The sequence below is a fragment of the Aequorivita xiaoshiensis genome (assembly GCF_022008395.1).
Classification (GTDB): Bacteria; Bacteroidota; Bacteroidia; order Flavobacteriales; family Flavobacteriaceae; genus Aequorivita; species Aequorivita xiaoshiensis.
In genome coordinates this window covers 1-47,957 of record NZ_JAIRBB010000015.1, presented here as the reverse complement: position 1 = coordinate 47,957, position 47,957 = coordinate 1, and the positions used below count along the sequence as shown (strand labels likewise).

Annotated in this window: 41 protein-coding genes and 1 pseudogene; 32 read left to right on the top strand and 10 right to left on the bottom strand. The window is 35.6% G+C overall.

Going from position 1 to position 47,957, the window contains the following annotated elements; all coding sequences use genetic code 11:
- The 3 genes and pseudogenes from K8344_RS12860 to K8344_RS12850 form a co-directional block, all read left to right on the top strand.
- A pseudogene (locus K8344_RS12860) lies at window positions 1–216 on the top strand (GIY-YIG nuclease family protein); the annotation flags it as partial.
- Window positions 217–321: 105 nt separating this feature from the next.
- Complete coding sequence (purE, locus tag K8344_RS12855; protein ID WP_237609088.1) at window positions 322–813, top strand: 5-(carboxyamino)imidazole ribonucleotide mutase; 492 nt, start codon at window positions 322–324, stop codon at window positions 811–813.
- Between the two features lie 82 nt (window positions 814–895).
- Window positions 896–2,914 carry a M3 family metallopeptidase gene (locus K8344_RS12850; RefSeq protein WP_237609087.1) on the top strand — a complete coding sequence of 673 codons (2,019 nt, stop codon included), beginning with the start codon at window positions 896–898 and terminating at the stop codon, window positions 2,912–2,914.
- Window positions 2,915–2,932: 18 nt separating this feature from the next.
- Here K8344_RS12850 and K8344_RS12845 read toward each other — a convergent pair whose 3' ends face one another.
- Both K8344_RS12845 and K8344_RS12840 read right to left on the bottom strand, forming a co-directional pair.
- Window positions 2,933–3,418 (bottom strand): dihydrofolate reductase, encoded by a 486-nt coding sequence (locus K8344_RS12845; RefSeq protein ID WP_237609086.1) that lies wholly within the window; start codon window positions 3,416–3,418, stop codon window positions 2,933–2,935.
- Window positions 3,415–3,849, bottom strand: coding sequence for a 2TM domain-containing protein (locus K8344_RS12840; protein WP_237609085.1), 435 nt, complete (start codon window positions 3,847–3,849; stop codon window positions 3,415–3,417). Before K8344_RS12840 ends, K8344_RS12845 begins: the two co-directional genes overlap by 4 nt.
- A 77-nt stretch (window positions 3,850–3,926) precedes the next feature.
- On the opposite strand from K8344_RS12840, the gene K8344_RS12835 reads away from it, so the two are divergent.
- From K8344_RS12835 to K8344_RS12815, 5 genes are all read left to right on the top strand, one after another.
- Window positions 3,927–5,009 carry an aminotransferase class V-fold PLP-dependent enzyme gene (locus K8344_RS12835; protein WP_237609084.1) on the top strand — a complete coding sequence of 361 codons (1,083 nt, stop codon included), beginning with the start codon at window positions 3,927–3,929 and terminating at the stop codon, window positions 5,007–5,009.
- Between the two features lie 126 nt (window positions 5,010–5,135).
- A complete protein-coding gene (locus tag K8344_RS12830) occupies window positions 5,136–5,648 on the top strand; it encodes an inorganic diphosphatase (protein ID WP_237609083.1) in 513 nt (170 codons plus the stop codon).
- 299 nt (window positions 5,649–5,947) lie between these two features.
- Entirely contained in the window at window positions 5,948–8,452 is a 2,505-nt protein-coding gene (locus K8344_RS12825; protein ID WP_237609082.1) for a sodium-translocating pyrophosphatase, read from the top strand.
- A gap of 153 nt (window positions 8,453–8,605) precedes the next feature.
- A complete protein-coding gene (locus K8344_RS12820; RefSeq protein WP_237609081.1) occupies window positions 8,606–9,871 on the top strand; it encodes an MgtC/SapB family protein in 1,266 nt (421 codons plus the stop codon).
- Between the two features lie 8 nt (window positions 9,872–9,879).
- Window positions 9,880–10,875: an App1 family protein gene (locus K8344_RS12815; protein ID WP_237609080.1), complete on the top strand. Its 996-nt coding sequence runs from the start codon at window positions 9,880–9,882 to the stop codon at window positions 10,873–10,875.
- Window positions 10,876–10,884: 9 nt separating this feature from the next.
- Here the strand turns inward: K8344_RS12815 and K8344_RS12810 are convergent, their stop codons facing one another.
- Together K8344_RS12810 and K8344_RS12805 are read right to left on the bottom strand one after the other, a co-directional pair.
- Window positions 10,885–11,499: a deoxynucleoside kinase gene (locus K8344_RS12810; RefSeq protein ID WP_139855478.1), complete on the bottom strand. Its 615-nt coding sequence runs from the start codon at window positions 11,497–11,499 to the stop codon at window positions 10,885–10,887.
- 5 nt (window positions 11,500–11,504) lie between these two features.
- A complete protein-coding gene (locus K8344_RS12805) occupies window positions 11,505–12,302 on the bottom strand; it encodes a hypothetical protein (protein ID WP_237609079.1) in 798 nt (265 codons plus the stop codon).
- A gap of 174 nt (window positions 12,303–12,476) precedes the next feature.
- On the opposite strand from K8344_RS12805, the gene K8344_RS12800 reads away from it, so the two are divergent.
- The 3 genes from K8344_RS12800 (at window position 12,477) to K8344_RS12790 (ending at window position 16,933) form a co-directional block, all read left to right on the top strand.
- A complete protein-coding gene (locus K8344_RS12800) occupies window positions 12,477–13,358 on the top strand; it encodes a GLPGLI family protein (protein ID WP_237609078.1) in 882 nt (293 codons plus the stop codon).
- Between the two features lie 119 nt (window positions 13,359–13,477).
- Complete coding sequence (locus K8344_RS12795) at window positions 13,478–16,237, top strand: TonB-dependent receptor (protein ID WP_237609077.1); 2,760 nt, start codon at window positions 13,478–13,480, stop codon at window positions 16,235–16,237.
- An 81-nt stretch (window positions 16,238–16,318) separates the two neighbouring features.
- Window positions 16,319–16,933 carry a DUF4230 domain-containing protein gene (locus K8344_RS12790; RefSeq protein WP_237609076.1) on the top strand — a complete coding sequence of 205 codons (615 nt, stop codon included), beginning with the start codon at window positions 16,319–16,321 and terminating at the stop codon, window positions 16,931–16,933.
- A 146-nt stretch (window positions 16,934–17,079) separates the two neighbouring features.
- Here K8344_RS12790 and K8344_RS12785 read toward each other — a convergent pair whose 3' ends face one another.
- Entirely contained in the window at window positions 17,080–17,385 is a 306-nt protein-coding gene (locus K8344_RS12785) for a rhodanese-like domain-containing protein (protein WP_237609075.1), read from the bottom strand.
- Window positions 17,386–17,544: 159 nt separating this feature from the next.
- On the opposite strand from K8344_RS12785, the gene K8344_RS12780 reads away from it, so the two are divergent.
- The 10 genes from K8344_RS12780 to K8344_RS12735 all read left to right on the top strand — a co-directional run bounded on the left by K8344_RS12780 (window position 17,545) and on the right by K8344_RS12735 (window position 26,655).
- Window positions 17,545–18,114 (top strand): TetR/AcrR family transcriptional regulator, encoded by a 570-nt coding sequence (locus K8344_RS12780; RefSeq protein WP_237609074.1) that lies wholly within the window; start codon window positions 17,545–17,547, stop codon window positions 18,112–18,114.
- 196 nt (window positions 18,115–18,310) lie between these two features.
- Window positions 18,311–19,384: a 2Fe-2S iron-sulfur cluster-binding protein gene (locus tag K8344_RS12775; RefSeq protein WP_237609073.1), complete on the top strand. Its 1,074-nt coding sequence runs from the start codon at window positions 18,311–18,313 to the stop codon at window positions 19,382–19,384.
- 70 nt (window positions 19,385–19,454) lie between these two features.
- Entirely contained in the window at window positions 19,455–20,411 is a 957-nt protein-coding gene (paaA, locus tag K8344_RS12770; RefSeq protein ID WP_237609072.1) for a 1,2-phenylacetyl-CoA epoxidase subunit PaaA, read from the top strand.
- Window positions 20,412–20,504: 93 nt separating this feature from the next.
- Window positions 20,505–20,789: a 1,2-phenylacetyl-CoA epoxidase subunit PaaB gene (paaB, locus tag K8344_RS12765; RefSeq protein WP_237609071.1), complete on the top strand. Its 285-nt coding sequence runs from the start codon at window positions 20,505–20,507 to the stop codon at window positions 20,787–20,789.
- Between the two features lie 31 nt (window positions 20,790–20,820).
- Entirely contained in the window at window positions 20,821–21,570 is a 750-nt protein-coding gene (paaC, locus tag K8344_RS12760; RefSeq protein WP_237609070.1) for a 1,2-phenylacetyl-CoA epoxidase subunit PaaC, read from the top strand.
- 97 nt (window positions 21,571–21,667) lie between these two features.
- Entirely contained in the window at window positions 21,668–22,168 is a 501-nt protein-coding gene (paaD, locus tag K8344_RS12755) for a 1,2-phenylacetyl-CoA epoxidase subunit PaaD (protein WP_237609069.1), read from the top strand.
- Between the two features lie 213 nt (window positions 22,169–22,381).
- On the top strand, window positions 22,382–23,131 hold the full coding sequence (locus tag K8344_RS12750) for a thioesterase family protein (protein WP_237609068.1): 750 nt from the start codon (window positions 22,382–22,384) through the stop codon (window positions 23,129–23,131).
- Between the two features lie 149 nt (window positions 23,132–23,280).
- The gene (locus K8344_RS12745) at window positions 23,281–24,060 is read left to right on the top strand and encodes an enoyl-CoA hydratase-related protein (RefSeq protein ID WP_237609067.1); all 780 of its coding nucleotides are present in this window, start codon (window positions 23,281–23,283) and stop codon (window positions 24,058–24,060) included.
- Window positions 24,061–24,116: 56 nt separating this feature from the next.
- Window positions 24,117–25,286 carry a 3-hydroxyacyl-CoA dehydrogenase NAD-binding domain-containing protein gene (locus K8344_RS12740; RefSeq protein ID WP_237609066.1) on the top strand — a complete coding sequence of 390 codons (1,170 nt, stop codon included), beginning with the start codon at window positions 24,117–24,119 and terminating at the stop codon, window positions 25,284–25,286.
- Between the two features lie 34 nt (window positions 25,287–25,320).
- Window positions 25,321–26,655: a dipeptidase gene (locus K8344_RS12735; RefSeq protein WP_237609065.1), complete on the top strand. Its 1,335-nt coding sequence runs from the start codon at window positions 25,321–25,323 to the stop codon at window positions 26,653–26,655.
- A gap of 67 nt (window positions 26,656–26,722) precedes the next feature.
- Here K8344_RS12735 and K8344_RS12730 read toward each other — a convergent pair whose 3' ends face one another.
- Entirely contained in the window at window positions 26,723–28,279 is a 1,557-nt protein-coding gene (locus tag K8344_RS12730) for an AbgT family transporter (RefSeq protein WP_237609064.1), read from the bottom strand.
- A gap of 147 nt (window positions 28,280–28,426) precedes the next feature.
- A complete protein-coding gene (locus tag K8344_RS12725) occupies window positions 28,427–29,620 on the bottom strand; it encodes a class I SAM-dependent rRNA methyltransferase (RefSeq protein WP_237609063.1) in 1,194 nt (397 codons plus the stop codon).
- A gap of 202 nt (window positions 29,621–29,822) precedes the next feature.
- Here K8344_RS12725 and K8344_RS12720 point away from each other — a divergent pair, with 202 nt between their 5' ends.
- From K8344_RS12720 to paaZ, 5 genes are all read left to right on the top strand, one after another.
- On the top strand, window positions 29,823–30,233 hold the full coding sequence (locus K8344_RS12720) for a PaaI family thioesterase (protein ID WP_237609089.1): 411 nt from the start codon (window positions 29,823–29,825) through the stop codon (window positions 30,231–30,233).
- A 311-nt stretch (window positions 30,234–30,544) separates the two neighbouring features.
- Entirely contained in the window at window positions 30,545–31,879 is a 1,335-nt protein-coding gene (gene nhaA / locus K8344_RS12715; protein WP_420908355.1) for a Na+/H+ antiporter NhaA, read from the top strand.
- 11 nt (window positions 31,880–31,890) lie between these two features.
- Entirely contained in the window at window positions 31,891–32,751 is an 861-nt protein-coding gene (gene ypfJ / locus K8344_RS12710; protein ID WP_237609061.1) for a KPN_02809 family neutral zinc metallopeptidase, read from the top strand.
- 15 nt (window positions 32,752–32,766) lie between these two features.
- Window positions 32,767–33,972, top strand: a complete 1,206-nt coding sequence (gene pcaF / locus K8344_RS12705; RefSeq protein WP_139856624.1) for a 3-oxoadipyl-CoA thiolase — start codon at window positions 32,767–32,769, stop codon at window positions 33,970–33,972.
- 45 nt (window positions 33,973–34,017) lie between these two features.
- Window positions 34,018–36,516 (top strand): phenylacetic acid degradation bifunctional protein PaaZ, encoded by a 2,499-nt coding sequence (paaZ, locus tag K8344_RS12700; protein ID WP_237609060.1) that lies wholly within the window; start codon window positions 34,018–34,020, stop codon window positions 36,514–36,516.
- A gap of 72 nt (window positions 36,517–36,588) precedes the next feature.
- On the opposite strand, the gene K8344_RS12695 is transcribed toward paaZ, so the two are convergent.
- Window positions 36,589–38,250: an ABC1 kinase family protein gene (locus tag K8344_RS12695; protein ID WP_237609059.1), complete on the bottom strand. Its 1,662-nt coding sequence runs from the start codon at window positions 38,248–38,250 to the stop codon at window positions 36,589–36,591.
- Between the two features lie 92 nt (window positions 38,251–38,342).
- Entirely contained in the window at window positions 38,343–39,323 is a 981-nt protein-coding gene (locus K8344_RS12690) for a bile acid:sodium symporter family protein (RefSeq protein WP_237609058.1), read from the bottom strand.
- A gap of 289 nt (window positions 39,324–39,612) precedes the next feature.
- Between K8344_RS12690 and K8344_RS12685 the strand changes: the two genes are divergently transcribed.
- The 6 genes from K8344_RS12685 (at window position 39,613) to K8344_RS12660 (ending at window position 46,384) form a co-directional block, all read left to right on the top strand.
- Entirely contained in the window at window positions 39,613–40,365 is a 753-nt protein-coding gene (locus tag K8344_RS12685; protein WP_237609057.1) for an enoyl-CoA hydratase/isomerase family protein, read from the top strand.
- 82 nt (window positions 40,366–40,447) lie between these two features.
- The gene (locus K8344_RS12680; protein ID WP_237609056.1) at window positions 40,448–40,711 is read left to right on the top strand and encodes a four helix bundle protein; all 264 of its coding nucleotides are present in this window, start codon (window positions 40,448–40,450) and stop codon (window positions 40,709–40,711) included.
- Window positions 40,712–40,873: 162 nt separating this feature from the next.
- Window positions 40,874–41,470 (top strand): acyltransferase, encoded by a 597-nt coding sequence (locus K8344_RS12675; protein WP_237609055.1) that lies wholly within the window; start codon window positions 40,874–40,876, stop codon window positions 41,468–41,470.
- A 2-nt stretch (window positions 41,471–41,472) separates the two neighbouring features.
- Window positions 41,473–42,813, top strand: a complete 1,341-nt coding sequence (locus tag K8344_RS12670) for a phenylacetate--CoA ligase family protein (protein ID WP_237609054.1) — start codon at window positions 41,473–41,475, stop codon at window positions 42,811–42,813.
- A 10-nt stretch (window positions 42,814–42,823) separates the two neighbouring features.
- Complete coding sequence (locus tag K8344_RS12665; protein ID WP_237609053.1) at window positions 42,824–44,137, top strand: dihydrolipoamide acetyltransferase family protein; 1,314 nt, start codon at window positions 42,824–42,826, stop codon at window positions 44,135–44,137.
- Between the two features lie 174 nt (window positions 44,138–44,311).
- Window positions 44,312–46,384, top strand: coding sequence for an alpha-ketoacid dehydrogenase subunit alpha/beta (locus K8344_RS12660; RefSeq protein ID WP_237609052.1), 2,073 nt, complete (start codon window positions 44,312–44,314; stop codon window positions 46,382–46,384).
- Window positions 46,385–46,571: 187 nt separating this feature from the next.
- Here K8344_RS12660 and K8344_RS12655 read toward each other — a convergent pair whose 3' ends face one another.
- Complete coding sequence (locus K8344_RS12655) at window positions 46,572–47,534, bottom strand: alpha/beta hydrolase (RefSeq protein WP_237609051.1); 963 nt, start codon at window positions 47,532–47,534, stop codon at window positions 46,572–46,574.
- Between the last annotated feature and the right edge of the window lie 423 nt (window positions 47,535–47,957).

Sequence of the window (47,957 nt, the reverse complement as noted above, 5' to 3'; positions counted from 1 at the left end):
TTAATATTTCATCAAGAGTTCAATGATATAGAACAGGCTATATATTTCGAGAAAAAAATAAAAAAATGGAGTGCACAGAAAAAAAGAGCCTTGGCATATGAAGATTTCGATATGCTTCAGATATTGTCAGAATGTAGAAATATGACACATTCAAAATATAAACCAACTGCCGAGGAAGTTTCTAGCACACTTAACCAAATAAATAATTTAAATTAGAAATCAATTTGTCCCCTCGAGCGCAGTCGAGAGGTCGATTTTAAGCAAGATTCGTCTTAACAAGTAGGTCTCGACTGCGCTCGACCTGACACAGCACTAAAAAATATGAGCAAAGTAGCGATAATAATGGGAAGTACTAGCGATCTGCCAGTGATGCAGGACGCGGTAGATATTTTAAAAGAATTCAACATTGAAGTAGAAGTAGATATAGTATCTGCTCACCGCACTCCAGAAAAGCTGTTTGATTATGGTAAAAACGCGCATACACGCGGAATTTCGGTAATTATTGCTGGTGCTGGAGGCGCTGCCCACCTACCTGGAATGATTGCTTCACTTTCACCCCTACCAGTTATAGGTGTTCCAGTTAAATCTAGTAACTCAATCGATGGTTGGGACAGCGTATTGTCTATTTTACAAATGCCAGGTGGTGTTCCTGTAGCTACAGTTGCACTTAATGGCGCTAAAAATGCTGGTATTTTAGCCGCACAAATCATTGGGTCGTCAGACAAATCTGTTTTGGATAAAATTCTAGCCTACAAAGAAAATCTTAAAGTAAAAGTAGAAGAAGGGGCGAAAGAAGTTCGCAGTGGTAAGTAGTGAGTCGCTAAAAATAATTAATCGTTTTTGACTCACATTTTTTGAGTCAAAAATCCTTACGTCTAAAATCTAAAAACTTTCAATGAATCCTTTATTACAACCCTATAACACAGCCCCATTTTCAAAGATTGAAAACAAGCATTTTCTTCCTGCAATTACTAAATTAATCGAAGAGACTAAGGCTGAAATTGATGCTATAACTTCAAATTCTGATGCTCCTAGTTTTGAGAATACAATTGAAGCATTAGAATTTAGTGGTGAAAAGTTAGACCGAGCTACAAGTATTTTCTTCAATCTAAACAGTGCGGAAACAAACGATGAAATTCAGAAATTAGCACAGGAAATTTCCCCTATGCTAACCGAATTCGGCAATGATATGTTGTTAAATGAAGCCCTTTTTAAAAGAGTTAAAGCTGTATATAATCAAAAGGACACATTAGACCTTAATGAAGAACAACAAATGTTGCTCGATAAAAAGTACAAAGGTTTTTCAAGAAATGGAGCCAATCTTTCTGAAGAAAAGAAGAAAGAACTTAGAAAAATAGATACTGAGCTTTCTAAATTGAAACTCACTTTTGGAGAAAATGTATTAGCAGAAACTAACAAGTTTGAACTTCATATTACCGATGAAAAGAACTTAAGCGGATTACCTGAGGGAGTAATTGAAGCTGCTTCTCAAACTGCGGAAGAAAAAGGAAAAGAAGGTTGGGTTTTCACTTTGGACTACCCTAGCTATGTTCCATTTTTAACCTATGCCGACAATCGTGAATTGCGTAAGAAAATGGCAATTGCATTTGGTGCAAAAGGGTTTAATAATGACGAATTTGACAATCAGCAAAATGTACTTCAAATTGCACAATTACGTCATAAAAGAGCAAATTTACTGGGGTATAAAAGTCACGCACATTTTGTTCTTGAAGAGCGAATGGCAGAAACTCCTGAAAAAGTAAAATCATTTTTAAACGAATTATTAGAAAAATCAAAACCCGCTGCCAAAAAAGAATTTGAAGAGTTAACTGCTTTCGCGAAAGAACTAGATGGAATAGACCACTTAGAAAAATGGGATGGCGCTTATTATTCAGAAAAGTTGAAACAAAAACTTTTTAATCTTGATGATGAAAAGCTAAAGCCATACTTCGAATTAAAAAATGTAATTAACGGGGTTTTTACTGTTGCGCAAAAGCTTTATGGACTACACTTTAAGGAAGTTCAAAACATAGACAAATATCATCCAGAGGTAAAAACTTACGAGGTAAAAGATGACGATGGAGAATTAGTCGCCCTGTTTTATGCCGACTTTCATCCACGTGCAGGCAAGCGAAATGGAGCTTGGATGACGTCGTATAAACCTCAACAAATAAAAAACGGTAAAAACGATAGACCACATATTTCTAACGTTTGTAATTTTACCAAGCCTACTAACAGTAAACCTTCACTTCTTACATTTAACGAAGTAACGACGCTCTTCCACGAGTTTGGTCACGCCTTACACGGTATGCTTGCAAACACCCAATATCCTAGCTTATCAGGAACAAGCGTTTATTGGGATTTTGTGGAATTACCAAGTCAGATTTTAGAGAATTGGTGTTACGAAAAAGAGACCTTAGAACTCTTTGCTACACATTACAAAACCGGAGAGTTAATCCCAATGGAGTATGTGAATAAAATAAAAGAATCGGCTACTTTCCTTGAAGGGATGGCAACACTCCGTCAATTGAGTTTCGGAATGTTAGATATGGCTTGGCACAGTCAAGATCCAAGTGGAATTAACGACGTAAAAGCATTTGAGGTTGCTGCATTTGAAGACACTCAGTTATATCCGGATGTAAAAGAAAACTGTATGAGCACTTCGTTCTCACATATTTTCCAAGGCGGTTATTCGGCAGGATATTACAGTTACAAATGGGCAGAAGTGTTGGATGCAGATGCATTTGCATATTTCCAACAAGAAGGAATTTTTAGTAAAAAAGTGGCAGATAAGTTTAAAAACTTTGTGCTTTCACAAGGAGGAACTATGGACCCAATGGAATTATATATTAAATTCCGCGGCCAGAAACCAGACCCAGAAGCGTTATTAAAGCGTGCTGGATTGTGGAAGTAAAAGCTAAAGCGAAATTAATTAACGACGAACCCAAGTTTGATAGGTGAAAGCATATTTATGCTTTTCATCTATCTCATGACGGGTTTCCGATTCCAATTTCCATTCGTCGGTAGAAAATTCAGGGAAAAATGTATCGGCATTGGCAAAAGTTCCGTGAACACGAGTTAACTCAATTTTATCAGCAAAGGGCAATCCCATTTTATAAATTTCTCCTCCTCCAATAATAAAGGGTTGAACGTCATTTTGGGCAATTTCTAATGCCGCTTCCAAACTTTGCACACTCACTGCACCCAATTTCTCATAATCTTTATCCCTTGTAATTACAACATTTGTTCTATTGGGAAGCGGCTTGTCTAAAGATTCAAATGTTTTACGCCCCATAATTACGTGATGACCACTAGTAAGTTTCTTAAAACGCTTAAAATCGTCAGGCAGGTGCCAAATCATTCCATTTTGTGCTCCTAATTCGTTGTTTTCGGCCGCGGCGGCAATCATTGTTATCATTGTACGTCTGGAGGTAAAAGGTTGTCTGCATCGTTTTTTTTTGTGAAATCGTCAGTCTTTGGCAATTGCAATTCGCTATCAACTTGCTTTTGAAGTTCTGCAATTTTCTCTGCTTGTCTTGCCTTCAACTTTTCGAGCTGTCGATCTTCCCATTCCTTATCCATAAATTTATTCATTACAAAAACATTGAAAAGATGAATCAGAAAGATAAAAGTCCAAATTAGAATAGCCCATATAAACCAATCTTTTATCAATGTTTCATTCCCATAACCCAATACCGGATTTATAATAATAAGGATAATGGAACCCACTAAAAACAAAATAAAGTGACGCATTAAATTCTTTTTCTGCTTAATTCGCCTACGTGCATATTCATATTGCTCACGCTGCTCAGCGTCTATTCTGTTGTTTTTTTTAGTTTTTGAGAACATAGTTAGTTACTTTCGTTACACAATCACGATTACTTTCTGTAAAAATACCTAAATTTCGCAGTAATGGTATAATTCATATGAAAGAAATAAGAAAACACTTTCCCAGCCTTAACACAACGGTGTATCTCGATACCGCTGCAAATGGTTTAATTCCGAAACCTGTGATAGATTGGAGACGAACTCAGGATGAAGAACTGCTAAACAATCCTGTAGCTTATCGCGCGAAACATCAAAAAATTATTGAAGACACAAAATTTGAGATTTCCCGATTCTTTAATGCTCCGCTTAATACAATTGCTTTAATCCCAAATTTCTCATTTGGGATAAATAGTATTTTGGAAGGTCTTCCTAAAAATCAGAAAATACTATTATTAAATAATGATTACCCTTCAGTAAATTGGCCTGTTGAAAGTAGAGAGCTCAATGTGTGTTATGCTGAAATAGATGAAAATCTTGAATTAAATATTGAAACAGCCATTAAAAAACACAAACCTGAAGTGTTTATTTTTAGTATCGTACAATGGCTAAGTGGAATTAAAATAGACTTCAACTTCTTAAAACAATTAAAAGATAAATACCCGAACTTACTGTTAATAGCTGATGGCACGCAGTATCTAGGTACAGAAGTTTTCAATTTTGAAGCTAGTCCTCTTGATGTATTAGTCACAAGTTGTTATAAGTGGCTTACATCTGGATTCGGAAATGGAATATTATTTATTAAAGAAACTGCTCAACACAGAATATCGCCTAAAACTATTGGATTTAACTCGGCAGCCACGTTTGAAAGTACACCGTCAGACACTGCTTTTATGAAACATTTTGAACCTGGGCATCAAGACACTTTAAATTATGGAAGTATAGCACAAGCCATTAAGTTTCAAGAAAATTATGGACGTAAAGTCTTGTATCAACAAATAAAATCAATTTCAGAATTAGCCAAAGAAAGCTTTGCCGAAATTGGATTACTCTCAAACCATACGCTACTACGTCAAAACCATTCTTCTATTTTCAATTTACAATGTGATAAGAATATATTTAAAAAACTTAAAGAAAACAATATTGCGTGTTCTTTACGAGGATACGGTATAAGAGTAGGATTTCATTATTACAACACTAAAGAGGATTTAGCACATTTACTTCAAGTTCTTAAGCAAGGCTAAATCGACTTTTCATGATAAAAAGCATAAGTTTCTGTTAAGTAGTGGAAAACACTATACAACTACTTTCCCATTAAGAAGGAAAGCAGTACTTTTGCACCCTCAAAATAAATTACTTAAAAAATTATCATGAACAAGACATTCGACGTACTAATAGAAATTCCAAAAGGAAGCCGTAACAAATATGAATACGACTTTGAGTTAAAAAAAATTCGTTTCGACCGTATGCTTTTTAGCAGTATGATGTATCCTGCCGATTATGGTTTTATTCCAGAGACATACGCAAAAGATGGTGATCCTTTGGACGTACTAGTGTTAGGTCATGAGCCTACATTCCCAATGTGTGTGATGGAAGTTAAGGCTATTGGAGTTTTCCATATGGCTGATGAAAAAGGACAGGATGAAAAAATTATCTGTGTACCTGTATCAGACCCAATCTGGAGCCAGTTAAACGATTTAGAAGACCTTAATCCTCATTTGAAAAAAGAAATTGAGCATTTCTTTAAAGTATATAAGGATCTTGAAAAGAAACGTGTAGATGTAGGTGGATGGGGTGATGCTGCTGAAGCAAAAGAAATTTACGAACAATGCATTAAGCGTTACGCAGAGACTCCTGAAGTACACGGAAAATTCAGTATCTAAGAGACTCTCTTAAGCAGACCATACATTTCAAATTAAGGACGTAAAACTCAAGACTATAAGGTCTTTTGTTTTTACGTCCTTTTCCTTTTTATGCACATTTTCAAGAATCATCAATTTTTACTTTCCGTCACTTCAAGTAATTACATAAATACATAACTTTAACAGTATCAGTGAAAAAACCTTAAATTTTCTATTTCATTTTTGATTTTTACACCTTAAAAATAGCTGTTTTATATCCCAATCCATTTTCCTATTTTTGAGAGAAACATATTAACAACCAACCTTAAACTAAATTTTTTATGGAATTAATGATGATTTATGCGCCCATTGTTATGGCGCTATTAGGCCTTTTATTTATGGCCGTAAAACGTTCTTGGGTAATGAAACAGAACCCTGGAGATGGCAAGATGAAAGAAATAAGTGACCACATTTATGAGGGTGCCTTAGCTTTCTTAAATGCCGAATATAGATTACTCGCTGTCTTTGTTATAATAGTAAGTATCGCTTTGGCAGTTGTTTCATTCGTTGTTCCTACTACAGATATACTAATTGTTGTAGCCTTTATTTTTGGAGCTGTGTTTTCTGCTTTAGCCGGAAATATGGGGATGAAAATAGCTACAAAAACAAACGTCCGTACTACCCAAGCGGCTAAAACAAGTTTACCTAATGCGCTTAAAATATCTTTCGGCGGAGGTACCGTAATGGGACTTGGAGTTGCTGGTCTAGCAGTATTAGGACTAACTGCATTTTTTATATTCTTCTTCCATTACTTTATGGAAGGTGTTTGGACCAATACAATGGATATGACTATTGTTCTTGAAACATTAGCTGGATTCTCTCTTGGAGCTGAGTCTATTGCTTTGTTTGCAAGAGTAGGTGGTGGTATCTACACAAAAGCTGCCGATGTTGGTGCCGACCTTGTTGGTAAAGTGGAAGCTGGAATTCCAGAAGATGATCCTCGTAACCCCGCAACAATTGCTGATAACGTGGGTGATAACGTAGGTGACGTTGCAGGTATGGGCGCCGATTTATTTGGCAGCTATGTAGCAACAGTTCTTGCTGCTATGGTTCTAGGAAACTACGTGATAAAAGATATGGGAGGAGCTATCACCGATGCATTTGGTGGTATTGGACCAATTTTACTACCTATGGCAATTGCAGGAGTTGGAATTATCATTTCGGTAATTGGTACAATGCTAGTAAAGATTAAAAGTAATGATGCTAAGGAAGCTCAAGTTATGGGGGCCTTAAATATCGGAAACTGGGTCTCCATTGTTCTTGTTGCTATTTCATGCTATGTTCTGGTATTATGGATGCTCCCTGAAACTATGAATATGAGTTTCTTCGGAGAAGGGCTTCAAGAAATTTCTTCAATGAGAGTGTTTTATGCCACACTAGTCGGTTTAGTTGTTGGCGCAGTTATTTCATCCATAACCGAATATTACACAGGATTGGGAAAGAAACCTATTTTAAAAATAGTGCAACAATCATCAACTGGTGCAGGTACTAATATTATTGCAGGTTTAGCAACGGGAATGATTTCAACATTTTCTTCTGTTATACTCTTCGCAGGAGCGATTTGGGCTTCTTATGCATTTGCTGGTTTTTACGGAGTTGCCTTAGCAGCTTCTGCAATGATGGCTACTACGGCAATGCAGCTAGCAATTGATGCCTTTGGCCCTATTAGTGACAACGCAGGAGGTATTGCCGAAATGAGTGAGCAAGACCCTATTGTAAGAGAACGTACCGATATTTTAGACTCAGTTGGTAATACCACCGCTGCAACCGGAAAAGGATTTGCAATTGCTTCAGCAGCACTTACTTCATTAGCACTTTTTGCCGCCTATGTTACATTTACCGGGATTGATGGTATTAATATCTTTAAAGCCCCTGTACTAGCAATGCTTTTTGTGGGAGGTATGATTCCAGTTGTCTTTTCGGCTTTAGCCATGAATGCAGTTGGGAAAGCAGCAATGCAAATGGTAAATGAAGTAAGACGTCAGTTTAGAGAAATTCCAGGAATTATGGAGGGTACTGGAAAACCTGAATACGACAAATGTGTGGCAATTTCAACCAAGGCTTCTTTAAGAGAAATGCTATTACCTGGTATTATGACTATTGGTTTCCCAATTGCAATTGCTTTTATTCCGATGATCTTTGGAATGAACAATATGGCGATTGCAGAAATGCTTGGTGGATACATGGCGGGAGTAACCGTAAGTGGTGTACTTTGGGCAATCTTCCAAAACAACGCTGGTGGAGCTTGGGACAATGCTAAAAAATCTTTTGAAGCAGGCGTTATGATTGACGGCAAAATGACATATAAAGGTAGTGACGCCCATAAAGCTGCTGTAACTGGTGATACAGTGGGTGATCCTTTCAAAGATACTTCAGGGCCTTCTATGAATATTTTAATAAAACTAACATGTTTAATCGGACTGGTAATCGCACCAATTCTAGGAAACCACGACAACAATATTATTACTGCTGAAACATCGACAGAAGAGGTTTACATAATAGATGCTGAAGGGAACAAAACTGTATTAACCGATAAGCAAATTAAATATATTGAAACAGGAAAAACCATCACTGAAGGTGACAACTTAAGAAACAAAACTGAAACGATGGTTGAGTGGCTGAAAAACAACAACAACGACCAGGTTACAGCAAATGTTACAATTACCAGAACTGTTGACGGTGTAGAAAGCATGGAAACTAAAACATTTACAGGTACGGAAGAAGAAGTTCGTTCACAATTAAAAGATGTAGATGGAATAAAAATAAAAGTGAAAGACAAAGAGTAAACCGTAACATTTCACAATTAAAACGAATAATAATTTTAAAGCCTGCTAAGTTTATTCATTTTGCAGGCTTTTTTTACTCAAGTAATATTAATTTTATATTTCAGAAATCTATTTTCGGCAACCCTGATTAACTTTTATTACTTTAGTACTTATATGAATTACGAGGACATAATAACTTTAGCCATTGGGTTTGGATTAGGAATGCTTGTTGGTCTTCAACGCCAAAAAAGCGATCATGAAATGGCGGGGGTTAGAACCTTTACACTTATTTCATTAATGGGCGTTGTTTCGGCCTTTTTAGCTCGAGATTTTAACAACCCTTTTATTCTACCTGTATTAGGAATCTGTCTCACAGCCTTATTAGTAACAGCCAATGTCATTAAGCTAAAAAAGTCTAATGAAACAGATATTGGGCAAACTACAGAGGTAGCAGCGCTACTTATGTTTGCTGTTGGAGCTTATTTAGTAATGGGTGATCGAGTAATTGCCGTTATCGTGGGCGGTTCTGTAGCTATTCTACTTTACTTAAAAGAACACCTACATGATTTTATAGAAAAACTAGAAGAAAAAGATCTTGCTGCTATAATGACTTTTGCAGGAATTTCCCTCGTAATACTCCCTCTCCTGCCCGATAAAACCTTTGGTCCACTAGATGTTTTAAACCCAAGAAATATCTGGTTAATGGTAACCTTAATTGTGGGAATAAGTGTAATTGGCTATTTCATCTACAAATTTGTTGGTAAGAAAGTCGGCATCATCTCTAATGGAATCCTAGGAGGGCTTATTAGCAGCACAGCCACCACCGTTAGTTATGCTCGTAAAGCGAAAGAGACAAAATCCATTAACAAACTAGCAGCCTTTGTTATTTCAGCAGCCTCTGCAGTTGCAATGGTAAGAGTATTAGTAGAAGTAGGTGTAGTTGTCCCAGAAAAATTTTCAGAGCTTTTCCTACCGCTTATTGCTGTATTTATTGTTATGGCTATTATTTGTGTAGGTCTGTTTTATATCATCAGTAAAAATGGTGGAGATGATAAAATGCCTGAACCTGAAAATCCAGCACAATTTAAAAGTGCCTTGATTTTTGGATTGTTATATGGTGCTATTCTTTTGGCTGTAGCATTTACTAAACAAGAATTTGGAAATGATGCGCTATATGTGGTGGCAATAATTAGTGGTCTTACCGATGTTGACGCGATAACATTATCCTTATCTCAAATGATGAAATCTGGAGGATTAAACACCGCTACAGGTTGGCGTTTAATATTGCTAGCTTCACTTTCTAATTTAGCTTTTAAAGGAGTTATGGCTGCAGTTTTAGGCACACGTCAATTGGCAAAATGGATAGGAATTTCCTTTGGAATCACAATTGCTTTTGGTATAACCATTATGTGGTTATGGCCTGATACTTGGCATTTTTAAAAAATACTATGTTTAAAAAAGACCCAATTCAAATTGTTACCTTTCGCAGTTATGGCACTGCTAACCACCTTTATGCCAAGGGTCGATCTATTCAGGATGAGGATATAGACCTAAACCAAACAGGTTTATTCAACTTATTAAGAAATAGTTGGAAGCGATTTATTACCGACAAAGTAACGAATGCCAAACTCACACTCACACTCCCTGACAATAGAACAATTTCAACTATAACGGACAGTCAAGGTTATTTTTTAATTGATGAAACCATAGAAAACCTACTTCCCTTAACAGATGAAGAAGGTTGGATAACATTTTCAATTTCTTTTACCGAAAATAAAAGCGGAAGAAAAATACAACAAAACAATAAGTTTAAGGGTGAAATCCTCATTCCAAAAAACACAGCGAAATATGGAGTAATTAGTGATATTGATGACACCATTCTTCATACAGGACTTACCTCTCGATTAAAATGGGCTGTAATAAAAAACACATTTTTTAAAAGTGCCGATAAGCGAATTCCGTTAAAAGGTGCTGCAGATTTTTACCAAAAATTACACGACGGAAAATCTGGAAGCGATTGTAACCCTATTTTCTACGTAAGTCATAGTCCGTGGAACTTATACAATTATTTAGAAGTTTTCCTAGAAGTCAATAACTTTCATAAAGGACCTATTCTACTGCGAGATTTTGTAAATCCTTTTGCTAAAAAATACAAAGCTGAGAAACCTCAAAAGCAAACCGAAATTATAAATATATTAGATACTTACCCCAAACTGCCTTTTATACTTATAGGTGATAGTGGCCAGCACGACCCAGATATCTATAAGGAAATTACCGAATCGAATCCTGGGCGAATTTTAGCTATCTATTTAAGAGATGTAAATCGCAGGAAAAAAATGGAGCGTGTAAAAAAACTTTATAAAGATTACACAAGGGTGCCAGTACTATTAGTGGAAGATACCGAAGCAGCAATAAATCACGCAAAAGATCAAGGATTTATATAAATCTTAAATTTAAAATAAACCGTGTAGTTCAGCATCGATTTTATTAATCACCTCTCCAAGATGTTCCTGATTATCTACAAAGTCTAAATCATCAACATCTAGTATAATAAGATTTCCTTTATCATAACCGTGAATCCAAGCTTCATAGCGCTCGTTTAGCCGGCTTAAATAATCTATGCTTATTGAATTTTCATAATCACGACCGCGTTTGTGAATTTGTTTCACAAGGTTTGGAATACTACTACGCAGATATATCAATAAATCTGGCCCTTCAGTAACACTCTCCATAAGTTCAAAAAGCGATCTGTAATTTTCGTAATCACGATTAGTCATTAAGCCCATCGCGTGTAGGTTGGGTGCAAAAATATATGCATCTTCATAAATAGTTCTATCTTGAATTACACTCTTTCCCTTTTCACGAATATCTAATATTTGGCGAAAACGACTATTCAAAAAATAGATTTGAAGATTAAAAGACCAACGCTCCATCTGATTGTAAAAATCATCTAAATACGGATTGTCTTCCACATCTTCATAATGGGGTTGCCACTTGTAATGTTTTGACAATAACCTTGTAAGCGTAGTTTTACCTGAACCTATATTTCCTGCAATTGCAACGTGCATATTATTTAATTCTTTGGGATAGTTAGTGAAAAGATGTGCAAATATTTGCCGTCATAAATATAAAGCAAATCATTAGTAAGCTGCAAGTCTTTAATATTCATTTCTGCCACATCTAACTTTACGGTTTCTCTTGGTTTATCATCATTCCGTTTTGCAAAATCGGGAACGTAATAAAGTGTATTCTCCTTTAGTGCAATCAAGTTTTCATTTTGTTGAACGATTTTTTCATAATCTTCTGAAGCAGCTTCATTGAGAATACTTCCGTATATATTAAAAGCGCGTAATTTCTTTTCAGTTAAAGTGAAACAGTAATTAAAGTTACTCGCCTGAGACATTAGTTTTCCAGGAAAAGGTTGTGATACCACGGTTTGCATTCTAGAACCGTAATTGTACAGTTCGAGTTGCTGCGTATCTACATTAAAAACCCACAAACTATTGCTACCTGCATTCGTAGCAGTACTTACATTCAAAAATTGTGGCAAATTATTAAAACTAATTCTTTGAATTTCACTTAACTTATTATCGAGTAAAACCACTGTATTGGTGTCTTGAAAAAAAACAATCACTTTTAAAGGGTTTATTATATCGACAGAAGTAATTCTCCCCAACTGAAGGTCGTTGAACTTAAAATTACCATCTGTCCCTTGCTTGATTAAAACACGGTCTTTAATAAAATAGATGTATTTATAATTGTCTACCCCTATAAACCTATCAGCATCTAACGGCGTTTTACTCTCCAAGTTTAGACTTTGAGCAATACTAAGTTGACCAATTAGTAAAAAGAATATTAAAAGTAGTTTCATAAAGTTGGCAAGTTACAAAATGTGGTGATACCCTAAAACGTAAAATTATGTAACACATTATACATTCACTCGTCTTAGTATTAGCGAACTATAGTTTGTTGTATTTAAATATATTATTTTTAAGCAATTTACTTCATGTTCATTAACTTTAAACTTACTCTTAATTACAATTTTATGGTACGATATGTTTTAATTTTCCTCCTTTTATTTTCGGTTTCTTTAAACGCACAAAGTATAAGTGGGCAAGCTTTTTACGAATCTAAAACAACTGTCGACTTAGATGAAATGGGCGCTGGCAGACGTGAAATGACTGAGGAAATGAAAAAAATGGTTTCTCAGATGATGAAAAGCGCATTAGAGAAAACCTACATCCTCACATTTACAAAAGACGAATCTATTTATAAAGAAGAAGAAAAACTTGATGCAACACCAATTAACCCAGGGTTCAGAATGATGATGAACAGCTTTACTCCTGGAAGTCAATACAAAAACCTAAAAACAGGACAAATTGTAGAGGAAAATGAATTCTTTGGAAAGCAATTTTTAGTAACAGACTCTATAAAATCGTTGGATTGGCAGATGACGAAAGACACTAAGCAAATAGGACAATACACCGTTTTTAAAGCTATTGCTATGAAAAAGGTTGATCCTACCGATTTTAGTATGGCACGTCCAAAACGCGATAGAAAAGGAAAAGATGAAAAGGAAAATGCCGAAGTAAAAAAAGATTCTACAAATTTTGACGACCCAATGGATATGATTGAAATTCCTGAAGAAATCGAGGTTATTGCTTGGTTTACACCACAAATCCCTGTAAGTAATGGCCCTGGAGAGTTTGGAGGGTTACCTGGCTTAATTATGGAGTTGAACGTTTATAGAACAACATTACTTTGTTCAAAAGTCGTGATTAATCCAAAATCTGCTGAAAAAATTGAAGCTCCTAAGAAAGGAAAGAAAGTAACTCGTGAAGAATACATTAAAATTGTACAAGAAAAAACCGAAGAGTTGCGTGAAAACTTCCAAAACAGAGGTGGAAGACGTGGCGGTGGATTCTAGGAGATAATGTAATTGAAATCGAAATTGAAAATCACGTAGCCACAAGGAACACAGGGAAAAATGGAATATAGTTTTCTATCTATACCCGCTGTGTCCTCGGTGGTAAAAAAACATCTTCAATGAATAAAATCCATCTCTTTCTCTTATTAATTTTCTCCATATCTCTTTCTGCCCAAAGCATCAAAGTAAAAGGAACCATTAAAGATAGTCTTGGCAACCCCTTGGAATTTGCCAATGTAATAGCTAGTGTTAAAACTACCGGTGAAACAGAGTCCTATGGGATTACAAATCATCAAGGCCGTTACCAACTCGATCTTCCAAAAGGAAACACTTACACTTTAACCGCAAGTTTCTTAGGATATGAAACCAAAAAACAAACAGTCTCCGTTCCCACTGAATCTGATAATATCGATTTAAATTTCATTTTAAATCCGCAGGAAAATCAATTAGACGATGTAGAAATTGTTTACGAAATGCCTGTGACTGTAAAAGGTGATACCATTGTTTACAACGCAGATAGTTTCACAAATGGCAATGAACGCAAGCTCGGAGATGTAATGAAAAAACTTCCCGGAGTGGAGGTTAATGACGATGGTGAAATTCAGGTAGAAGGGAAAACGGTTAGCAAAGTAATGGTGGAAGGAAAAGATTTCTTTGACGGCGATAGTAAACTAGCTACTAAAAACATTCCAGCCGATGCTGTAGACAAAGTAGAAGTACTTCGAAATTACAATGAAGTTGACCAAATGCGAGGCCTTGGGAACGATCGCGATAATGTAGCGATAAATGTAAAACTAAAAGAAGGAAAGAAAAACTTCTGGTTTGGAGAGGTTACTGCTGGTGCAGGAATTGCTGATGAATACGGTGAAGATAGTGGTCGTTATTTGGTACATCCAAAATTATTTTACTACAGTCCTAAATACAGTATTAACCTAATTACCGATTTCAATAATATTGGAGAAGTTCCTTTTACCTTTCGCGACTACTTCAGTTTTACGGGTGGTTTTAAAAGTTTTAACCGAGGAGGTGGAACTAGTTTTAGAATTAGCGATAGCGACTTAGGTTTTGCTGTTTCTCAAAACGACAGAGCTAAGGCTATAGACGCAAAGTTTGTAGCTGGAAACTTCAGTTATGCTGTAAATGATAAGTTAGACATAAGTGGGTTTGGAATTCTAAGTGATAATAAAACGAATATTGTAAATAAAAGCATCAGTCAATACATCCTTACTGGAATTACCGAAAATACAAATACAAACAATGACCAACGCAACCAACTGGCTATGCTAAAACTGAGTAGTGTTTATAAACCTAACATAAATTTTCAGTTGGATTACGACGCCTTAATAAAAACTTCAAAGCAAACGCAAGACGACGCTACGCTTTCAATAGTTGGGGGTAATCAAAATGATATTTCTGAAGCCAAAGAAAACAAGCCTTTCTCAATAAATCAAAACGCGAATGCTTATTTCACTTTAAATGACAAAAACATATTTGCTGCAGAAGTTCAGCATTTGTATCAAAATGAAGATCCTTTTTATCAAGCAGTTCAGGATTCAATTCCATTTCGAGGGGTTTTTACTACTATTAATCCACTAGACCCTTTTAATAGTGATGCCGATACATTCGATCCTTTAGAACAATCGGAACGCTTCAACATAAACCAAAACAAAACTGTAAAAAGTCATAAGCTCGATGCAAAAATTGATTATTACTATGTTTTGAACAATGTCAGCAACCTCAACTTTACCTTTGGAACCACTTATAGCAATCAGAAATTTAACTCAAATATTTTTCAAATTTTAGATAATGGAAATCAAAATAATTTTACTGAAAACGATTTCAATAACGATGTAAACTATACTTTCTCAGATGTATTTTTAGGACTTCATTATAAATTAAAATCGGGGAAGTTTATTTTCACACCTGGGCTTACACTTCATAATTACAACTTGAAAAACGAGCAATTAGGGACAACCTCAACGCAAAACGACTGGATAGTTTTACCAGATGTAAATATTGTTTTAGAGCTTAAAAAAAGTGAGAATTTACGTTTTAACTATGCAATCACTTCAGAATATAGCGACGTGAATAATTACGCACAAGCCTACGTTTTTAACAATTACAATAGACTTTTCCGCGGAAATAGAGAGCTAGAAAACTCATTATCGCATAGTTATAATTTAACTTATTTTAGCTTCAATCTTTTTAATTACACCAATATTGGCGGGAATTTAAGCTATACTCGACGGATCGATGCTATAAAAACCACCACCCAACTAGCAGGAATTAATCAAGTAAGTAGCCCAGTTAATTTTGATAGTAATTTTCCAGATGAAACTTTTTCGGCTGTTGGTAGGTTTAGCAAACGAGTAAAGAAAATTCAATTTAAATTGGATGCTGCATTATTCTTAACCAAAACAAATAACACCATTAATAACGAAATTCAAGAAAGTCAGAGTTTTACTCAGAATTATAATGTAAGTGCGTTGAGTAATTTTAAGAGTTTTCCAAATTTTGAAGTTGGTTATCGTTTCATTAAAAACGATTATGACAATGGAGGAATTGAACAAACATTCTTCACCAACAAACCATATGCAAATGTAAACCTCCGATTTTTAAAAGACTTCAACTTTTTTGCGGAATGGGATTACTACAACTATACCAACGATGCCAAAACTATTGAAAATAGTTATTCGTTTTTTAATGCTAATTTATATTACAAACACGGTGAAAGCCCTTGGGAGTTCTCTGTACAAGCAACAAATATTTTAGACACGAAATCTATTAATAACGACAGCTTTAACGATCAATTCAATACAACTTCACAGTATTTTGTAATGCCAAGAATTGTTATGCTTGTAATTAAATACGATTTGTAATGATTAATTTTCAGTTAAACTAGAGGTTACAATTATTAACTGACACCCAATTTTTATATCTTTCCTGTAAAAATCATTTCTATGCGAAACATTCTCCTCGGTATTATCATTGCTTTTGTTATAATTTTTAGTGTGCGATATTGTGATGATCGAAAGGACAATCGCGAAACTCTGCAGGCTAATACTGCACTTATTGAGAAGGAATTAAAAAATGTGGGAAAACTAATTGTAACCGAAGGAAGTTACGCTCAAGTTTTTAGTTATAATGCTAGTAGAGATTTGATGTACGGCCTATTCGATGCCCGTAAAAAAGCATTGATTGTAGTAAATGCTAAAGCTAGCATCGCCTACGATTTAAGCAAAATAACATCTGAAGTTAACGAAGCGACAAAAACGGTTGTCATCACGAGTATTCCCGAGCCTGAGCTATCAATAAATCCAAATATTGAATACTATGATGTAACTCAAGATTATTTAAATCAATTTACAGCTTCGGATTACAACAAAATAAAACAACGTGTTGAGAAATCGCTACGCAAGAAAATTGAAGCCTCAGAATTGCGAACAAATGCTGAAAATAGATTAATTTCTGAACTTTCGAAAATCTACATTCTTACCAATTCAATGGGATGGACTTTGAAATACAATCAAACAATAGTTGAAGAAGAAGAGGATTTACAGCGAATCAAACTCTGAAAAAAATTCAATGGAAATCGAAATAGAAACCTGGTCGTAAGAGCACTGAAAATAGCCACAGGAGATTGAGATCAAAATTGAATAACGATTATTAAACTCCCTTACGCGCCAACTCTTCTCTCTATTCTCTACTCTCTATTTAAGGTTTAAAGCTTCTTACTCAAACTAAACCATCCTCCACCATTCATCACTTCTATCCCATTATTTTTTAGAATTCCCGCAGCACTTGCACTTCGCATTCCACTAGCACAACATACAATTACAGGTTTGTCCCATTTCTTGATCTGAGAAATATTAGAACTGATACTTTGTAACGGAATGTTTTTAGAACCCGGAATGGCTCCCCCATCATATTCGCCTTTACTACGAACATCGACAATGATAGCATCACGGCTTTTAAAGTCTTGTATTTTTTTTGATTTATTTCCGAATAAAAAATCTAATATTCCCATATAATTATTGTTCTAAAGTTGTAAGAATTGATCTTGGTCGTAACTATGTTTACAGAATTACGAATAGTTCAAACTTAAATTACATAATTCAAAAGTAGATTAGCTGTATCACCTAACCAAAACCTGACCAGTCTATTTTTTTGTAAATTGCAATCGATTATGAAGCAAAAAAACCGAAGGGATGAAATAATTGAAGTTGCATCAAGTCTATTTTATGACAAAGGCTTTAATGCTATTTCTATGCGTGATATTGCTGCGGCAATGGATATTAAGGCAGCGAGTCTTTACAATCATATAAAAAGCAAGCAAGAAATATTGGCAGAAATTATTCTAGAAGTTGCTAAAGAATTTACCGCTGGAATGGAAAGTGTAGTTGTCGCAAATAGTTCAGCAATTGAAAAAATTGAAAAAGTAATTGAGCTTCATATTGATATTACGGTCAACTATTCCGAGGCTTTAGCCGCTTTAAATAACGACTGGATGCATCTAGAAGGTGAAGATTTAAAGAGTTTTATAAAAATGCGGGACGATTACGAAGAAAATTTTCGCGATATAATTAAGCAGGGTATTGCAGCTAATGAGATAAAACCTAATCACCCTGAAGTAATATTATTTTCTATCCTTTCGAGTTTAAGAACTCTTTACATTTGGAATCAAAAAAGAGGAAAGATAGATGTAAATATCTTAAAAAAAGATATGGTATCTGTGTTAATTAATGGTATTGCTTAAATCTGAGAAAAATAGTCATCAAATTATTAAAATTGCGGTCTTTAAGTATATAACGAATGAATCATTTAGAGTCATTTTACTGCTCCTAGCTCATTCTAGTATGCCGCAATTCATTAAAAAACGAAAGTAAATAAAGATCAAAGTTGCAATTATAACTAACAACTGTTAGTTTTGCTATTCATAAATCAAAAAATAAGTGGCAAGATTTCATAAATTAAAAGTACAAGACGTTTATAGAGAAACCGATGAATGTACGGTTATAACTTTCGACGTTCCAGATAATTTGGCTCAGGAATTTAACTTTCGCCAAGGACAGCATTTAACTTTAAAAGCCGATATTAAGGGGGAAGATACACGACGCTCGTATAGTTTGTGCTCAAGTCCTATTGATAACCAATGGCAAGTAGCTGTAAAAACAATTCCAGGTGGTGTTTTTTCTACTTATGTAAGAGATACTTTAAAGTCTGGAGATACTCTTGAGGTTATGGAGCCAAGTGGAATGTTTGGCGTGGATGTAAATCCTGATAAAGCGAAAAACTATTTATTTTTTGCTGCAGGAAGTGGAATCACCCCGGTTATTTCCATGATTAGAACACATCTAGCATTAGAATCCAATGCTACTTGCAAGTTGTTTTATGTGAATAGAACTGCAAAATCTATTATCTTTAAGGAAGCTTTAGAGCAATTGCGAAATCAATATTTCGGGAGACTAGAAATCTATTATTTCCTTACTAAAGAACGCAGAGATATCGAACTTTTCAACGGTCGGTTTGACGAAGAAAAAATGGAAATTCTAACAAAGAATTTCATCGATATACCCGACACTAGTGAAGTGTTTTTGTGCGGTCCTGAAAAAATGGTAGATTTTGTAAGTGAATACTTAATAAAAGCTGGACTTCCAAAAGAATTAGTTCATTATGAACTTTTTGTTACAGGACTTTCAGAAGAAGATATTAAAAGAGCTGAGCGTTTAGCAAAACAAAACGTTGAAGGTGTTGAAGTAACAATTGTAGATGGTGGAAAGGAATTCCAATTTACGATGACTAAGGATTTCGACAACATTCTTGACGCCGCATTGGCCGCAGGGGCAGATTTACCTTTCGCATGTAAAGGTGGTGTTTGCAGTACTTGTAAGTGTCAAATAATAGAAGGAAATGTGGAGATGAAAATAAACTATGCGTTAAGCGATAAAGAAGTAGGACAAGATTTAGTTTTGAGTTGTCAGGCTGTACCAACGTCAGATAAGGTAAAAGTAGATTTTGATGTATGATGAATTATCCTACAAACTGTCCACTTTTTATATAGCGGAGCTAATTGTAGGTATTAAAAAAAAAGATATTATGAGCGAAAAAGAAGTAAAAAACCTAGAAGAAATCTTTGAAGCACGGATTGCGCGCGATGAAAAGATAGAGCCAAAAGATTGGATGCCGGAGAAATATCGAAAAACTCACATCAGGCAAATAAGTCAACACGCACATTCAGAAATTATTGGAATGCTACCTGAAGGAAATTGGATTACCCGTGCTCCTTCCCTGCGTAGAAAAGCCGCATTATTGGCAAAAGTTCAAGATGAAGCTGGACATGGCTTGTATTTGTATTCAGCTTGTGAAACCCTTGGAGTTTCTCGCGACGAATTATACGATCAACTTCATAGCGGAAAAGCGAAGTATTCTTCAATTTTTAATTACCCAACAATCACTTGGGCCGATATTGGTGCTATTGGCTGGTTAGTAGATGGAGCCGCTATTATTAATCAAGTGCCACTTTGTAATACTTCATTCGGACCTTATGCTCGTGCAATGGTACGTGTATGTAAGGAAGAAAGTTTTCACCAACGTCAAGGTTACGAAATTATGTTAACGCTTTGCCGTGGCACTGAAGAGCAAAAAGCAATGGCTCAAGACGCATTAAACCGCTGGTGGTGGCCAAGCTTAATGATGTTAGGCCCTACAGATGCAGAATCTGTTCATACCGAACAATCGATGAAATGGAAACTGAAGCGTAAAAGTAATGACGAATTACGCCAACAATTTATCGATCAAACTGTACCTCAAGCAGATATTTTAGGACTTACAATTCCAGATCCCGATTTGAAATGGAATGAAGAAACAGGCCATTATGATTTTGGGGAAATTGATTGGGAAGAATTCTGGCAAGTAGTAAAAGGTCACGGTCCTTGCAACAAAGAAAGAATGAGTGCTAGAGTGAACGCTTGGAATAATGGAGAGTGGGTTCGCGATGCCGCAATGGCCTATGCTGAAAAGAAAGAAGCAAACAAATTAAAAGAAGCAATATAAAACTAGAATCAAGGCTTTAGGAATTCAGCTGTAAAGACATTATATTCTTGAATTCTGAAATTCATAAAAACTTTGAATCAAACACATAAAATTATGTCAAAAAATTGGCCCCTTTGGGAAATATTTGTCCGCAGTAAAAACGGATTAGAGCACCGTCACTTCGGAAGCCTTCACGCAGCAGATGCTGAAATGGCTTTAGAAAATGCGCGTGATGTTTACACTCGTCGAAACGAAGGTGTGAGCATTTGGGTTGTAGAAAGTAAAAACATTACAGCTTCAAATCCTGCTGAAAATGGCGAAATGTTTGAGCCTGCTCAAAATAAAGTTTACCGCCACCCTACTTTTTACGATTTACCAGATGAGGTGAAGCATATGTAACGGGAAAACAATACTGAAATCAAAATTGAAAATGAACAATCTATATAAATATCTCCTTACAATTGCTGACAATTCACTAATTCTAGCCCAAAGATTGGGAGAGCTCTGTGGTCACGGCCCAAGTTTGGAAACAGATATTGCAATTACCAATATTTCATTGGATTTGCTCGGACAAACAAGAAGTTATTATCAATACGCTGCCAAATTGGTAGGTGAAAATAAAACTGAAGACGATATCGCTTTCTTACGTATTGAAAGAGATTACAAAAACTGTCTTTTAGTAGAGCAACCCAACACTCATTTCGGATTTGTTATAGGCAGACAATATCTCTTTGATGTTTATCACTATATGTTGATAGAGAAACTTCAAAATAGTCCTGATGAAAACTTGGCTGCTATTGCTAAAAAGGGAATTAAAGAAGTAAGCTACCACAAGCGTTTTTCTGGAGACTGGGTAAAACGATTGGGTGATGGAACTGAAGAGAGTAATAAAAAAATGCAAGAAGCTATCGACGATCTTTGGAGATACACCAATGAACTTTTCTATTTAACCGAGGCTGAAAAAGAAGTGGTTAAAGAAGGAATTGGAGTTGATGTTTCATCATTTAAAGAAGAATATTACAAAGAAGTTTCTGAACTTCTAACGGAAGCTACTCTTACTGTACCTGAAAATAAATACTTTACAAAAGGAGGAAAAGAAGGAGTTCACACAGAGCATATGGGCTATATTTTAGCCGAATTGCAATATATGCAACGCACCTACCCTAATATGAATTGGTAGTTATATCATTCACTTTAATTGCTACATTCCTACTTAAAGTAGCACTTTAGAGGTTGGTAGTAATTAGAATCCTGAAATTTTAAAAACATAAAATAAATTGTTGACAGAAAGTCCAAATATTGATAAAGATTTAATCCCAGTTTTGAAAACCGTTTCAGATCCGGAGATTCCTGTGTTATCGGTATTGGCACTAGGAGTTATTCGTGAAGCAATAGAAGTAAACGGAGTTGTAAAAATAAAACTTACTCCTACCTATTCTGGATGTCCAGCTATGGACGTTATTTCAGACGATTTAAAAAAAGCATTCGAGGATGTTGGGAAAAAAGTTGATGTAGAACTTGTTCTTTCCCCTGCCTGGTCCACCGATTGGATATCTGAAGAAGGGCTACAAAAAATGGAAGAATACGGGATTGCGCGTCCTCTTTCAGAAACTCACGACAAAGACGTTTTACTTGGAAATAAAAAAATGGTTAAATGTCCGCAATGCGGAAGTACAAATACACATCTAGTGAGTCAGTTTGGATCTACAGCTTGCAAAGCACTTTTTAAATGTGACGACTGCCACGAGCCATTCGATTACTTTAAATGCTTGAAGTAAGTTCCCTCGTAGGCTGGAATTTCATCCTTAGTGCTTAAATACTTTAATCTTGATTCTTGTTTCTTATAGCCAGCGGACGTTTTTCTGTAATGAAAATCCTCTCAATCGATAATCTCAATAGCTTCGCATACAAGACTGTTTAAATTTGACAAAAAAACTATGGGATATTATTACGAACTACTCAACCGTGAAATAAAAACAGACGGCACACAAGTGGCGCACTATCGACCTACTAAAAACACCCAAGGAGCCTGGAATGAAAACGAACAGCACATGGCCCCAGCTACGGGTGCTATTTGTGTAGAATTAGAGAAGTTCCAGCCCAGGGACGACATGCGGATTGGTCGTATCAGCTTGGATATATTGGGAATGATTCATTTGGACGACTTTCAAATTACCACCCGCTGCATCCGTCCTGGAAGAACTATTGAACTTCTTGAATCGATTTTTGAAGCTAAGGGAAGAATCTGCATTATAGCACGCACTTGGAGAATGATAATCGAAGATACTTCAGAAGTTGCTGGATTGGAAGATAATTCAATGCCTTCTTACAAAACTTTACCTAATTGGGAAGGTATGTCTGTTTGGAGTGGTGGATATATTCAATCTGTTTCAAAAAACGTTAAGGCAGTTGACCGCCGTCCTGGGAAAGGTAAGGTTTGGATTACAAATAAATTGGAAATGGTAAAAGGAGAAACCACAAGTCCCTTTGTAAAACTAATGGGAATGGTTGATACCATGAATGGAGTGGCAGTTAGACAAGAAAATCCCTTTACTCATATGTTCCCTAATGTCGATTTACAAATCCATCTATATCGCTTGCCACTAGGCCCATGGCTCGGACTCGAAGTCGATCAACAATATGGGCAAGATGGTATTGGATTAACAACTGCAGTACTTCATGACGAGAAAGGACCTTTTGGTCATGCCGAGCAAATTTTGACAGTTAGAAAGGTATCTTAATTTGATTGAATAAACTTAAGAAGTATAGCAGGGTTATCTTTGGAGTTATTCTCAGATTTCAACAACTCTTTATATTTTTGTTAAAAAGGACTTCGACAAAGTAGTATCTTTAGGCGTTCAATCAGAAATTCACTATATAAACACATAATATGGCTTCTATAATTAAAGAAATAAAAGATAAAACAGCATACCTTACATTAAACCGTCCAGAAGTTTTTAATAGTTTTAATAGAGAAATGGCGCTCCTACTTCAAAGTGAGTTGGATGCCTGCGAAAACAATCCAGATATCAGAGCAATAGTTATTACGGGCATGGGGAAAGCATTTTGTGCTGGTCAAGATTTAAAAGAAGTAACTTCTCCAGAGTTAAATCCCGGATTCAAAAAAATTCTTGAAGAACACTACAACCCGATTATTTCTCGAATTAGAAGTATTGAAAAACCAATTATTGGAGCTATTAATGGTGTGGCGGCTGGCGCCGGTGCGAATATTGCTTTGGCATGTGATGTAGTAATTGCTTCAGAAAACGCAAGTTTTATTCAGGCTTTTAGTAAGATTGGGCTGATTCCAGATAGCGCAGGAACCTTTTTCCTTCCTCGTTTAATCGGATTTCAAAAAGCTTCAGCCTTAATGATGCTTGGCGATAAAATATCCGCTCTAGACGCTGAAAAAATGGGAATGGTTTACAAAGTAATTTCTTCAGAAAACTTTTCAGAAGAAGTAAATACTATTGCTAATACCTTAGCCAATATGCCTACCAAAGCATTAGGTCTTACAAAGCGATTATTAAACCAATCAATGACAAATTCATTGGAAGAACAATTAGATTTAGAAAGCAAACTTCAAATTGAAGCAGCTCAAAGTGATGATTACGCTGAAGGAGTAGATGCTTTTGTAAACAAAAGAAAACCTCAATTTAAAGGAAAGTAATATTAGCAAAACTCGAATCAAGATTTGTTAAGTATTAAAAGTCTAAAAAATACGAAATGATTAAAAATATTGGAATAATTGGCGCAGGAACCATGGGCGCTGGAATTGCACAAGTAGCAGCAACAGCTGGATGCACAGTTAAAATTTACGATACAAAAACCGATGCTTTGGAAAAGTCTAAAGCCGATTTAGAAAAAATCATGAATCGTTTGGTTGAAAAGGGACGAATCGATGCTAATGAAAAGGAGCGCATTCAAAATAATATAAAGTACGTAAATACACTTAAGGAATTGAAAGATTCCCATATGACCATTGAGGCAATTATTGAAAACCTCGACATCAAAAAAAATGTGTTTTCTACGATTGAAAAGTTTGTAAGTGACGATTGTATATTGGCTTCAAACACATCTTCTCTATCTATTGCTTCCATTGCATCTTCACTAGAAAAACCTGAGCGTTGTATAGGAATTCACTTCTTCAACCCTGCTCCATTAATGAAATTAGTTGAGGTTATACCTGCGGTACAAACATCTGAAGAAACTTTAAACATTTCTATACAAACCATTAAAGATTGGGGAAAAACAGTTGCGGTAGCCAAAGACACACCTGGATTTATTGTTAATCGTGTTGCAAGACCTTTCTACGGAGAAGCTCTCCGAATTTACGAAGAAGGTATTGCCGATTTTGCTACTATCGATTGGACTATGACAAATTATGGAGGGTTTAAAATGGGGCCATTTGAACTTATGGATTTTATAGGAAACGATGTTAACTACACCGTTACAGAAACAGTCTTTGAAGCCTTTTATTACGACCCACGATACAAACCTTCATTCACACAAAAACGCTTTGCAGAAGCTGGATATTTAGGCAGAAAAACCGGTAGAGGTTTCTACAACTACGGAGAAAATGCCGTAAAACCTGAACCTGTGTTTAAAGATGATTTGAATATTGAAGAGCTCGTTTTCGAAAGAATATTGGTTATGCTAATTAATGAAGCTGCCGATGCTCTTTTCTGGAATATTGCATCTGCAAAAGACATAGATAATGCAATGACCAAAGGAGTAAATTACCCCAACGGGCTATTGGCTTGGGCAAATGAAAAAGGAATCGAATGGTGTGTAGCGAAAATGGATGAGCTTTACGACAGATATCACGAAGATCGCTACCGTTGTTCTCCAATTTTAAGAGAAATGAAAGAAAATGGAAATAAATTCGATGTTTAAACTAAATTACAACCAAGCCTTAAATCTAGAAAATATGAAGAAGTTTACTTATTTACTCTTAACCTTATCTCTTATTCTTGGATCTTGTGGAAACAAGAAAGAAGAGAAAAAAGAAGAAGATAATAAAGCTGCTGAAACAGTACTTGAAAAAGCAAAAAGAATTCACGACAATGTAATTACCATTGACACTCATGTTGATTTTGATGTTCGCAACTTTACCGCAGAAAAAAACTACACTCAAGAACTTCCAGTTCAAGTGGATTTGCCTAAAATGGCTAAAGGTGGTTTAGATGCAGTGTTTTTAATTGTATATACAGGACAAGGTGATTTGACAAAAGAGGGTTATAAAAAAGCATATGAAAATGCAGACGCTAAATTTAATGCCATTCATCGCTTAACTACAGATTACGCTTCAGACAAAATAAAACTTGCAACTTCGGCTGAAGATGTACGCCGTATTGCTACCTCTGGTAAAAAAGTTGCTCTTATAGGTATAGAAAACGGCTACCCTATGGGGGAGGATATTTCTAGACTTCAAGAATTTTACGACCGCGGAGCACGTTACTTATCCTTAGCTCACAATGGACATAATCAATTAGCAGATTCAAATACGGGGGAGGAAGACAATGTATGGCTTTACAAAAACAATCTAAGCGAATTAGGAAAAGAAGCTGTTGCCGAACTTAACCGTTTAGGAATAATGATTGATGTATCGCATCCATCAACGGGTTCAAACAAAGAGACTTTAGCGCTTTCAAAGGCCCCTGTAATAGCTTCACATTCTTCTGCTCGTGCATTAAATGATGTAAGTAGAAATCTTTGGGATGATGAACTTTTAGCGATAAAAGAAAATGGTGGTGTAGTTCAAGCTGTAGCTTTTGCTAGTTACATCAACTCTAAAAAAGATTCAATTCACAAAGCCGCATCTCGAACAATTTTGGATGAGATTGCAAAAGAAATGGATTTGAAAATTCTAAGTTGGCCTGAATTTAGAGAATTAGATGAAGCGGAAGCGGAAGTATATCTAGATAAATACAGAAAACTTCAAGCAACTGCAAAACCACGTATTGAAAAAGAAATTAATCCAATCGCACCTCCAGTTGATGTGAAAGATTTTGTAGATCACATAGACTATATGGTAAAACTTTTAGGAATTGATTACGTAGGAATCAGCTCGGATTTTGATGGTGGCGGTGGAGTTTATGGTTGGAGAGATGCTTCAGAAACTTTTAATGTTACTTTAGAATTAGTAAAACGGGGTTATAGCGAAGAAGACATCGCAAAACTTTGGGGAGAAAACCTACTTCGTGTAATGGAAGAAGTAGAAAAAGTAGCTTCTAAGATTCAAAGTGAAGAAAAAGTGAATTAAGTTTATTTCGTTCTTAAACATATTAAAAAAGCCTTCCATAAATTTGGAAGGCTTTTTTATTTAAATTTTACGATGCTATATACTCATAGCTAGCTTGTAATCCAAGAGGAATTCCTAGTGCCCAATACACTAATAGGAAAATGGTCCAGAAAATGAAGAATGCAATTGAGTACGGCACCATAGTTGAAACTAACGTGCCAATACCTGTACCTTTTACATATTTCTGGCAATAAACAACTACTAATGGGAAGTAAGGCATTAACGGAGTGATAATATTAGATATTGAATCCCCTACTCTATATGAAGCTTGAGTTAGATCTGGCGATATTCCTAACTGCATTAGCATAGGCACCATTACGGGTGCGATAAGAGCCCATTTAGCTGAGGCCGACCCGATAAATATATTTACAAATCCTGTGAGAATAATAATTCCCACAATGGTAATTTGAGCTGGTAAATTTAAAGATTGAAGCCCTGAAGCTCCTTTTAATGCTAATAAAGCCCCCAGATTAGATTTAGCGAAAGCATCAATAAACAATGCACAGAAAAAAGCCATTACTATATAATAACTCATTCCACTCATAGATTTGGTCATACTCTCAATAATATCTTTGCTTGTTTTAAAAGTTTTAGACATCATTCCATATACTACACCTGGAATTAAAAATATGATAAAAATTAACGGCACTATCGATTGCATTAATGGCGCTGAAAAGGAAGTGATTTCACCATTCGGATCACGTAGGGCTGAATCTACAGGATAAGCCCATAAAAACAATCCTATTAAACCCAATATCATTGCTAGACAAGCTGCGTAAAACGCCTTTTTCTCTCTTTTATCAAGAGAACCCATATTAACCTCTTCTCCTTCTTCAACAACTACAGGAACTTTTTTTAGCCGTGGTTCAACTATTTTATCTGTAATATACCAGCCTATTAAAACTATAAGTATTGTTGAAGCTGAGGTAAAATACCAGTTATTTAATGGATTTAACTGAATGGCAGGATCTATAATCCTGGCGGCAGATTGTGTGAACCCTTGTAATAATGGATCAATACCCGAAGGGACAAAATTTGCACTAAATCCACCCGATACGCCTGCGAAAGCAGCAGCGATTCCTGCAATAGGATGACGACCAGCGGCATAGAAAATAATTCCCCCTAAAGGAATAACTAATACATATCCCGCATCGGTTGCTGTGTGAGAAACTATAGCAACTAAAATCAACATCGGGGTTAAAAGTGCTTTCGGCGTTATTCGTAGCATCGATTTTAATCCTGCATTTATAAACCCCGAATGCTCCGCAACTCCTACTCCTAACATTGCTACAAGAACAATCCCCAAAGGTGCAAAACTGGCAAATACAGTCACCATACTTGAAAGAAATTTAGCCAAGGCGGCACTTGTAAGTAAGTTATGAATTTGAATTGCAGATCCTGTAGAAGGATCGATTTCTGAAAATTCTAAAGTGGAAAAGATAGCCGACAGCACCCATATTAAGAGCATTAAGACAAAAAATAAAATGGCAGGATCGGGAAGTTTATTTCCTATTCGCTCAACTGAATCTAGTAGTTTGGTTACAAATCCTTTTTTTTCTGTAGTAGTTTCGTTAGTTGTATTCATATTTTGGTATACAAGCAACTAAACAAAATTTATGTTTCATCTAATTGCAATTAAAAAAAAGACTAACATACAATTATTTCTTAAAATTATAAACGTTTTTTAGTGCGTGAAATATAAAATTATAGTATTTATAGACGGGCTTACGTTTTAAGAAATTCTATAATATCCAGACTTTAGGTAAGCCCCTTCTTCAAAACCTATGGGGTGATCGATATCGTGTTGCGTAAATTCTTCTAACTTCCAGGTAACTTTTAACCGATTAAATTCTTCACGATGAATATCTAAAAATTCATTTGCAGAAATTCGAGAAGAACAAGAAGCTAACAACAATAAACCATTCTTACTGGTCAATTTAACCCCTAATGCGGTTAACTCAGCATATTTCTTTTTAGCAACGTCAATTTCCTTTTTACTTTTTGCAAAAGATGGCGGATCGATTATCACAATATCAAACTTTTCATTATGGTTTACCATTTCTTTTAAAAGCTCAAACGCATCCCCCGCCAAAATAAAATGTTTACCAGTATGATTATTCAAACTAGCGTTCTGTTGTGCTAAGGCTAATGCCTGTTTACTAAAATCTAAACTTGTCACTTCTTTCGCTCCCCCAGCTAAAGCATGAACTGAAAAACCACCAGCATATGAAAACACGTCGAGTACGGTCTTGCCTTTAGCAAGCTGGCCCACTCTATATCGATTTGCTCGGTGATCCAGAAAAAAACCTGTTTTATGTCCTAGTAAAAGATCCGCTTGAAAGTTTACTCCATACTCCTTGAAGGTTACCGTGTGATTATCAAAATTGCCGTAAAGTACATCACCTTCTTTAAAAGAAGTTTTCATTTTTTGAAGGTTTCTACTTAGGCGAAGCACCAAACTTTCTACTTGACTTACCTCAGCAATAGCAGGCACTAGCATTTTAAGATATGGCAACCAAATAGGCGAATACAGTTTTACAACTCCTACATTATTATAAATATCCACTATAAGACCTGGAAGCCCATCGTTTTCTCCAAAAATTAGACGATATGCATTAGTATCAGTTTCTAATAATGGTTTACGAACCCTGTACGCTTCACAAATTTTCTTCTGAAAAAACGCTTCATTTATCTTTGTACCACCTCCTAGATAAATCATTTTTATTCGAATTGGAGAATCTGGGTCGTAAAGTCCAATTCCAAACACTTTATTATTTCTTTGATCGAAAAGTATAGCAACATCTCCAGCTTTTCCTGGTTTATTAATTTTTTCTATACTTTCTGAAAATATCCAAGGATGCCCCTGTTTAACTAACTTTTCAGCAGTAGGTTTAAGTTTTATTGCCAAAGAAATTGGAGATGCCATATATCGCTGTTTTGTAAAGTGAAAGTATAATTGTTTAATAGAAAAAAGGATATGAAATAAGGAGTTAAAATTACTTAATCTTCATAAATAATAAGATTTTACAAATGTCTATATTTAATGTCCTATTTTTGTATTAAATCTAGCTAGTTTCATTTTAATCTAATATATGATTGAAAAAGATAATAATTCCTTTGGTTCAAAAATGAATCCTGAAGATATTCCTAGTAAAATGCTTTCTCTGGATCCTTTTAGCGCTTGGCTTGGAATTGAAATTTTAGAACTTAAAAAAGGATTTGCCAAACTTGGTATGCGTATTAGAAAAGATATGCTAAATAGTATGGGAAAAGCTCACGGAGGGATTTCATATTCTTTAGCAGATACGGCTTTTGGCTTTGCGGCAAACTCTCAAGGAAGATACGCTGTATCTATCGAGACTTCTATTAATCATATTGAAGCCTTAGAAGAGGGAGATTACATAATTGCGGAATCGGTAATTGAGAGAACGAAAAACAAACTAGCTTTTTATATTGTTGAAATTAAACGAGAAGAAGAGTTAGTTGCACTTTTTAAAGGAGTTGGCTATAGAACTTCAAAAGAATGGACTGAAGAATAGAATAATTTTATATTTTCTTTGCAGTTCCTTAATTTCTTGATATTTTAGAAAATACTGCTTTTGACAGTTTGATATGAAGAGTGATATATATTTTACGATTGCTTATTTAGGTTAAAAAAAGTTAATTATTTTCGAATATTCACATTAATTTTGACTATATAATAATGACATTTGAATTATTTAGATAGTCAAGAATAAAGCGAGATAAGCGCTTCATTTATAGACCTAAAAGTTTGTTATTTTTTAATATAAACTTAACCATTTAATAAAACGCATTAAATAGTTTTGATAAAATTTTCGAAATCCTAAATCTGATGAAAGTAAAAAAATATCCTATTGATAAAATAAAAAGACCTTTTGCAAAATTAATGCAAGAAGAGAAATCTGGAGCCCTCGTTTTGGGGATAAGCATTATAATCGCCTTTATTCTTGCTAATTCTCCAATTCACCAACAATATCATCATTTTTTTGAACATGAATTTGGTTTTTATTTTGATGGAAATCCTTATTTGGAATACAGTATATCCGAATGGATTAACGACGGATTAATGGCTATTTTCTTTTTTGTGGTAGGTCTTGAATTAAAGCGTGAAATTGTCGCTGGAGAATTGTCTAATATTCGAAAGGCTATGCTTCCCATTGCTGCTGCAATTGGTGGAATGTTAGTTCCAGCTGCTATTTACCTGGCCTTAAACCCTACAGGAGAAGTTCATAGTGGATGGGGTATTCCAATGGCCACAGATATAGCCTTAGCTTTAGGAGTCTTATATCTACTAGGAAACAGAGTCCCCCTTTCCATAAAAGTTTTTTTAACAGCTCTCGCCATTGTAGATGATTTAGGAGCTGTGTTGGTTATTGCATTTTTCTATACTTCTAATATCTCCTTTTTAAATCTAGCTATCGGTTTCGCATTTTTATTATTGATGTTTATTGGAAATAGAATGGGAGTGCGTAGTATAATATATTATGCATTAATAGGTATTGTAGGTGTTTGGACGGCATTTATTTTATCGGGAATTCACGCCACCATCGCTGCAGTTCTAGCTGCTTTTATGATTCCTGCCAATGTGAGGATTAAAGAGAGTATATATATGGCGAGGATTAAAAAGCATTTGTTTAGATTTAAAAATACTGATCCTGACGATTTAATTCCAACTCTCACAAATAAACAATTACATATTCTTGAGCGTGTTAGTTTGGACACCAAAAAAGCCATACCACCACTTCAAAGGTTAGAACATGCGATGACGCCATTCGTAAACTTTATAATACTCCCAATTTTTGCACTAGCAAATGCAGGGGTTACAGTATTCAATATTGAAATAGATAAGTTGTTTAGCACCAATGTTGCAATTGGAGTAGGATTAGGATTGTTAGTAGGAAAAGTATTAGGAATAGTTGGCTTCAGTTGGCTTGCCGTAAAATTAAATATCGCATCTTTTCCTAAATTAATGAATCTCAAAAGCCTTACGGGTTTAGCACTATTAGCAGCCATCGGATTTACAATGTCTCTATTTATAACTCAATTGGCATTTACACATGAAGAATATAAAACACAAGCCAAAATAGGTATCTTTATAGCATCCATTATTGGCGGATTATTAGGGTATCTGATCCTGAATAAACAATTCAAAAAAACACTTTAAATGTTGGTATTATGAAATGGAAAGGTAGAAGAAAGAGCGGTAACCTAGAGGACCGACGAGGGATGAGTAAAGGAAAAATGGCTGCTGGCGGAGGTATCGTAGTTACTATTATAGTGTTGGCATTAAACTTTTTTGGAGGCGACACAGGTAAACAACTTGCTCCAATTGTTGAACAGATTGGAAACAATCGAACTTCACAGCAAGTTGAGCAAAGAGAACTTACTGCTCAAGAAAAGGAAATGGGCGACTTTATGGCTACTGTTTTAGCCGACACTGAAGATGCTTGGCGACAAATTTTTAACGAGAATAACTTAGGCAATTATCAAGAGCCCAAAATGGTGCTTTTCACCGATGCGGTAAGAACAGGATGTGGGAACGCTAGTTCGGCTTCAGGTCCATTTTACTGTCCAGCAGATCAAAAAGTTTATATGGATTTAGTATTCTTTAATGAATTAAAATCTCGTTTTGGAGCAAAAGGTGGTGACTTTGCCATCGCTTATGTTACTGCACACGAAATTGGACATCACGTTCAAACTTTACTTGGAACTTCTGGTAAAGTAACACAATTACAACGTCAGGCAGGTCAAGCACAAGCCAACAAACTTTCGGTTGCTTTAGAGTTACAAGCTGATTTCTATGCCGGGGTTTGGGCTCACTACAACCAAAAATACTTGGAAGAAGGTGACATAGAGGAAGCCTTAAGCGCAGCAAATGCTGTAGGTGATGACGCCATTCAAAAAAGAACACGTGGCGGTGTTATTCCAGATAGTTTTACACACGGAACCTCTGAGCAGCGCATGACTTGGTTTATGAAAGGTTTTAAAACTGGAGATGTAAGACAAGGAGACACCTTTGCAGAATTATTAAATTAACATTCAAAAACTTTAATGGAAGCATATATAATTGACGGAATTAGAACGCCAATAGGAAATTACAAAGGAACCTTATCTGCTGTTCGCACAGACGATTTAGGTGCTATCGTGATTAAAGAAGTAGTAAAAAGAAACCCAAATATACCTAGCGATGCTTATGACGATGTTATCATGGGATGCGCCAATCAAGCGGGAGAAGACAATCGAAACGTCGCTAGAATGTCATCGCTTTTAGCGGGATTACCTTTCACCGTACCTGGCGAAACGGTTAATAGACTTTGCAGTTCAGGTTTGTCTGCAATTATTCACGCAAACAGAGCAATAAAAGCTGGAGATGGCGATTTATTTATTGCTGGAGGAGTAGAAAATATGACGCGTGGGCCATACGTAATTGCTAAACCTTCAAGTGCTTTTGGAAACGATTCTAAAATGTACGATTCAAGTTTTGGATGGCGTTTTATCAATCCAAAAATGCAAGAACAATACGGTACTGATGGTATGGGAAATACCGCTGAAAATCTTGTAGAGATGTATAATATCTCAAGAGAAGACCAAGATAAATTTGCACTTTGGAGTCAGCAGAAAGCTACTAAAGCACAGGAAAATGGAAGATTAGCAAAAGAGATTGTTACCGTTGAAATTCCACAACGCAAAAAAGATCCAATATTATTTTCAAAAGATGAATTTATAAAGCCTACAACCTCATTAGAAGTTTTAGGAAAACTACGTCCAGCTTTCAAAAAAGAAGGAGGTAGTGTAACAGCAGGAAATTCATCAGGATTAAATGATGGCGCAGCGGCAACAATTATTGCATCAGAAAACGCTGTAAAAAAATACAATCTTAAACCAATAGCAAGAATCGTAAGTTCTGCTGTGGTTGGAGTTGAACCAAGAATTATGGGTATTGGTCCTGTTGAAGCTTCTAACAAGGCTTTAGAAAAGGCAGGATTAACTATGGATGATATGGATATTATCGAGCTAAACGAAGCTTTTGCTGCGCAAGCATTAGCTTGTACTCGAGCATGGGGATTGAAAGATGATGACCCAAGATTAAACCCAAATGGAGGTGCAATTGCCATTGGCCACCCACTTGGAGTAACAGGAGCTAGAACTACTTATTCAGCAGCCTTAGAATTAAAAGAACAAAACAAGAGATACGCCTTGGTTACGATGTGTATTGGAGTTGGGCAAGGTTATGCTGCGGTAATCGAGCGAGTTTAAAAAATTGTTTTTCACTTAAAAAGTGAATTACTTAAAAAAATTATAATGAAAAAATTACATAATTACGTTACAGGACAATGGATTCAAGGTAAAGGTGAAGGTGTTCCTATGCACGACGCCATTACCGGTGAAGTAATTGCCCTTTCAGATACTGAAGGACTTGATTTTGGTGAAATTCTTCATTACGGAAGAACAAAAGGTGGAGAAGTACTTCGTAAAATGACTTTTCAAGAGCGTGGAAATATGCTAAAATCCTTAGCACTTCACCTCGTAAAAAAGAAAACCGATTTTTATGAAATAAGCTATAGAACTGGAGCTACAAAGATTGATAGCTGGATAGATATTGAAGGAGGATTTGGAAACTTATTCGCTAATGCTTCTCTTAGAAAACTTTTCCCTAATCAATCTTATCACGTTGAAGGAGACCCAATAGATCTTTCTCGTGGCGGACGCTTTATGGCGCATCATATTATGGTGCCAAAACGTGGAGTTGCAGTACACATTAATGCTTTTAACTTCCCAGTTTGGGGAATGTTAGAAAAGTGTGCGGTAAACTGGATGGCAGGTGTACCTGCTGTAGTTAAGCCTGCAACCAATACTTCATTCTTAACAGAAGCAGTTGTTCGAGAAATTATTGCTTCTGGAATACTTCCTGAAGGCGCTCTACAACTTATCACAGGATCTGCAAGAACTATATTAGACACCGTGGAATCGCAGGATGTTGTTACATTTACAGGTTCCGCATCTACTGGACGTATGTTAAAAGCACATCCTAGAATTATCGAGGAAGCGGTTCCTTTTACAATGGAAGCCGATTCGTTAAACGCTTCAATTTTAGGAGAAGATGCCATTCCTGGAACCCCAGAATTCGATCTTTTTATAAAAGAAGTACGCAATGAAATGACCGTAAAATGTGGTCAAAAATGTACTGCTATTCGTCGTGTTATTGTTCCCGAAAACTTAGTTGAAGATGTACAAATAGCACTTGGAAAAGCACTTTCAAAAGTAACTATTGGCGACCCACGACTAAAAGAAGTAAGAATGGGCTCCTTGGTAAGTTTAGACCAAGTACAAGAAGTTCGTGAACGCGTTCAAGAGTTGTCAAAAACAGCAAGTATAGTTTATGGCGACTTAGATAAAATTGACGTAATTGGTGCTGATGCTAAAAAAGGAGCATTCTTAGCTCCAATTGTACTTCGTGAAGACAATCCTTTTAAAAACTTATCTGTTCACGAAACAGAGGCGTTTGGACCTGTAAGCACTATCATGCCTTACAAGAACTTAGACGAGGCTATTACCTTAGCTCAAATGGGGAAAGGTTCTTTGGTTTCATCTATCGCTACCAATGATGATAAAATTGCTAAAGATTACGTAGTAAATGCCGCTTCACATCACGGTAGAATTTTAGTAATAAACCGTGAAAGCGCCAAGGAAAGTACGGGACACGGTTCACCACTACCAAGTTTAGTTCACGGCGGTCCAGGACGTGCTGGTGGAGGTGAAGAAATGGGTGGAATGCGAGGTATTAAGCATTATTTACAACGTACAGCCATTCAAGGTTCCCCAACAACATTAACTGAAATCACAGGAATATACCAAGCAAATGCAGATTACAAGGAAGCAGATAAACATCCATTTGCATATCACTGGGAAGACATAAAACCAGGTATGTCGCTTAAAACTCACAAGCGAACACTTACGGATTCAGACATTATAAGCTTTGCGAATCTTACTTGGGATCATTTTTATGCTCATACGGATATCACTTCGCTAGATGGAAGTATTTTCGAAAAACGAACAGCTCATGGCTACTTCATTATTGCAGCAGCAGCAGGTCTATTTGTTTATCCTAATAAGGGCCCAGTAGCTGCAAACTATGGACTAGAAGATTGTAGATTCCTGCGTCCTTTATACCATAATGACACTATCTATGTTCGACTAACGTGTAAGCAAAAGGTTGATCGCGATGTAGCTTCTGCAGAACATCCAAGTGGTATAGTAAAGTGGTTTGTTGAAGTTTTTGACGCCGAAGATGAATTAGTTGCAGTAGCGACAATTTTAACGATGGTTCAAAAGAAACAAGAGGTTTTTGTTGAAATGACTGAAGAGAAAATTCAGGAATTAGTAAACAAATTAACTGAGAATGATAAGCCTAAATGGGGTATTATGACACCTCAACATATGCTGGAGCATTTAGAAGAATCGTATAAAGTTCTTGGAGGGCAAATTCAAGATTTTGAAATTGTAACTCCTGAAAAGATTGTAGAGAAAGTAAGAAACAGTCTTTATAATTATGAAAAGTTCCCTCAAAACTCACAATTCCCTACTATGAAAAAGGGAGAGCTGGAAGATTTAAAACATCCGGATTTATCAACTGCTAAGGAAAAATTTTTTGAAGCAAGAGAAGAATACACTGCTTTTTTCAAAGAAAACCCTGATGCTGTACTAAAAAATATGGTTTTCGGTGAATTGAATAAATATGAATCTTATCTATTAGAAAGAAAGCACCTCAACCACCATTTTGAACAGTTTGGGTTGATTTAATTATCTAGATATACTCTATTAAATTTAAAATGGTCTCTTAGTTTTAAGGGACCATTTTAAATTTCAAAACATCTACTTTTCCTTTTTACTCTCATCTTTTAGTAGAATTTCATATAGCAGGTAAAGCCCTATAATTGCCGCAATTATAAACAGTATAAATGCAAATCCTGGATAACCGGCAATTGTCCATGAACTTGGAACTCTTACCAACATTGCTGCTCCAATAATTAAAGCTGCGATGATAAGTCCGGCTGTAATTCTATTGGCCACTTTCTGAAATGCACCCGTGAATCGTTGTTCATCAATAGCATCGACTTGAATTTTCATCTTATTATCCGCTAGAAGTTCTGAGAATTTATTTAATCGATAAGGTAAATTTTCTGTTAGCTCTTTCATTTCCAGAAATACCTCCATTAAATTTTCTGGTTTTAAATTTTCCTTCATTCGCTGCTGCATCAAAAGCTGAACATAATCTTTCACGGTTTGCTGCACATCGTATTTGGGTGCTAGATATGCCACAATTTGGTCTAGATTGAGTAGAATCTTTCCTAGAATATTCAGTTCTACGGGAATATGAATACCTTCTTTTGCAGCCATTTGGTTCATTTTTATCAAGACCCTACCCGTTTGCAAATCTTTGGCCCGAGCATTTTCATTTTCTTGAGTTTTGCGAATTACATCTTTTTTGAAATTGGATACATCCTTCTTATCATCGTATTCGCTGATACTTAAAAGTATATCTGCAACCCTAGAACCATCGTAATTACTTAAGCCAATCATCAATTTTAAAATGATTTCTTGCATTTCATTGCTGAACTTGGCTACCATTCCCAAATCCATGAGCGCAATTTTATTTTCTGGCGTCAAATAAACATTTCCTGGATGTGGATCGGCGTGGGCAAATCCATCCACTATAATTTGTTTTAAATAGCTTTTTACCAATTCATCCACCAATGGTTCAAATGAAATGTCGAGACGTTTTAAAGGTGAAACCTTTGTGATTTTCCCTCCTTCAACAAATTCCATTGTAAGCACCTTGGAAGAGCAATAATCCAATATTGGAGCAGGAATGAACATGTGTTCAAATTCAGCTAAATTCTTTTTTAAGGTAGCCAAGTTTTGAGCTTCTAAAGTATAGTCTAGCTCCTTCAACAATACATATCGAAGTTCTTCAATTACACTGTGAATGGCATAATTGCGTCCCATTTCACTATAAGTTTCAAGCTTTTCCGAAATAGCCATCAATGTATCTAAATCCTCAATAAATCGCTTCCGAATCCCTGGACGTTGTACTTTTACGGCAACAATTTTTCCTGAGTGAAGGACCGCACGATGAACTTGACCAATAGAAGCACTTGCCAAAGGTTCTTTCTCGAAAGATGCGAATGCTTTAGAAATACGTACTCCTAACTCTTCTTTAAATATTGTTTCGATTTCTTGGTAATCTACAATCTCAACTTCATCCTGAAGTGTCGCTAAGGCGTCTAAAAATGGAGAGGGTAATAAGTCTGGACGAGTTGAAAGTAATTGACCAAGTTTTACATACGTAGGCCCCATACTTTTTAAATCATCGGCAAGTTCTTCAGGAGAATGGTCAAAACTTTCAGTTTCAATCTCCGTCTCAGTATTGGCCATTTTTTCTTCGGTATAGGAAAATACATCACTATTCCAATACTTCATCATAAATTTAAAGAAACGAATATATTTGTCGTATTGATCAGGAAGTAGACTCATAAATTATAATTTTTATGAAAACTACAAAATTTACTTAACTGTTTCTATGAGCTTTAGGATAAATTTAAGTAAAATGAATTCCCTATTCGTTACTAAGCTTTCGCAATGTTTTCTTTCCCTTTCTTAGTTGCAATTACACTAATAATTAATATCTGAAACGCGTGATAGAACATTAGCGGTAATAGGACTATTCCAATTATAGTAGTCTGCCCAAAAAGCGCTTCCGAAAATACTGTTCCGTGGACTAAAGATTTCTTAGTACCACAAAATTGATTTGTAATTCTGTCGGCGTGATTCAAGTTAAGCAGTTTTCCAAACCACCCTGTTAGGGAGTATACAATATAGAACAGAAGTAAGACCAAGATTACCATTACCCCCATTTCTAAAACACTTACGCTTGAAAAAATTTCATCTTCAAAAGATTGGACGAAACTTTTATAAATTATCAGCAAAATAACAAACTTATCGAATAAGCTCAGCTGTCTTTTATGCCGTTGTGCCCAAGCTCCGAAAAACTTACGCAGTAAAAGTCCCAGTATTAATGGGATTAAAATTTCTGTAATCAACTGAATATAAATTGAAGAAAAATCGAAAGCAACATCTGTTTGACTTATAAATGGCATCATCCAAAGCGGTGTTAAAACTATCCCGATAATTCCCGATATGCTTGCATTAAAAATTGCTGCAGGTAAATTTCCTTTAGCCATAGACACCATCACAACTGATGAAGATACCGTAGATGGTAAAGCCGCCATAAATAAAAAGGCTAACCAGAGCAGTTCGTAATCCGAATCTTTAAAAAACGGGTAAAACGGCAGTATTAAAAGTGGAAAAAGGACAAATGTAGAACTCTGAACGGCAAGGTGTAATTTCCAGTTTTTCAGCCCATTTTTAATTGCTTCAGAATTCAAACTCAAGCCATAAAAAAAGAAAATAAAAGAAATTCCAATACTACTAATCAATCCCATAGGCATAGGGCTGCTAGATGCTGCAAGTTGAGGAAAAAAGTAGGCAAGAATAATGCTAACTACAATTGCAATTACAAATGAATCAATCTTAAGCTTCTTAAGCATAGAATTTTTTAGCAAAGATATAAGTGCTAAGCATTTTAAGGTGACGTATTTTAAAAAAGTAAAACAAATATGTTTTTTGAAAATATTTCCAAATGTTCGATTAAAATCTACGTCATTAAAACTCAATTAGGCTTTAAATTTATAAAAAGTTGATTTATTTTGTAAGGCTAGAAAAGACCCAAGTTTTTGCAAGCCTTTTGAATGGTTAAAAAGATCATTTGAAATGGAAAAGTCTTTTATTTTAAATAAATTGTAACCAAACGAAAATCCGCATAAAAAGCGAAATAATATGAATGAAGCATACGTAAAACACAGCACTCAAAACGAAATTGCAACCATCGAATTTTTTCACCCAGCACATAACAGCTTACCAGGTGATTTATTGGCAAAACTTGCAAATACTATTACCGAAGTCGGGAATGATGATATGGTGAAAGTTATCATATTAAAAAGTGGTGGCGACAGAACTTTTTGTGCAGGTGCGAGTTTCAATGAATTAATCAGCATCAACGATGCCGAAACAGGTAAAGTATTTTTTAGTGGTTTCGCCAATGTAATTAATGCAATGCGCAAATGTCCTAAGTTTATTATAGGAAGAATTCAAGGAAAGACTGTTGGTGGTGGCGTTGGCGTTGCATCGGCAACGGATTACTGTATGGCAACAAAATTTGCTGCAATTAAATTGAGTGAACTTAACGTTGGTATTGGTCCATTTGTAGTTGGTCCAGCTGTTGAAAGAAAATTAGGAACAAGTGGGTTTAGTCAAATAGCCATTGACGCAAATTCTTTTTACGACGCCGAATGGGCAAAACAAAAAGGATTGTACAATCAAGTTTACGACTCTACTGAAGAAATGGATGAAGCTGTTCAAAAGTTTGCTGAAAACCTATGCAAGTATAACCCTGAGGCAATGAAAGAAATGAAAAAAGTTTTTTGGACCGGCACCGAAGATTGGGATGAACTATTAGCTGAAAGAGCAGTAATTTCAGGAAGATTGGTCTTAAGCGATTTCACGAAAGAAACATTGAAAAGGTTTAAGTAATAGATTGTAGTTGGTAGTGGTGAGCGCAAAAAGTTAGCTTTTTTTTGAGTGATGAGATAAATAAGTTTCAGAACTTATAATTATGGAAGGTCAATATCATTTTAAATTTGACGACCTACAAGTTTATCAAAAGGCTATAGACTTTGGTGAGTTTGTAAACAAGCAAGTAGAAACATTTCAAAGTCACAAAATTTATAAACTATCATCTCAATTTATTCGCGCAGCAGACTCAATTGCTTTTAATATTGCCGAAGGTTCCGGTAGTACCGATATGATTTTTAGGCGTTATTTAAAAATGGCCTGCCATCTTTCTCATGAATATGTGGCTGCATCCACTAAAGCTTGATTAAGACAATACATTAGCTTTGAAACAGATGAAGAAAACAGAAAACGATTAACGGAATTAGGTAAAACGATTTCATCATTAATACGACATTTAAAAAAACAAATAAGATGGTTCACTTAACAAAGCGAAGCGCTCACATCATTCCTCTCTAAAAACTAAATTATGATCTATTCATTTAAAGGCCATATTCCAGTAATTCATGAGTCTAGTTATGTTCATCCACTGGCTGCTGTAACAGGGAATGTAATTATTGGTAAAAACTGCTATATTGGACCAGGTGCTGCAATACGTGGAGACTGGGGTGAAATAATTTTGGAAGACGGAGTGAATGTACAAGAAAACTGTACAGTTCATATGTTTCCAGGTAAGAGTATTGTTTTAAAAGAAGGCGCTCATGTAGGCCATGGCGCAGTTATTCACGGCGCCAATTTAGGCAGGAATTGCTTGATAGGAATGAACAGTGTTATAATGGACGATGCTGAAATTGGTGACGAATGTATCGTTGGTGCTATGAGTTTTGTAAAAGCAGAAGAAAAATTTCCCAAAAGAAAATTGATTGTAGGAAATCCAGCTAAAGCTATAAAAGATATATCAGATGATATGATTGCATGGAAAACTGCGGGAACAAGATTGTATCAACAATTACCAACCGATTGTCACAAAAGTTTAAAGGAGGTTGAACCCTTACGCAAAATTCCAAAAAACAGACCTGTACAAGAGGATTTTTATAAAACGCTTCAAGATTTTAGAAAAAAATAGTAATGTATAATAAAGAAATTGAGACACTTTCTCTTGAAAAGCTTAGGAAGCTACAAAGTGAACGTCTAGTGAATCTCGTAAACAGAGTATATAAAACCGTTCCGTTTTATAAAAACCTTTTTGATGAATCAGGAATTGATGTTTCATCAATAAAATCGATTAATGATATCCACAAGCTTCCTTTTACCAAAAAAACAGATTTAAGAGATCAGTATCCTTTTGGATTTTTAACGGTACCTGAAAACCAATTAGCGCGTATTCATTGCTCAAGTGGTACTACCGGAAAACCTACGGTGGTAGCTTATACTAAAAACGACTTAGATATTTTCTCAGAAGTTGTAGCTCGCTCTTTGGCTGCTGGAGGTGCAAAGTCTGGAATGAAAATGCATAACAGCTATGGTTATGGCCTATTTACTGGCGGGATAGGAATTCACTATGGAGCAGAAAAATTAGGGATGTCTGTAATACCTGTTTCAGTGGGAATGACAGATAGACAAATTACGTTATTACAAGATTTTCAGCCTGAAGTAATTTGCTGCACCCCATCTTATGCCCAAACAATTGCTTTTGAATTAGAAAAAAGGAACTTAAAAGTATCCGACCTTAATTTAAAATATGCTATTTTAGGAGCTGAACCTTGGACGGAAGCTATAAGAAGTGACATAGAAGCTTCATTAGGAGTAAAAGCAACTAATATTTATGGTCTGAGTGAAATTATAGGTCCTGGAGTTTCACAGGAAGCCTATAATGAGCAAGGCACAGGAAGTTATGTTTGGGAAGATCATTTCTTTCCTGAAATTGTAGATAAGGATACAGGTGAACCTCTTCCTTATGGAGAAGAAGGTGTGTTAGTATTTACCACACTTACAAAAGAAGCTATGCCTTTTTTGAGGTATTGGACAAATGACATTTGCAGTCTGTCTTATGACCATAGCATGTCTAGAACTCATATTAAAATGGGACAAATTAAAGGACGTTCGGATGATATGCTTATTATTAGAGGTGTAAATTTATTTCACACTCAAATTGAAGAAGTTTTTCAGGAGTATAAAGAATTAGCACCAAACTATCAGCTAATTGTCACCAAAAATGGTTTAACAGATCAAGTAGAGGTTAAAGTTGAAACCAACTCAGACTTTCAAATTAAGTTAGGTTTAGGGGGTGGATTCAAAGAAGATGAGGTTATGAAGAATTCAGCATTAGCTTCTATGTCTAATCAATTGAAAAAAAATATAAAAGATAAAGTAGGATTGAGTATTAAGGTGACCTTAAATTGTTATGGGGCAATCCCTAAAAGTGAAGGAGGTAAATTAAACCGTATCATTGACTTACGAAATTCTTAAAAAATAAAATATGCCGAAGCAGGAATTTAGAATGCCCAAAATGGGTGAAAGCATTACCGAAGGAACCATAATTGAATGGCACGTAAACGTTGGTGAGTTTTTTGAAAAAGGAGAAGTACTTTTAGAAGTAGCTACAGATAAAGTGGATAATGAAGTCCCTGCAGTAGCTTCTGGAAAGTTAATTGAACAAAAATTCAGCAATGGAGATGTAGTTCCAATCGGAGAAGTTATAGCTATTTTAGAACTTTCAGATAGTGAAGGTTTAGAAAAATCAGATTCAAAAACCTCATCATCACCTTCAAAAAATAAGGTTACTCAGCGCAGTAGTACTAGTTCAGCTTCAAAAGAAAAAATTGCGAAGCCTAGTAAAAGCTCACCAGCAAAATCATTTATAGTAAATGAAAACCTTTTCATTTCACCTTTGGTTGATAGTATTGCTAGAAAGCATCATATTAGCTATGAAGAGTTAGCACGAATTCCTGGAACCGGAAAAGATGGTCGCTTACGCAAGAGTGATGTTACAGCGTATATTGCAAGCGGACGTCCGTTTAAGTTTGCACAACCAGTTTCAGAGCCTACAGGGTTTCAGGTGCCAGATTTAAAATTTGACAAAGGCAAAGGGAAAATAGTAGAAATGGATCGGATGCGTCAAATGATTGCCGACCATATGGTTTTTTCTAAACATACATCTCCACACGTTACTGCTTACGTGGAAGCCGATCTTACCGATATGGTAAAGTGGCGAAATGAAAACAAAATTCCATTTCAGAAAAAATACAATGAAAAGCTTACATTCACCCCGTTATTTATTGAATGTGTAGCCAATGCAATTGCCGATTTCCCGATGATAAATTCATCTTTAGATGGGAAAAATGTAATTGTAAAAGAGGATATAAATATTGGAATGGCAACTGCCCTACCTACTGGTAACTTAATCGTTCCCGTGGTAAAAAATGCTGACAAAAAAAGTTTGAAAGAGTTAGCTGCAGCCACGAACGAATTAGCAGGGAAAGCTCGAGACAATAAGTTAAAAGGTGACGACACCAAAGGAAGTACTTTTACTATTAGTAATGTTGGAACTTTTGGCAGTTTAATGGGCACACCAATAATTAATCAACCCGAAGCAGCAATTTTGGCTACAGGAATTATTAAAAAGCGTGCTGAGGTTATGGAAAGAGAATCGGGAGATACTATTGAAATTCGCCATATGATGTACCTCTCTCTTTCATTCGACCATAGAATAGTTGATGGATATTTAGCTGGTTCATTTTTAAGAAGAATTGCCGACTATATGGAGAAATTTGATATAAATAGAGAATTGTAGTCAAGACTATTTAGGCAAGCTAGCGACAAGCATTTTGACAAGGGTTATCGCGAGTAACGAGCATCCTTCAAAATGACAAAGAAAAAGATAAAAGAAAGAATTAATTTAAAAATTAGAGCTAACAATTTTAAATAACTTGTTAGGTCTCAGAACAATTTTAAAAATCGTGAATCGATGGTTAATAAAATAAATAAAGAAACCCTTAAAAAAGCCTTTAAAACTCTCGTTACTGCAAAAGAAATGACTGAGATTTATGAGGAGAATTTTAAGACGGTTTCAAAATACGTTCATGCAACTTCGCGTGGGCACGAGGTGATACAAATAGCTGCAGGAATGCAGCTCTTACCGCAAGATTATGTTTTTCCTTACTACAGAGATGATTCGATCTTGCTATCTATTGGAATGACACCTTACGAGTTAATGCTTCAGGTTTTAGCTAAAAAAGACGATCCTTTTTCAGGTGGGCGAACTTATTACTCTCATCCAAGCTTAAAAGACGACGATAAGCCTAAAATTCCTCATCAGAGTTCTGCTACAGGTATGCAAGCAATACCTGCGACTGGGGTAGCTTTAGGGTTTTGGTATAAGGAGTCTTTTAATTCAGAATTTAAAACTAAAAATTCAGAATTAGATGCCCCTATTGTAATTTGTAGTTTAGGCGATGCTTCTGTTACTGAAGGCGAAGTTGCTGAAGCCTTCCAAATGGCTGTTTTAAAGAAGCTACCCATACTATACTTGGTTCAGGACAATGGCTGGGATATTTCAGCAAACGCAGCTGAAACAAGAGCTCAAAATGCTTATGAGTATGCAAAAGGTTTTAATGGACTAGAGGCGGTAACTATCGACGGAACTGATTTTGAAGAGAGTTATAACACACTTCAAGATGTAATTTCAAAAATAAGAACTGAGCGCAGACCATTTTTAGTACACGCAAAAGTCCCATTATTAAATCACCATACTTCAGGTGTAAGAATGGAATTTTATCGCGACGATTTAGACGAAGCTAGGACTCGTGATCCATACCCGAAAATGGTAAAACTATTGCTTGATAAAGGGTTTGAACAAAAAGAATTAGACGAAATAGAGAGCGAAGTTAAAAGCGAAGTCAAAAAGGCGTTAGAAAAAGCTTTTAAAGCAGAAGACCCGACACCGGAAGATTTATTTACTCACGATTTTGCACCAACCGAAATCACCGAAGAAGTTGGAGATAGAAGCCCGAAAGGTGCCGAAAAGGTAGTGATGGTGGATTGTGCGCTATCTGCCATTGAGGAAATTATGCGCAAGCATCCAGAATCCTTGTTATATGGCCAAGACGTGGGAAGGCGATTGGGAGGTGTTTTCCGTGAAGCTGCTACTTTAGCTGAAAAGTTTGGCGACAACCGCGTTTTTAACACGCCTATTCAAGAAGCTTTTATAGTTGGTAGTACAGTTGGAATGAGTGCCGTAGGTTTAAAACCGTTCGTTGAAGTTCAGTTTGCCGATTATATTTGGCCCGGGCTAAATCAGTTATTTACTGAAGTTAGTCGTAGTTGTTACCTTTCGGAAGGAAAATGGCCTGTTTCAATGGTATTACGTGTTCCAATTGGAGCTTATGGTAGTGGTGGGCCTTATCATTCATCGTCAGTTGAAAGTATCGTTACAAATATACGCGGATTAAAAATAGCCTATCCAAGTAATGGAGCAGATCTTAAAGGTCTTTTAAAAGCGGCTTATTACGATCCAAACCCTGTTGTAATTTTTGAGCATAAAGGGCTTTATTGGAGTAAAGTGAAAGGAACAAAAGCTGCTACTTCGGTGTTACCTGCAGAAGATTATATATTACCATTTGGAAAGGCTTGGGTTTTACAAGAAATTTGGAAGCAAGAAGATGAAGAAACTCTTTCAATAATAACCTATGGAATGGGAGTGCATTGGGCAATAAACGCTTCTGAGGAACTTGGAATGCAGGATAAAATTGAAGTTGTAGATCTTAGAACCCTTCACCCTTTAGATTATGAGACAGTTTTTAAATCGGTTAAAAAATGTGGTAAATGTCTAGTTGTAACAGAAGAACCATCAGATAATGGATTCAGTAGAGGACTTCAAGGAAGAATACAAGAAGAATGCTTTCAAAATTTAGATGCACCAGTAATGCTAATTGGTTCAGAAAATATGCCTGCAATTCCTTTAAACTCAACACTTGAAGAAACAATGATTCCTTCAACTGAAAAGGTTAAAAAGAAAATATTGGACATATTAGGGTATTAAAGATTTCTTATGCTTAATTAAAAATTAAACATTACATTAAAGTTTTTTTAATTTTTAATAAAAAGTTTAGCTACAACAATCTGATTTTAAATTGGTTGCAAGCGATTAAAATGGAACTATTAAAGTAATTAACCCACATTATCCCCCCAAATTCTAGAGGATCATCTATATGGATGATCTTCTTTTTTTAATCTATCTTCGTTTTAAGCCAATCAAATAAAGTTTTAAATGCAAGCCTTCTTACAGCTAATTCAGAAAGGAATAAATCGTGCATTCCGTTATTTATCGTGTAAGTTGTAACGTCACCTTTAATCTTCTTAGCATAATATTCGATGTGTTGAACATTTAACACAGCATCCCCATGCATAAAATTTTCCGTCCACTTTTTTTCATAAATAGTTTTATCGCTATGCATTACTAGCAACGGAACATCCAATTTTAAGTGGTTCTGAATATTTTTATGGCCATTGTGTATAGCTCTAATAAAACTTAAACTTACCTTGGGTATTTGGTGAGGTTTCCAGTTTAAGTTGTAGCTCCATTCACCATACATATCTTTATGTAAACTATAACCGTAAAACTTAGATAGACCACTGGAAATTTTCTTGTTGGGCATATATTTCCCTAAAAATGATAGAATGGGTATACCTATATTTCTTTCAAATGAATTAAGATTAAATTCATAAAAGGGACTGTTACAAATTACACAATGAAATAAGCTACTGTTTAAATATCTTGCGGCATAGTTCGTTACTATCAAACCACCTGTAGAGTGCCCCAATAAAACCACTCTGGAATTTTTTTCTAAATGAATAAGCCGCAAAGCTTTATCAATCTCCTCGTCATACTCCTCAAGGGAGCGTACATTATTTAACTTTTGGTGACTCAAAAACGAACGACCATACTTTCTTAAATCTAGCGCATAGAAATTAAATCCCTTACTAGTAAAGAGATTTGCCATTTCACTTTGAAAGAAGTAGTCATTAAAACCGTGAATGTACAATACAGCCTTAGAAGACTTTACCAGCGACTTCTTGCGAATTATAGTAGCAACTACTTCACCTTCATAATCACTCTCTAGTGCTAGGGTGATTTGTTGAAAATCATTACCCAATATATCTAATGAATACTGCCCTTCAGTTAATTTCATTGTTATTTTATTTAATAAAGATCAAAATTCTATAAATTACATATACAATTTTGGAATATAATTAAATCTAGATTATTGGGAGAAATAAATATATATATGTCGAAGAAAAAAGACCTCACAGTTATAGTGAAGTCTTCTTACTCAGTAGCGGGAACAGGACTTATTTCGACTGCGCTCAGCATAAACTCCTCGCCCTGTTCTGAAAAGATATAAATAAAAAAATAGACCTCTCAGTTATAGTGAAGTCTTCTTATTTAGTAGCGGGAACAGGACTTACTTCGACTGCGCTCAGCATAAACTTCTCGTCCTGTTCTGAAAAGATATATTCAAAAAAAAAGACCTCACATTTATAGTGAAGTCTTCTTACTTAGTAGCGGGAACTGGACTTACTTCGACTGCGCTCAGCATAAACTTCTCGTCCTG

Coding starts and splice junctions, on each gene's coding strand:
- purE (WP_237609088.1), top strand. CDS start 322: ATGAGCAAAGTAGCGATAATAATGGGAAGTACTAGCGATCTGCCAGTG.
- K8344_RS12850 (WP_237609087.1), top strand. CDS start 896: ATGAATCCTTTATTACAACCCTATAACACAGCCCCATTTTCAAAGATT.
- K8344_RS12845 (WP_237609086.1), bottom strand. CDS start 3,418: ATGATAACAATGATTGCCGCCGCGGCCGAAAACAACGAATTAGGAGCA.
- K8344_RS12840 (WP_237609085.1), bottom strand. CDS start 3,849: ATGTTCTCAAAAACTAAAAAAAACAACAGAATAGACGCTGAGCAGCGT.
- K8344_RS12835 (WP_237609084.1), top strand. CDS start 3,927: ATGAAAGAAATAAGAAAACACTTTCCCAGCCTTAACACAACGGTGTAT.
- K8344_RS12830 (WP_237609083.1), top strand. CDS start 5,136: ATGAACAAGACATTCGACGTACTAATAGAAATTCCAAAAGGAAGCCGT.
- K8344_RS12825 (WP_237609082.1), top strand. CDS start 5,948: ATGGAATTAATGATGATTTATGCGCCCATTGTTATGGCGCTATTAGGC.
- K8344_RS12820 (WP_237609081.1), top strand. CDS start 8,606: ATGAATTACGAGGACATAATAACTTTAGCCATTGGGTTTGGATTAGGA.
- K8344_RS12815 (WP_237609080.1), top strand. CDS start 9,880: ATGTTTAAAAAAGACCCAATTCAAATTGTTACCTTTCGCAGTTATGGC.
- K8344_RS12810 (WP_139855478.1), bottom strand. CDS start 11,499: ATGCACGTTGCAATTGCAGGAAATATAGGTTCAGGTAAAACTACGCTT.
- K8344_RS12805 (WP_237609079.1), bottom strand. CDS start 12,302: ATGAAACTACTTTTAATATTCTTTTTACTAATTGGTCAACTTAGTATT.
- K8344_RS12800 (WP_237609078.1), top strand. CDS start 12,477: ATGGTACGATATGTTTTAATTTTCCTCCTTTTATTTTCGGTTTCTTTA.
- K8344_RS12795 (WP_237609077.1), top strand. CDS start 13,478: ATGAATAAAATCCATCTCTTTCTCTTATTAATTTTCTCCATATCTCTT.
- K8344_RS12790 (WP_237609076.1), top strand. CDS start 16,319: ATGCGAAACATTCTCCTCGGTATTATCATTGCTTTTGTTATAATTTTT.
- K8344_RS12785 (WP_237609075.1), bottom strand. CDS start 17,385: ATGGGAATATTAGATTTTTTATTCGGAAATAAATCAAAAAAAATACAA.
- K8344_RS12780 (WP_237609074.1), top strand. CDS start 17,545: ATGAAGCAAAAAAACCGAAGGGATGAAATAATTGAAGTTGCATCAAGT.
- paaA (WP_237609072.1), top strand. CDS start 19,455: ATGAGCGAAAAAGAAGTAAAAAACCTAGAAGAAATCTTTGAAGCACGG.
- paaB (WP_237609071.1), top strand. CDS start 20,505: ATGTCAAAAAATTGGCCCCTTTGGGAAATATTTGTCCGCAGTAAAAAC.
- paaC (WP_237609070.1), top strand. CDS start 20,821: ATGAACAATCTATATAAATATCTCCTTACAATTGCTGACAATTCACTA.
- K8344_RS12745 (WP_237609067.1), top strand. CDS start 23,281: ATGGCTTCTATAATTAAAGAAATAAAAGATAAAACAGCATACCTTACA.
- K8344_RS12740 (WP_237609066.1), top strand. CDS start 24,117: ATGATTAAAAATATTGGAATAATTGGCGCAGGAACCATGGGCGCTGGA.
- K8344_RS12735 (WP_237609065.1), top strand. CDS start 25,321: ATGAAGAAGTTTACTTATTTACTCTTAACCTTATCTCTTATTCTTGGA.
- K8344_RS12730 (WP_237609064.1), bottom strand. CDS start 28,279: ATGAATACAACTAACGAAACTACTACAGAAAAAAAAGGATTTGTAACC.
- K8344_RS12725 (WP_237609063.1), bottom strand. CDS start 29,620: ATGGCATCTCCAATTTCTTTGGCAATAAAACTTAAACCTACTGCTGAA.
- K8344_RS12720 (WP_237609089.1), top strand. CDS start 29,823: ATGAATCCTGAAGATATTCCTAGTAAAATGCTTTCTCTGGATCCTTTT.
- ypfJ (WP_237609061.1), top strand. CDS start 31,891: ATGAAATGGAAAGGTAGAAGAAAGAGCGGTAACCTAGAGGACCGACGA.
- pcaF (WP_139856624.1), top strand. CDS start 32,767: ATGGAAGCATATATAATTGACGGAATTAGAACGCCAATAGGAAATTAC.
- paaZ (WP_237609060.1), top strand. CDS start 34,018: ATGAAAAAATTACATAATTACGTTACAGGACAATGGATTCAAGGTAAA.
- K8344_RS12695 (WP_237609059.1), bottom strand. CDS start 38,250: ATGAGTCTACTTCCTGATCAATACGACAAATATATTCGTTTCTTTAAA.
- K8344_RS12690 (WP_237609058.1), bottom strand. CDS start 39,323: ATGCTTAAGAAGCTTAAGATTGATTCATTTGTAATTGCAATTGTAGTT.
- K8344_RS12685 (WP_237609057.1), top strand. CDS start 39,613: ATGAATGAAGCATACGTAAAACACAGCACTCAAAACGAAATTGCAACC.
- K8344_RS12680 (WP_237609056.1), top strand. CDS start 40,448: ATGGAAGGTCAATATCATTTTAAATTTGACGACCTACAAGTTTATCAA.
- K8344_RS12675 (WP_237609055.1), top strand. CDS start 40,874: ATGATCTATTCATTTAAAGGCCATATTCCAGTAATTCATGAGTCTAGT.
- K8344_RS12670 (WP_237609054.1), top strand. CDS start 41,473: ATGTATAATAAAGAAATTGAGACACTTTCTCTTGAAAAGCTTAGGAAG.
- K8344_RS12665 (WP_237609053.1), top strand. CDS start 42,824: ATGCCGAAGCAGGAATTTAGAATGCCCAAAATGGGTGAAAGCATTACC.
- K8344_RS12660 (WP_237609052.1), top strand. CDS start 44,312: ATGGTTAATAAAATAAATAAAGAAACCCTTAAAAAAGCCTTTAAAACT.
- K8344_RS12655 (WP_237609051.1), bottom strand. CDS start 47,534: ATGAAATTAACTGAAGGGCAGTATTCATTAGATATATTGGGTAATGAT.